The 56783-nt window shown below is 65.6% G+C and carries 51 protein-coding genes and 1 tRNA gene (2 of these 52 running past the window's edge); 21 read left to right on the forward strand and 31 right to left on the reverse strand.

The features are described 5' to 3' along the window. Both ACSYAO_RS17165 and otsA read left to right on the forward strand, forming a co-directional pair. Positions 1-1141: the 3' portion of a glycoside hydrolase family 15 protein gene (locus ACSYAO_RS17165; RefSeq protein WP_049398205.1), read on the forward strand. Its footprint begins 641 nt before the window's first position; 1141 of the gene's 1782 nt are visible here — the last part of the coding sequence; the start codon falls outside the window, past its left edge; it ends in the stop codon at positions 1139-1141. Continuing rightward, positions 1138-2502, forward strand: coding sequence for an alpha,alpha-trehalose-phosphate synthase (UDP-forming) (gene otsA / locus ACSYAO_RS17170; RefSeq protein ID WP_149908716.1), 1365 nt, complete (start codon positions 1138-1140; stop codon positions 2500-2502). Before ACSYAO_RS17165 ends, otsA begins: the two co-directional genes overlap by 4 nt. 73 nt (positions 2503-2575) lie before the next feature. Here the strand turns inward: otsA and ACSYAO_RS17175 are convergent, their stop codons facing one another. Genes ACSYAO_RS17175 through rluD form a run of 4 tightly spaced genes read right to left on the reverse strand, consistent with a single transcriptional unit; the run spans position 2576 to position 5274 of the window. After that, a complete protein-coding gene (locus ACSYAO_RS17175) occupies positions 2576-3013 on the reverse strand; it encodes a thiol-disulfide oxidoreductase DCC family protein (protein WP_149908717.1) in 438 nt (145 codons plus the stop codon). After that, positions 3003-3494 carry a DUF4166 domain-containing protein gene (locus tag ACSYAO_RS17180; protein WP_149908718.1) on the reverse strand — a complete coding sequence of 164 codons (492 nt, stop codon included), beginning with the start codon at positions 3492-3494 and terminating at the stop codon, positions 3003-3005. The genes ACSYAO_RS17175 and ACSYAO_RS17180 overlap by 11 nt, the downstream gene beginning before the upstream one ends. A gap of 20 nt (positions 3495-3514) precedes the next feature. Further along, on the reverse strand, positions 3515-4285 hold the full coding sequence (gene pgeF, locus ACSYAO_RS17185) for a peptidoglycan editing factor PgeF (protein ID WP_149908719.1): 771 nt from the start codon (positions 4283-4285) through the stop codon (positions 3515-3517). Then, on the reverse strand, positions 4285-5274 hold the full coding sequence (rluD, locus tag ACSYAO_RS17190) for a 23S rRNA pseudouridine(1911/1915/1917) synthase RluD (RefSeq protein WP_149908720.1): 990 nt from the start codon (positions 5272-5274) through the stop codon (positions 4285-4287). Before rluD ends, pgeF begins: the two co-directional genes overlap by 1 nt. Positions 5275-5387: 113 nt before the next feature. Here rluD and ACSYAO_RS17195 point away from each other — a divergent pair, with 113 nt between their 5' ends. Beyond that, a complete protein-coding gene (locus tag ACSYAO_RS17195) occupies positions 5388-6275 on the forward strand; it encodes an outer membrane protein assembly factor BamD (RefSeq protein ID WP_029379759.1) in 888 nt (295 codons plus the stop codon). A 190-nt stretch (positions 6276-6465) separates the two neighbouring features. After that, positions 6466-7668, forward strand: a complete 1203-nt coding sequence (locus ACSYAO_RS17200; RefSeq protein WP_149908721.1) for a lipase family protein — start codon at positions 6466-6468, stop codon at positions 7666-7668. A 1110-nt stretch (positions 7669-8778) separates the two neighbouring features. On the opposite strand, the gene ACSYAO_RS17205 is transcribed toward ACSYAO_RS17200, so the two are convergent. From ACSYAO_RS17205 to sucC, 3 genes are all read right to left on the reverse strand, one after another. Beyond that, positions 8779-10413, reverse strand: coding sequence for an NAD+ synthase (locus ACSYAO_RS17205; RefSeq protein WP_100437657.1), 1635 nt, complete (start codon positions 10411-10413; stop codon positions 8779-8781). A 233-nt stretch (positions 10414-10646) separates the two neighbouring features. Further along, a complete protein-coding gene (gene sucD / locus ACSYAO_RS17210; RefSeq protein ID WP_005410793.1) occupies positions 10647-11522 on the reverse strand; it encodes a succinate--CoA ligase subunit alpha in 876 nt (291 codons plus the stop codon). Positions 11523-11542: 20 nt separating this feature from the next. After that, positions 11543-12712, reverse strand: a complete 1170-nt coding sequence (gene sucC, locus ACSYAO_RS17215; protein ID WP_004154430.1) for an ADP-forming succinate--CoA ligase subunit beta — start codon at positions 12710-12712, stop codon at positions 11543-11545. A gap of 405 nt (positions 12713-13117) precedes the next feature. Here sucC and ACSYAO_RS17220 point away from each other — a divergent pair, with 405 nt between their 5' ends. After that, positions 13118-14731, forward strand: a complete 1614-nt coding sequence (locus tag ACSYAO_RS17220; RefSeq protein ID WP_049463506.1) for a sensor histidine kinase — start codon at positions 13118-13120, stop codon at positions 14729-14731. Between the two features lie 60 nt (positions 14732-14791). After that, the gene (locus tag ACSYAO_RS17225) at positions 14792-16165 is read left to right on the forward strand and encodes a sigma-54-dependent transcriptional regulator (protein ID WP_032128822.1); all 1374 of its coding nucleotides are present in this window, start codon (positions 14792-14794) and stop codon (positions 16163-16165) included. A 151-nt stretch (positions 16166-16316) separates the two neighbouring features. Here ACSYAO_RS17225 and pilB read toward each other — a convergent pair whose 3' ends face one another. From pilB to ACSYAO_RS17255, 6 genes are all read right to left on the reverse strand, one after another. After that, positions 16317-18044: a type IV-A pilus assembly ATPase PilB gene (pilB, locus tag ACSYAO_RS17230; protein ID WP_149908722.1), complete on the reverse strand. Its 1728-nt coding sequence runs from the start codon at positions 18042-18044 to the stop codon at positions 16317-16319. Positions 18045-18160: 116 nt separating this feature from the next. Continuing rightward, the gene (gene galE / locus ACSYAO_RS17235; protein ID WP_440565990.1) at positions 18161-19090 is read right to left on the reverse strand and encodes a UDP-glucose 4-epimerase GalE; all 930 of its coding nucleotides are present in this window, start codon (positions 19088-19090) and stop codon (positions 18161-18163) included. A gap of 144 nt (positions 19091-19234) precedes the next feature. Further along, a complete protein-coding gene (locus tag ACSYAO_RS17240; RefSeq protein WP_149908724.1) occupies positions 19235-20779 on the reverse strand; it encodes an NAD(P)/FAD-dependent oxidoreductase in 1545 nt (514 codons plus the stop codon). Next, positions 20776-21222 (reverse strand): GtrA family protein, encoded by a 447-nt coding sequence (locus tag ACSYAO_RS17245; RefSeq protein ID WP_180838167.1) that lies wholly within the window; start codon positions 21220-21222, stop codon positions 20776-20778. The genes ACSYAO_RS17240 and ACSYAO_RS17245 overlap by 4 nt, the downstream gene beginning before the upstream one ends. Further along, positions 21215-23176, reverse strand: coding sequence for a hypothetical protein (locus tag ACSYAO_RS17250; RefSeq protein WP_188348074.1), 1962 nt, complete (start codon positions 23174-23176; stop codon positions 21215-21217). Before ACSYAO_RS17250 ends, ACSYAO_RS17245 begins: the two co-directional genes overlap by 8 nt. Positions 23177-23258: 82 nt before the next feature. After that, on the reverse strand, positions 23259-23669 hold the full coding sequence (locus ACSYAO_RS17255) for a pilin (RefSeq protein WP_149908726.1): 411 nt from the start codon (positions 23667-23669) through the stop codon (positions 23259-23261). Between the two features lie 357 nt (positions 23670-24026). On the opposite strand from ACSYAO_RS17255, the gene ACSYAO_RS17260 reads away from it, so the two are divergent. Genes ACSYAO_RS17260 through coaE form a run of 3 tightly spaced genes read left to right on the forward strand, consistent with a single transcriptional unit; the run spans position 24027 to position 26781 of the window. Continuing rightward, positions 24027-25286, forward strand: a complete 1260-nt coding sequence (locus tag ACSYAO_RS17260; RefSeq protein ID WP_149908727.1) for a type II secretion system F family protein — start codon at positions 24027-24029, stop codon at positions 25284-25286. 8 nt (positions 25287-25294) lie between these two features. After that, a complete protein-coding gene (locus ACSYAO_RS17265) occupies positions 25295-26158 on the forward strand; it encodes a prepilin peptidase (protein WP_032128827.1) in 864 nt (287 codons plus the stop codon). 11 nt (positions 26159-26169) lie between these two features. Beyond that, complete coding sequence (gene coaE, locus ACSYAO_RS17270) at positions 26170-26781, forward strand: dephospho-CoA kinase (RefSeq protein WP_149908728.1); 612 nt, start codon at positions 26170-26172, stop codon at positions 26779-26781. Between the two features lie 173 nt (positions 26782-26954). On the opposite strand, the gene ACSYAO_RS17275 is transcribed toward coaE, so the two are convergent. From ACSYAO_RS17275 to rimK, 5 genes are all read right to left on the reverse strand, one after another. Continuing rightward, positions 26955-28322 (reverse strand): sensor histidine kinase, encoded by a 1368-nt coding sequence (locus ACSYAO_RS17275; RefSeq protein WP_032128829.1) that lies wholly within the window; start codon positions 28320-28322, stop codon positions 26955-26957. Then, positions 28285-28962, reverse strand: coding sequence for a response regulator transcription factor (locus ACSYAO_RS17280; protein WP_005410804.1), 678 nt, complete (start codon positions 28960-28962; stop codon positions 28285-28287). The genes ACSYAO_RS17275 and ACSYAO_RS17280 overlap by 38 nt, the downstream gene beginning before the upstream one ends. A gap of 8 nt (positions 28963-28970) precedes the next feature. Beyond that, the gene (locus ACSYAO_RS17285) at positions 28971-29444 is read right to left on the reverse strand and encodes a hypothetical protein (RefSeq protein ID WP_071229642.1); all 474 of its coding nucleotides are present in this window, start codon (positions 29442-29444) and stop codon (positions 28971-28973) included. Between the two features lie 89 nt (positions 29445-29533). Continuing rightward, positions 29534-30010, reverse strand: coding sequence for a hypothetical protein (locus ACSYAO_RS17290; RefSeq protein ID WP_149908729.1), 477 nt, complete (start codon positions 30008-30010; stop codon positions 29534-29536). Positions 30011-30255: 245 nt separating this feature from the next. Beyond that, complete coding sequence (rimK, locus tag ACSYAO_RS17295; protein WP_071229673.1) at positions 30256-31134, reverse strand: 30S ribosomal protein S6--L-glutamate ligase; 879 nt, start codon at positions 31132-31134, stop codon at positions 30256-30258. Positions 31135-31301: 167 nt separating this feature from the next. Between rimK and ACSYAO_RS17300 the strand changes: the two genes are divergently transcribed. Next, positions 31302-31667 carry a hypothetical protein gene (locus ACSYAO_RS17300; protein WP_223224661.1) on the forward strand — a complete coding sequence of 122 codons (366 nt, stop codon included), beginning with the start codon at positions 31302-31304 and terminating at the stop codon, positions 31665-31667. 79 nt (positions 31668-31746) lie between these two features. Continuing rightward, positions 31747-32169, forward strand: coding sequence for an acyl-CoA thioesterase (locus ACSYAO_RS17305; RefSeq protein WP_149908730.1), 423 nt, complete (start codon positions 31747-31749; stop codon positions 32167-32169). Positions 32170-32294: 125 nt separating this feature from the next. On the opposite strand, the gene ACSYAO_RS17310 is transcribed toward ACSYAO_RS17305, so the two are convergent. After that, positions 32295-33476, reverse strand: a complete 1182-nt coding sequence (locus ACSYAO_RS17310) for a hypothetical protein (protein ID WP_149908731.1) — start codon at positions 33474-33476, stop codon at positions 32295-32297. 115 nt (positions 33477-33591) lie between these two features. Between ACSYAO_RS17310 and ACSYAO_RS17315 the strand changes: the two genes are divergently transcribed. Further along, positions 33592-34449, forward strand: coding sequence for a DUF1911 domain-containing protein (locus ACSYAO_RS17315; RefSeq protein WP_262220640.1), 858 nt, complete (start codon positions 33592-33594; stop codon positions 34447-34449). A 1-nt stretch (position 34450) separates the two neighbouring features. Here the strand turns inward: ACSYAO_RS17315 and ACSYAO_RS17320 are convergent, their stop codons facing one another. After that, entirely contained in the window at positions 34451-34855 is a 405-nt protein-coding gene (locus ACSYAO_RS17320; RefSeq protein ID WP_049463498.1) for a DUF805 domain-containing protein, read from the reverse strand. 296 nt (positions 34856-35151) lie between these two features. Between ACSYAO_RS17320 and ACSYAO_RS17325 the strand changes: the two genes are divergently transcribed. After that, positions 35152-35889, forward strand: coding sequence for a hypothetical protein (locus ACSYAO_RS17325; RefSeq protein WP_049463496.1), 738 nt, complete (start codon positions 35152-35154; stop codon positions 35887-35889). Between the two features lie 137 nt (positions 35890-36026). On the opposite strand, the gene ACSYAO_RS17330 is transcribed toward ACSYAO_RS17325, so the two are convergent. Both ACSYAO_RS17330 and ACSYAO_RS17335 read right to left on the reverse strand, forming a co-directional pair. Next, positions 36027-36100: transfer RNA gene (locus ACSYAO_RS17330), tRNA-Gly, on the reverse strand. 128 nt (positions 36101-36228) lie between these two features. After that, positions 36229-38082, reverse strand: coding sequence for an autotransporter outer membrane beta-barrel domain-containing protein (locus ACSYAO_RS17335; protein WP_149908732.1), 1854 nt, complete (start codon positions 38080-38082; stop codon positions 36229-36231). 207 nt (positions 38083-38289) lie between these two features. Between ACSYAO_RS17335 and thiS the strand changes: the two genes are divergently transcribed. The 4 genes from thiS to ACSYAO_RS17355 all read left to right on the forward strand — a co-directional run bounded on the left by thiS (position 38290) and on the right by ACSYAO_RS17355 (position 42047). After that, positions 38290-38490, forward strand: a complete 201-nt coding sequence (thiS, locus tag ACSYAO_RS17340) for a sulfur carrier protein ThiS (protein ID WP_008265079.1) — start codon at positions 38290-38292, stop codon at positions 38488-38490. A gap of 153 nt (positions 38491-38643) precedes the next feature. Further along, positions 38644-39438: a thiazole synthase gene (locus ACSYAO_RS17345; protein WP_010481470.1), complete on the forward strand. Its 795-nt coding sequence runs from the start codon at positions 38644-38646 to the stop codon at positions 39436-39438. Next, entirely contained in the window at positions 39438-40172 is a 735-nt protein-coding gene (gene trmB / locus ACSYAO_RS17350; RefSeq protein WP_010481468.1) for a tRNA (guanosine(46)-N7)-methyltransferase TrmB, read from the forward strand. Before ACSYAO_RS17345 ends, trmB begins: the two co-directional genes overlap by 1 nt. Before the next feature lie 27 nt (positions 40173-40199). Then, positions 40200-42047: an SLC13 family permease gene (locus ACSYAO_RS17355; RefSeq protein ID WP_010481466.1), complete on the forward strand. Its 1848-nt coding sequence runs from the start codon at positions 40200-40202 to the stop codon at positions 42045-42047. 510 nt (positions 42048-42557) lie between these two features. Here ACSYAO_RS17355 and ACSYAO_RS17360 read toward each other — a convergent pair. After that, a complete protein-coding gene (locus ACSYAO_RS17360; protein WP_049401603.1) occupies positions 42558-42893 on the reverse strand; it encodes a Rieske (2Fe-2S) protein in 336 nt (111 codons plus the stop codon). Positions 42894-43071: 178 nt separating this feature from the next. Between ACSYAO_RS17360 and ACSYAO_RS17365 the strand changes: the two genes are divergently transcribed. The 4 genes from ACSYAO_RS17365 (at position 43072) to ACSYAO_RS17380 (ending at position 46251) form a co-directional block, all read left to right on the forward strand. Continuing rightward, a complete protein-coding gene (locus ACSYAO_RS17365) occupies positions 43072-43353 on the forward strand; it encodes a hypothetical protein (protein WP_005410817.1) in 282 nt (93 codons plus the stop codon). Between the two features lie 75 nt (positions 43354-43428). Beyond that, positions 43429-44145 carry a fumarylacetoacetate hydrolase family protein gene (locus ACSYAO_RS17370; RefSeq protein WP_032130205.1) on the forward strand — a complete coding sequence of 239 codons (717 nt, stop codon included), beginning with the start codon at positions 43429-43431 and terminating at the stop codon, positions 44143-44145. Between the two features lie 55 nt (positions 44146-44200). Then, positions 44201-44605, forward strand: coding sequence for a large-conductance mechanosensitive channel protein MscL (gene mscL, locus ACSYAO_RS17375; RefSeq protein WP_032130206.1), 405 nt, complete (start codon positions 44201-44203; stop codon positions 44603-44605). 224 nt (positions 44606-44829) lie between these two features. Next, on the forward strand, positions 44830-46251 hold the full coding sequence (locus ACSYAO_RS17380) for a M28 family peptidase (RefSeq protein WP_049461870.1): 1422 nt from the start codon (positions 44830-44832) through the stop codon (positions 46249-46251). Between the two features lie 264 nt (positions 46252-46515). Here the strand turns inward: ACSYAO_RS17380 and ACSYAO_RS17385 are convergent, their stop codons facing one another. The 8 genes from ACSYAO_RS17385 to ACSYAO_RS17420 all read right to left on the reverse strand — a co-directional run. Then, positions 46516-47967, reverse strand: a complete 1452-nt coding sequence (locus ACSYAO_RS17385; RefSeq protein ID WP_049399972.1) for an alanine/glycine:cation symporter family protein — start codon at positions 47965-47967, stop codon at positions 46516-46518. A gap of 10 nt (positions 47968-47977) precedes the next feature. After that, positions 47978-48970, reverse strand: coding sequence for a hypothetical protein (locus tag ACSYAO_RS17390; protein ID WP_032130209.1), 993 nt, complete (start codon positions 48968-48970; stop codon positions 47978-47980). A 237-nt stretch (positions 48971-49207) separates the two neighbouring features. Then, the gene (locus ACSYAO_RS17395) at positions 49208-50044 is read right to left on the reverse strand and encodes a TrmH family RNA methyltransferase (RefSeq protein ID WP_149908734.1); all 837 of its coding nucleotides are present in this window, start codon (positions 50042-50044) and stop codon (positions 49208-49210) included. Then, positions 50037-51557, reverse strand: coding sequence for an alanine/glycine:cation symporter family protein (locus ACSYAO_RS17400; RefSeq protein WP_032130211.1), 1521 nt, complete (start codon positions 51555-51557; stop codon positions 50037-50039). Before ACSYAO_RS17400 ends, ACSYAO_RS17395 begins: the two co-directional genes overlap by 8 nt. Positions 51558-51735: 178 nt before the next feature. After that, positions 51736-52275 carry a GNAT family N-acetyltransferase gene (locus ACSYAO_RS17405; RefSeq protein WP_049399968.1) on the reverse strand — a complete coding sequence of 180 codons (540 nt, stop codon included), beginning with the start codon at positions 52273-52275 and terminating at the stop codon, positions 51736-51738. Next, positions 52268-55393, reverse strand: a complete 3126-nt coding sequence (locus tag ACSYAO_RS17410) for an efflux RND transporter permease subunit (RefSeq protein ID WP_049425136.1) — start codon at positions 55391-55393, stop codon at positions 52268-52270. Before ACSYAO_RS17410 ends, ACSYAO_RS17405 begins: the two co-directional genes overlap by 8 nt. Then, entirely contained in the window at positions 55390-56496 is a 1107-nt protein-coding gene (locus tag ACSYAO_RS17415; RefSeq protein ID WP_440566006.1) for an efflux RND transporter periplasmic adaptor subunit, read from the reverse strand. Before ACSYAO_RS17415 ends, ACSYAO_RS17410 begins: the two co-directional genes overlap by 4 nt. 275 nt (positions 56497-56771) lie before the next feature. Further along, positions 56772-56783 carry the 3' end of a TonB-dependent copper receptor gene (locus ACSYAO_RS17420; RefSeq protein ID WP_049461868.1) on the reverse strand. The gene runs 2052 nt beyond the window's last position, so only the last 12 of its 2064 coding nucleotides appear in the window; the start codon falls outside the window, past its right edge; the stop codon is at positions 56772-56774.

Consider the following 56783-nt stretch of genomic DNA (forward strand, 5'->3'; position numbering starts at 1 on the left):
CATTCCACTGGAATGGCAGGACGCGGTGATCCGCAGTGCGATCACCCTGAAGCTGTGCCAGTACGAGGACAGCGGCGCGATCATCGCGGCGATGACCACCTCCATTCCGGAAGCGCCCGGCAGCGTGCGCAACTGGGACTACCGTTACTGCTGGCTGCGTGATGCCGCGTTCGTGGTGCGCGCACTGAACCGCCTCGGCGCAACGCGCACGATGGAACAGTTCCTCGGCTATATCTTCAACCTGGCCACCACCGACGGCACGTTGCAGCCGCTGTATGGCATCGGCTTCGAGGCCAAGCTGGACGAGGACGAAGTACCCAGCCTGTCCGGCTACCGTGGCATGGGCCCGGTGCGGCGCGGCAACCTGGCCTGGGTGCAGCGCCAGCACGATGTCTACGGCAGCGTGGTGCTGGCGTCCACCCAGTTGTTCTTCGACCGCCGCCTGCAGGACCCGGGCGATGCGCACACCTTCGCCCGCCTGGAACCCTTGGGTGAACAGGCGTTCGCCCTGCACGACGTACCCGATGCCGGCCTGTGGGAATTCCGCGGCCGCACCGAAGTGCACACCTACACCAGCGCGATGTGCTGGGCCGCCTGCGACCGCCTGTGCAAGATCGCCGTACGCCTGAAGCGCGATGATCGTGCCCACTACTGGCGCGAGCGTGCCGACACCATCCATGCGCGCATCATGGCCGAGTCCTGGAGCGAGGAGCTGGGCCACTTCACCGATACCTTTGGTGGCCATCGGCTGGATGCCTCGTTGCTGCTGCTGGCCGACATCGGCTTCATCGACGCGATGGATGCGCGCTTCATCGCCACCGTCGACGCCATCGGCCGCGACCTCAAGCATGGCAACTCGCTGTACCGCTATGTCGCGCCGGATGACTTCGGCGAACCGGAAACCAGCTTCACCATCTGCACCTTCTGGTACATCGATGCGCTGGCGGCGATCGGGCGCATGGATGAAGCACGCGGGATGTTCGAGCTGCTGCTGAAGCAGCGCAACCACCTGGGCCTGCTGTCGGAGGATCTGGCCTTCGACAGCGGCGAGGCCTGGGGCAATTTCCCGCAGACCTATTCGCACGTCGGCCTGATCACCGCCGCAATGCGCCTGTCGCGGTCCTGGCAGGAGGCATCGTGAGTCGTCTGGTCGTGGTCTCAAACCGTGTGGCCGTGCCCGGCGAGAACCGCGCCGGCGGCCTGGCTGTCGGCCTGCTGGCCGCGCTGAAGGAACGTGGCGGCATGTGGTTCGGCTGGAGCGGCAAGAGTGTGCGCGACGGCAGCGGCACGCTGCACACACAGAAGGACGGTGACATCGAATTCGTCACCCTCGACCTGAGCAAGCGCGAGGTGGATGGCTACTACAACGGTTTCGCCAATCGCACCCTCTGGCCGTTGCTGCACTTCCGCCTGGATCTGGTCGACTACGACCGGGGCACCCGCGAGACCTACCATAAGGTCAACGCGCTGTTCGCCGACAAGCTCGCGCCGCTGCTGCGCGAGGACGACATCGTCTGGATCCACGACTACCACCTGATCCCGCTTGGTGCCCTGCTGCGCGAGCGTGGCATCGGCTGCCGCATCGGCTTCTTCCTGCACATCCCGATGCCGTCGGCCGACCTGCTGCAGGCCATGCCCGACCACCTTCGGTTGTTCTCCGCGCTGTATGCCTACGACCTGGTCGGCTTCCAGACCCAGCGCGACGCCGATCGCTTCCAGACCTACCTGCGCCTGTTCGGCGGCGGCCGCGTGCTCGAAAACGGCGAGCTGGAAGCACCGGGCGGGCGCCGCTTCCGTGCGGCGGCGTTCCCGATCGGCATCGACACCGAGCTGATCGCACGCCAGGCCGGCACCGCTGCCACCAAGGCCGCCGTAAAGAATCTGCGCGCCAGCCTGCGCGACCGCCAGCTGGCCATCGGCGTGGATCGCCTGGACTATTCCAAGGGCCTGCCCGAGCGCTTCCTCGGCTTCGAGCGCTACCTGGAGCGGCATCCGGACCAGCACGGCTCGCTGACCTACCTGCAGATCGCCCCGGTCTCGCGCGGCGATGTCACCGAGTACCGGCAGCTGCGCGGCCAGCTGGAACAGATCGCCGGGCACATCAATGGCGGCCACGCCGCTCCCGACTGGACACCGCTGCGCTACGTCAACCAGAACTTCACCCATGCCACGCTGACCGGCTTCTACCGTGCGGCGGCAGTGGGCCTGGTCACGCCGCTGCGCGATGGCATGAACCTGGTGGCCAAGGAGTACGTGGCCTCGCAGGACCCGGAAGATCCCGGCGTGCTGGTGCTGTCGCTGCTGGCCGGCGCCGCCGACGAACTCAAGCAGGCGCTGCTGGTGAACCCGCATGATCTGGACGGCGTGGCCGACGCCATCGCCACCGCGGCAACGATGTCGCTGCGCAGGCGCAAGGAACGCTGGCACGCGATGATGGAGCACCTGCACACCTACGACATCAACCACTGGCGCCGCAGCTATCTGGACGCGCTGGAAGGCTGAGGGAAAAAAGGGGACGGAGGGGATTAAGTCGTTTGTGCACAAACGACTTAATCCCCTCCGTCCCCTTTTTTCTTCAATCCAGGAACCGCGCGGCCTGCTCCGGTGCGGGCAGGTAACAGGCGTCATGCCGCCCGAACCAGCGGTAGCGGTTGCGGGCCAGCGCGCGGTACGCCGCGTCGCGCCAACTGCGCGGCAGCACGCGCAATGCACCGGTCAGGCGCCAGGCGCCGCCCAGCCCCGCCAGCACGCGCAGGATCGCATCGGTATCGGTCCAGGCGCCCTGTTCGTCCAGCAGCAGGAACGACATCGGGTCCTGCGGGTCCAGCCCATGCGCGCGTAACATCGCACTGCCCTGCGCGCCCTGCATCGCCGCAAAGCGGTAGCGGCCCTTGCGGTCGAAACGCAGCAGGAAGCGCACCCAGCGGTTGCACAGCGCGCACACGCCATCGAACACGATCACCGCGCTGCCGGCCTCGGCGGCGGAATCACTGCGGTTCGAGTCAGCCTTCATAGCGGATCAGGGCTCCGGCCCAGGGCAAGGTCACATCGACCAGGAAAGTGTAACGCGCACCCTGCCAGGCTTCGCGGCAACGCACACCACCAAACCAGCGCCTCGGCAGCGGCAGCAGCCCGAACGCCCAGACCCGCCGCACCGACCAGTCGATGCCACCGTCGCGGGCCTGCAGATCAAATTCGAAGCGCACCGCGCCCAGCTGCTCGCGCAGGTATCCCTCGTGTACCCACAGCCGCGACACCATCGGCCAGCGACCGAATCGTCGTGCCCATTGCTCGCCCTGCCCGTGTGCACTGAACGCCACTTCGGTGGGCAGCGCGTCGCCGTCCTTCGGCAACTGCGCCAACGCGGCCAGCAGCGGCACCAGCCAGTGTCGCCCTCTCACGATGCGCGCCTGCCCCACGTAGCGGCAAGGCAACGGTGCGGCATGCAGCGCCTGCACCGGCGCGGCCAGGGTGGCGAAGGCCGGCCCCAGCACGTGCGCGAACAGCGGCGGGGTCAGGACGCGATCCAGGCCAGGGTCGCCATGCGCCCGGTGCGACGGTCGCGCCGGTGCGAATACAGGTCCGGATCGGCCATCGTCGACACCGTGCCGCCATAGACCTGCGCCGGATCCATCCCCGCCGCCTGCAACCGCTGCCGCGCCAGCGCGAACAGGTCCACCTTCCAGTGCCCCTGGCGTGTCGCCACAAACGCCGCCTCGGCCGCCGGGTCGTGCCCGACGAAGGCGTGGAAGACCTCTTCGCCGATCTCGTAGTCGGCCGGCCCGGCCGCCGGGCCCAGCCACGCGCGAAGCTGCGCGGGCGGGGTCTGCATGGCGGCCACGGTGGCCTCCAGCATGCCGTCGGCCAGCCCGCGCCATCCAGCGTGAGCGGCGCCCACCTCGCTACCGTCGGCAGCGGCGAACACCACCGGCAGGCAGTCGGCGGTCAGGATCGCCAGCACCACGCCGGGCACCGAGGTCACCGCAGCGTCGGCCACCGGTTCGCTTGCGCCAGGCACCGGCGGCGTTGTGAAGCGCAGCACCGTGCTGCTGTGCACCTGGCGCAGCCAGTGCGGTGCCGAGGGCAGCGCCAGCCCCTGCTGCAGCAGCTGCCGGTTGTGCTCCACGTTGGCAGGGGTATCACCATCGGCCGCGTGCCGGTTGCCCAGGTTGAACTGCGCGAACGGCGCCGGCGAAATGCCCGCACCGTGCCGACGCGTGGTCAGCGCATGGACGCCCGGAGGCGCTGGCCAGTCCGCCTGCAGCAAAGGCAACGCGGCGGCCATCACCAGCGGTCCCGCTCGCGTGCGGCGAAGGCTTCGCTGTCTTCGCGCAGCACCTTCATCAGGTGCAGCATGTCGTCCGGCACCGGCGCGGTGTTGCGCACCGGCTCACCGGTGATCGGGTGCGTGAACTCCAGGGTCTCGGCGTGCAGGGCCTGGCGCTTGAAGCCGCGCAGCGCGGCTACCAGCTCATCGCTGGCGCCCTTGGGCAGCTTCAGCGCACCGCCGTACAGCGGGTCACCGATGATCGGATGGCGCACATGCGCCATGTGCACGCGGATCTGATGGGTACGGCCGGTTTCCAGGCGGCACTCCAGCGCGGTGTGCGCACGGAAGCGCTCGCGCAGGCGGTAATGGGTGATCGCTTCCTTGCCGTCCTCGCGCACGGCCATCTTCAGGCGGTCGCGTGGGTGGCGGTCGATCGGGGCATCGGCGGTACCGCCGGCCACCAGCGCGCCCATCACGATGGCCAGGTACTGGCGGTGCACGTCGCGTGCGGCCAGCTGCTCGACCAGCGCGGTCTGCGCTTCCAGGGTCTTGGCCACCACCATCACGCCGCTGGTGTCCTTGTCCAGGCGGTGCACGATGCCGGCGCGCGGCAGCACCGCCACCGAGGGGTCGCGGAACAGCAAGGCGTTGACCAGGGTGCCGCTGTGGTTGCCCGCACCCGGGTGCACCACCAGGCCGACCGGCTTGTTGATCACCAGCAGGTGCTCGTCCTCGAACAGCACGTCCAGCGGGATGTTCTCCGGCTGGGCGTCGGTCTGGGTCTCGAGCACCACATTGAGGGTCACGAGCTCGCCGCCGCGCAGCGGATCGCGCGGGCGCACCTGGGCGCCGTCCAGCAGCACCTCACCGGCCTTGATCCACTCGGTCAGGCGCGAACGCGAGTATTCGGGGAACAGTTCGGCCACCACGGCGTCGAAACGACGGCCGGCAGCGGTGTCGGGGACGATGGCCTGGCGGGCCGATTCAGAGGGTTGTTCAGACATGGCAGGGGGCATTCTTTGAAATTTTGGGGTCCCGGCGGCCGGTTTCAGTCGCTGGACAGGACACTAGGCTATCATCGACCCTTCGTATTCCAGCCGCGTCCCGCCTCGACCCCATGATCCGACGCTCCGCCATGCTCTCCGCGCCCGTCCGCCTCACCGCCCTGCTGCTGGTGCTGGTCATCGCCGCCACCGGCTGCCACCGTGGTGCCAAGAAGGGCGATCGCCCCGATGAAGGGACGCCGGTCGAACAGTTGTACGAGAAGAGCCACAAGCTGATGCAGGGTGGCAACTGGAGCGGCGCCGAAGCCAGCTTCCGCCGCCTGGTGGCCCAGTATCCGTACGGTCCGTACACCGAGCAGGCGATGATCGAGACCGCCTACGCCCAGTACAAGGCCGGCAAGCACGATGACGCGGTGTCCAGCATCGACCGCTTCATCCGTACCTACCCGACCCATCGCAACATCGCGTACCTGTACTACCTGCGCGGCCTGGCCAACTCCAACCGCAGTACGGTTTTCCTGCGCCGCGTATGGTCTCTGGATGCCAGCCGCCGCGACCTGTCCACGCCGCACCAGGCGTATTCGGACTTCAACATCGTGGTGGACCGCTACCCGAACAGCCGCTACGCCGCCGATGCGCGCCAGCGCATGCTGGAGCTGCGTGACGTGTTCGCCCAGCATGAGCTGGACAACGCCCTGTACTACATGCGCCGCGGCGCCTGGGTCTCGGCCGCCGGCCGCGCCAACTACCTGCTGGAAACCTACCCGCAGAGCGCCTTCCAGTACGACGCCGTGGCTGTGCTGGCCGATTCCTACACCCACCTGGGCAACAAGACCCTGGCCGACGATGCCCGCCGCGTCCTGCAGCTGAACCAGCCGGACCACCCGTGGCTGGAAGGCAAGTGGCCGAAGTACCCGTGGATGATCCGCAAGCTGAACCCGTTCGCCGGCGAGAAATCCGCCAGCACCGGCCAGCGCAACGCGCGACTGGAAAAGAAGTAAGAGAGGGCCCCGAAAGGGGCCTTTTCTTTATCGGTAGATCCACGCCATGCGTGGATGGTTCGTACGCCCATGGACCACGACACTAGGAATTCTACGAATTCCCGGCGGATGCGACGCCGGTCGCATCCCGCTCCGGCGACGCCCTCCACACTGCGGCGCAACGGCCATCCCGGCCGTGAAGGAGCGCCCCATGACCCTACCGCCCCGCCGTTTCCGCCCCCTCGCCTGCCTCCTTGCCACCGCCCTGCTGGCGCTGTCCTCGGGCCCCCTCGCTGCCGCACCGGGTGCACCGGGCGATCTGATGTCTGCTGCCCCCTATCGCGCGTCATGGGTGCCGTCCAAGGCTGCGCAGGCCTACAAGCTCCACTACCGCACCCCGGATCTTCGCGGCCAGCTGGCCGAAGGCACCGGCCTGCTGTACCTGCCCGCCGGCGCGGCTCCACCGGGCGGCTGGCCGGTGGTGTCCTGGGCACATGGCACCCAGGGCATCGCAGATCGCTGCGCGCCCTCGGTGTCCGGCCCCTACCAACCCGAACGCGACGGGCGCTTCCTCGATCAGTTCCTGGCCCAGGGCTATGCGGTGATCGCCGCGGACTACCAGGGGCTCGGCAGCCCAGGCGAGCATGCCTATCTGCACGTCCGCACGGCCGCGCGCAATGCCATCGACCTGGTCAAGGCCAGCCGCCAGTATCTGGGCAACGCAACGCTGTCGCCGCGCTGGGTATCGGTTGGTCATTCACAGGGTGGCGCTGCAGCCCTCACAGCCGGGCATCTGGCGCCCACCTATGGAGGCCCTTCCCTGCACTACCGCGGCAGCTTCACCACCGGCACGCCCACCGCCGTCGAGCTGACCGCGCTGGTGATGAAGCCGGACAACCGCACCGCCAATCCTGGCGCGCTCAACGCGTATCACGCGTATCTGCTCGACGGTCTGTTGCAGGTCGCGCCACAGATCGACCGCGTCCTCAGCGACACCGGTCGCGCCCGCGTGGCAGTGGCACGCGAGCAGTGCCTGGGCGAACTGGCCACCACGCTGGACGGTGCGGATACCGGCAGCATGTTCACTGCACCGCTGACCAGCGTGCCGGGCATCTGGGCGGTGCTGTACGACTATCTCGGCGTACCGCGCCGCGGCTTCAGCCAACCGCTGATGCTGGGCCACGGCAGCGAGGACCGCGATGTGCCCTATCTGACCACCCTGCTGTATGCCGCAGGCCTGGCCCTGCGAGGCGAGCCGGTCGCGTTCCGGCGTTACCCGGTCGACCACCGCGGCACGCTGGATGCGGCAGCGGCGGATGGCCTGGCGTTTGTGCGGGGACGGCTGGGGGACGGACGCTTCAACGACGCTGCGGAAACTGCCAGCCTCGAACAGCTGCTTGAGGACGCCCAGTAGATCCACGTCATGCGTGGATACGCGGTATGCGGGTTGCCGGCCAGCGGCCGGCACTACCGAACGCAGTAGATCCACGCCATGCGTGGATACGCGGTATGCGGGTTGCCGGCCAGCGGCCGGCACTACCGAACGGAGTAGATCCACGCCATGCGTGGATACGCGGTGTACGGGTTGCCGACCAGCGGCCGGCACTACCGAACGGAGTAGAGCCACGCCATGCGTGGATACGCGGTATACGGGTTGCCGGCCAGCGGCCGGCACTACCGAACGCAGTAGATCCACGCCATGCGTGGATACGCGGTATGCGGGTTGCCGGCCAGCGGCCGGCACTACCGAACGGAGTAGATCCACGCCATGCGTGGATACGCGGTGTACGGATTGCCGACCAGCGGCCGGCACTACCGAACGCAGTAGAGCCACGCCATGCGTGGATGCGCGGTATGCGGGGTTGCCGGCCAGCGGCCGGCACTACCGAACGCAGTAGATCCACGCCATGCGTGGATACGCGGTATACGGGGTTGCCGGCCAGCGGCCGGCACTACCGGACGCAGTAGAGCCACGCCATGCGTGGATGCGCGGTATACGGGTTGCCGGCCAGCGGCCGGCACTACCGAACGCAGTAGAGCCACGCCATGCGTGGATGCGCGGTATGCGGGGTTGCCGGCCAGCGGCCGGCACTACCGGACGCAGTAGAGCCACGCCATGCGTGGATACGCGGTATGCGGGTTGCCGGCCAGCGGCCGGCACTACCGGACGCAGTAGATCCACGCCATGCGTGGATACGCGGTATGCGGGTTGCCGGCCAGCGGCCGGCACTACCGAACGGTAGATCCACGCCATGCGTGGATGCGCAGTATACGGGTTGCCGGCCAGCGGCCGGCACTACCGGACGCAGTAGAGCCATGCCATGCGTGGATACGCGGTATGCGGGGTTGCCGGCCAGCGGCCGGCACTACCGGACGCAGTAGAGCCACGCCATGCGTGGATGCGCGGTATACGGGTTGCCGGCCAGCGGCCGGCACTACCGAACGCAGTAGAGCCACGCCATGCGTGGATACGCGGTATGCGGGGTTGCCGGCCAGCGGCCGGCACTACCCGCCAACCGCAGCTTCAGCCCTTGTAGCCGTTGCTGATCGGGTAACGACGCTCGCGGCCAAATGCCCGGCGCGAGACCTTCGGCCCCGGCGCAGCCTGGTGCCGCTTCCACTCGCTGATGCGCACCAGGCGCAGCACCCGGTCGACCACGGCCGCGTCGTAACCGGCCGCAACGATCTCCGTGCGCGACTGCTCCTGGTCGATGTAGCGGTACAGGATGCCGTCCAGCACGTCATAGGCCGGCAGCGAATCCTGGTCCAGTTGGTTCTCGCGCAGCTCGGCCGACGGCGGGCGGCTGATCACGGCCGGCGGGATCACCGGCGCGCCGCCCACGGTGTTGCGCCACTTGGACAGCCCGAACACTTCGGTCTTGTACAGGTCCTTCAGCGGCGCATAGCCACCGCACATGTCGCCGTAGATGGTGGCGTAACCCACCGCGTATTCGCTTTTGTTGCCGGTGGTCAGCAACAGGCCACCGAACTTGTTGGCCAGCGCCATCAGGATCACGCCACGGCTGCGCGACTGCAGGTTCTCTTCGGTCACGTCCGGCGCAGTGCCTTCGAACATCGGCGCCAGCGATTCCATCAGGCCCTTGAACGCCGGCTCGATCGATACTGCCTCCAGCTTCACGCCCAATGCCTGGCACTGTTCGGCGGCCAGGTCGTTGGACAGGCCCGCGGTATAGCGCGACGGCAACCGCACCGCGGTGACGTTTTCCGCGCCCATCGCGTCCACGGCCATGGCCAGCACCAGCGCCGAATCGATGCCGCCGGACAAGCCCAGCCACACCTTCTTGAAGCCGTTCTTGCGGCAGTAGTCCTGGATGCCACGGGTCACTGCGCGCCAGGCCAGCGCGTCCATGCTCTCGTCGCCATCGTCCATCCACACGTGCGGCATGAAGCGGCGGGTTTCACCGTCGTACTCCACCACCAGCCACTGGTCGACGAAGGCGGCGGCGGCCGGGTGCACGGTACCGTCGCCATCGGCCACTACCGAGGCGCCGTCGAACACCAGCGCGTCCTGGCCACCGACCACGTTGAGGTAGGCGATCGCCGCCCCGCTCTCACGGGTGCGTGCGGCCAGCACTGCATCGCGCTGGGCATGCTTGCCACGCTCGTAGGGCGAGGCGTTCGGCACCACCACCAGCTGCGCACCGGCGCGCACGGTGTCGGCCAGCGGCTCGGCGAACCACAGGTCCTCGCAGATCAGCAGGCCGACCGGAATGCCGTTGACCTCGAACACGCAGCTGCCGCCGTCCGGGTCGACATCGAAGTAGCGACGCTCGTCGAACACCGCGTAGTTGGGCAGCTCACGCTTGCGGTAGGTCTGCTCGACCAGGCCGTCACGCAGCACGCTGGCGGCGTTGTAGACCACCGCACCGGCCGCCTGCGGCCAACCAACCACGGCGGTGATGCCACGGCAGGCAGCAGCGATGCGGGCCATCGCCTGCTCGCACTCGTACAGGAAGCCCGGGCGCAGCAGCAGGTCTTCCGGCGGATAACCACTCACCGCCAGCTCGGGGAACATCACCAGCTCGGCGCCGTACTCGTCGCGCGCCTGGCCGATCATCTCGATGATGCGCTCGGTGTTGCCGGCGACATCGCCGACCGGGAAGTCGAACTGCGCCATCGCGATGCGGATCGAAGCCATGGGAATCCAGCCTGTGGTTGCAATGTGCCCATTGTAGCGCTGCGCCATGCGCGCGCCGGGCGCGCTCACTGCGTGGACAGCCCCGGCTCAGTAGATCCACGCCATGCGTGGATGGGGTTACCGGGATGGTCAGGGCACCAGACGCAGAAAGGCCGCCCGGAGGCGGCCTTTCTGTTTTCAAGCAGCCGGCCAGCGGCCGGCTCTACAGCATCGTCTGCCGGAGGCAGTCGATCTTATTTCACCAGCTTGGCGATGGCAGCGCCCAGGTCGCCCGGCGAGCGGACGGTGACAACACCGGCAGCTTCCATGGCGGCGAACTTGCCTTCGGCAGTGCCCTTGCCGCCCGAGGCGATCGCACCGGCGTGGCCCATGCGCTTGCCGGCCGGAGCCGACGCACCGGCGATGAAACCGACGACCGGCTTCTTCACGTGGTTCTTGATGTACTCGGCGCCGGCTTCTTCAGCGTCACCGCCGATTTCGCCAACCATGATGATGCCTTCGGTCTGCGGGTCTTCGTTGAACAGCTTCAGGCAGTCGACGAAGTTCAGGCCGTTGATCGGGTCACCACCGATGCCGATGCAGGTGGACTGGCCCAGGCCGACTTCAGTGGTCTGCTTGACCGCTTCATAGGTCAGGGTGCCCGAACGCGACACGATGCCGATCTTGCCCGGCTGGTGGATGTGGCCCGGCATGATGCCGATCTTGCACTCACCCGGGGTGATGACGCCCGGGCAGTTCGGCCCGATCAGCACGGTGTCCGGATGCGAACGGGTCAGCACGTTCTTGACGCGCAGCATGTCCAGCACCGGGATGCCTTCGGTGATGCAGACGATGACCTTGATGCCGGCAGCAGCGGCTTCCAGGATCGCGTCGGCCGCGTACGGCGGCGGCACGTAGATGACCGAAGCGTTGGCGCCGGTGCTCTGCACGGCGTCGGCAACGGTGTTGAAGACCGGCAGGTCGATGTGGGTGGTGCCACCCTTGCCCGGGGTCACGCCGCCAACAACCTGGGTGCCGTACTCGATCATCTGAGTGGCGTGGAAGGTGCCCTGCTGGCCGGTGAAGCCCTGCACGATCACCTTGGTGTTCTTGTTAATCAAAACAGACATGGGAATTCCTTGGTGTCGAATCAGGCAGCGTTCTTGACAGCTTCAACGATCTTCTTGGCGCCATCGTTGATGTTGTCAGCCGGGATGATGGCCATGCCGCTGTCACGCAGCAGCTGCTTGCCTTCTTCCACGTTGGTGCCTTCCAGGCGCACCACGACCGGAACCTTGACGCCCACTTCCTTCACGGCGGCGATGATGCCTTCGGCAATCATGTCGCAGCGGACGATGCCGCCGAAGATGTTGACGAAGATGCCTTCAACCTTGTCCGAGGACAGGATCAGCTTGAACGCTTCGATGACGCGCTGCTTGTTGGCACCGCCGCCCACGTCCAGGAAGTTCGCCGGCTCGCCGCCGTTGAGCTTGATGACGTCCATGGTGGCCATGGCCAGGCCTGCGCCGTTCACCATGCAGCCGATGTTGCCGTCCATGGTGACGTAGTTGATGTCCAGCTCCGAAGCGATCACTTCGGTCGGATCTTCCTGGGTCTTGTCGCGCATGGCGACCAGGGCCTTCTGGCGGAACGCGGCGTTGTCGTCGCTGTCGAACTTGCCGTCCAGCGCGTACAGGTTGCCGTCGTCCAGGATGGCCAGCGGGTTGATTTCAACCAGGGCCAGGTCCTTTTCGTTGAACAGGCGGTACAGGTTCACCATGATGCTGGCGAACTGGCCGGCCTGCTTGGCGGTCAGGCCCAGCTTGAAGCCGAAATCACGGCCGTGGTAACCCTGCACGCCTTCGACGAAGTCGACGTTCAGCGAGTGGATCAGCTCCGGGGTTTCAGCGGCGACCTGCTCGATCTCCACGCCGCCTTCCGAAGAGGCGATGTAGGTGATGGTCTTGGTGCCACGGTCGACCAGCACCGACAGGTACAGTTCCTTGACGATCTCGCCGGCGGTGGTCACCAGCACCAGGTTGACCGGCAGTTCAACGCCAGCGGTCTGGTAGGTGGCCATCTTGGTGCCGAGCATCTTGGCCGCAGCGGCCTTCACGTCGTCGGTGGTCTTGCAGAACTTGACGCCGCCAGCCTTGCCGCGGCCGCCAGCGTGGATCTGCGCCTTGACCATCCAGGGGCCCTGGCCCAGGGAGTTGGCAGCGGCAACCGCTTCGTCCGGGGTCGCAGCGACCTTGCCGGCCGGGACCGGGATGCCGTACTCGGCAAGCAGTTGTTTTGACTGGTATTCGTGGAAATTCATGCGTCACCGTGGGAATAGGAACGACCGCACGCAATTCCTCAGGGCCCCGGCGGGGCGCCGGCATGGACCGCGGCGGGCCCACTATTGTGGCCGAGCCGGCGCCGGGGCGCAAAGAAGTCTGTACAAAACGCCAGACGCGGGCAGATTTCCACCGTCATTCAGGCAGTTGCACCCGGGCCGGGGCTGGCCACCGGTATCCACGGCAGGCCAAATGCGCGATCCGGGCGGCTCCGGCGGCGTCCTGCCGGGGGCCCTATACTGGTCAACCAAGGTGTGTAGTGTCGGGCTTGCCCGGCGGCTTCCACCGCAGGCCACATAGAAGCGACGAACCCGCCCGGCTTCAGGGGATGCCAGGCAGGGCCGCCGCAGATTCCAGACCCAGGCAGCCAGAAGGGGAGTTCCGGCGTGTCACCCAGTGCTTCATTGATCGACCGCATCGAATCGATTCCGCGGCGTGAGCTGTACTTCTTCGCGCTGTACCGGGTGCTGATCGCCGCGGTCATCACCGGCCTGCTCTACAGCCCCCTGTCCGGCATGGTCGGCGAGGCCCATCACCCGCGTCTGGCCGATACCGTCGCGGCGATCTATCTGCTGCTGTCGCTGCTGGCCCTGGCGATCGGCCGCAACGAACGCTGGCTGCGCCCGATCGTGGTCAGCAGCGTGCTGGTGGACATCATCGCCGCCACCCTTCTGGCGCATGCCCTGCCCGGTGCCAGCGCCGGCATTTCGATGTCGCTGCTGTTCAACATCGCCGCTGCCGCCACCCTGCTGCCGCTGAGCTGGGGCCTGGGCCTGGCGGTTGCGGCCAGCCTGGCCACCGGTACCGAATACCTCTGGAAGGTGCTCGAAGGCGGTGACCCCACCCGCACGCTGGCCGAGCTGGCCATGTTCGCCACCAGCTACCTGGCGCTGGCCTTCATCAGCTACCAGGTGGGCAACCGCGCGCGCCGCAACCAGCAGCTGGCCAACCAGCGCGGCGACGAAGTAGCCAACCTGTTCCAGATCAACGAACTGATCATCCGCCGCATGCGTACCGGCGTGCTGGTGGTGGATGCCGACAACCGCATCACCCTGGCCAATGAAGCGGCCTCGATGCTGCTCGGCGACAACGACGGCATCGGTGAGACGGGACGCCTGGATCTGGCCAGTGCCGCGCCGGAACTGGCGCGCCGCCTGCAGCGCTGGCGCAACGGCTGGGCCCAGGACGAACTGCCGCTGCAGCTCAACCCCGACCAGCCGGAAGTGCAACCGCGCTTCGCCCGCCTGCTGGCCGGCAGCGAACTGGCGCTGGTATTCCTGGACGACTCCAGCGTGGTCTCGCGGCGCGCCGAATCGCTCACCCTGTCGGCGATGGGCCGCTTCTCGGCCAGCCTCGCCCATGAAATCCGCAATCCGCTGGCGGCGATCAACTACGCCGTGCAGCTGCTGGAGGAAGGCACCGGTTTCAACGAAAGCGACCGCCGCCTGCTGCAGATCATCCGCCAGCAATGCCAGCGCACCAACGGCATCGTCGAGAGCGTGCTGGGGCTGGCACGGCGCGAGCGCGCCACACCCGAGAACGTCGACCTGGTCGCCTTCGTGCGCCGCTTCGTGCTGGAGTACAAGCAGGGCCAGACGCTGGAAACCGACAGCATCGAACCGATCATCAGCGACACGGCGGTGATGGCGCAGGTCGACAGCAAACACCTGTACCAGGTGCTCACCGTGCTGGTGCACAACGCACTGAAGTACGGCCGCATCGGCCAGCAGCCGGCACGGGTGCGCCTGCGCGTGGCGCAGCACGAGCGCAGCGCGGTGATCGACGTGATGGACCGTGGCCCCGGCATTCCCGAGAGCGTGGCCGCACAGCTGTTCCGTCCGTTCTTCACTACCTCCGAGCATGGCACCGGGCTGGGTCTGTATATCGCCCGCGAGTTGTGCCGCGCCAACCAGGCACGGCTCGACTACATCCCGGTGCCGGCAGGAGGCTCGTGCTTCCGCCTGGTGCTGCCCGGCCCGCACACGCTGTTGCCCACCTGATTCAAATTCTGTGCGTCAAACATTTGTCGCTTCCAGCCCCCTCGTTTATCTTTCACGCCCATGAACGAAACCCGCAGCGCCCTCGTCGTCGACGATGAACGCGACATCCGCGAACTGCTGGTACTGACCCTCGGCCGCATGGGGCTGCGCATCAGTACTGCCGCCAACCTGGCCGAAGCGCGCGAGCTGCTGGCCAGCAACCCGTACGATCTGTGCATCACCGACATGCGCCTTCCGGATGGCAACGGCATCGAGCTGGTCAGCGAGATCGCCCAGCACTACCCGCGCACACCGGTGGCGATGATCACCGCATTCGGCAGCATGGACCTGGCCGTGGAAGCGCTGAAGGCCGGCGCCTTCGACTTCGTCAGCAAGCCGGTGGACATCTCGGTGCTGCGCGGCCTGGTCAAGCACGCGCTGGAACTCAACAACACCGAACGCCCTGCGCCCGGCCCCGCCACCGAACAGGCTGCACGCCTGCTCGGCGCTTCGCCGGCGATGGACGTACTGCGCACCACCATCGGCAAGGTCGCGCGCAGCCAGGCGCCGGTCTACATCCTCGGTGAATCGGGCGTGGGCAAGGAACTGGTCGCGCGCACCATCCACGCCCAAGGCGCGCGTGCGGCTGGTCCGTTCGTGCCGGTCAACTGCGGTGCCATTCCCGGCGAACTGATGGAGAGCGAGTTCTTCGGCCACCGCAAAGGCAGCTTCAGCGGCGCCCATGCCGACAAGCCGGGCCTGTTCCAGGCTGCACATGGCGGCACCCTGTTCCTGGACGAAGTGGCCGAGCTGCCCCTGCAGATGCAGGTGAAGCTGCTGCGCGCCATCCAGGAAAAGTCGGTGCGTGCGGTGGGTGCGGCCAACGAAGAACCGGTGGACGTGCGCATTCTCTCGGCCACGCACCGTGACCTGGCCGAACTGGTCGAGGACGGGCGCTTCCGCCACGACCTGTACTACCGCATCAACGTGATTGAACTGAAGGTGCCGCCGCTGCGCGAGCGCCGCCAGGACCTGCCGGAACTGGCTGCCGCCGTGCTGGCGCGGCTGGCCCGAAGCCACGGCCGTGCCACACCGCTGCTGGCGCCGTCGGCGCTGGAAGCGCTGGCCCACTATGCGTTCCCGGGCAATGTGCGCGAGCTGGAGAACATTCTGGAGCGCGCGCTGGCACTGGCCGAAGAAGACCGCATCGGTGCCGACGACCTGCGCCTGCCGCAGCACGCCCCGCGTGCGCCCGGCGGCGCAGCACCCGCAGAAGCCGTGGCCGACCTGCAGCCGGGCGGTGCCGCCCTGCCCTCGTACATCGAGCAGCTGGAACGAAGCGCCATCCAGCGCGCGCTGGAAGAGAACCGCTGGAACAAGACCCGCACGGCTGCGCAGCTGGGGATTACCTTCCGCGCGCTGCGCTACAAGCTGAAGAAGCTGGGGATGGAGTAAGGGCCGAACGGCCCTGGTAGGCGCCAACCTTGGTTGGCGTGCGCCGCCGCGCCATCCACGCATGGCGTGGATCTACCCACCAACGCGGTAGCGCCGGCCGCTGGCCGGCAACCTCATGCATCGCGGCATCCACGCATGGCGTGGATTTACCTCAATCCTTGGTAACGCGATTGATCTCGGCCAGGCTGGTCACACCCGCTGCCGCCTTCTTCAACGCCGACTGCCGCAGGTCATTCACCCCGATCTGCTGCGCCGCCTCGGCAATCTGCAGTGCGTTGCCGCCGGCCAGCACGATGGTGGCGATCTCATCGGTCATCGGCATCACCTGGTAGATACCGGTTCGGCCCTTGTAGCCCTCGGTGCACTCATCGCAGCCCACCGCCTCGTACAACTGGATGCCCGCATCCAGCTGCGCCTGGGTGAAGCCCTCGGCCAGCAACGCGTGCTCCGGCAGGTTCGCCGGGCGCTTGCAGTTGCCGCACAACCGGCGTGCCAGGCGCTGGGCGATCACCAGCGTCACCGAGCTGGTGATGTTGTACGGGGCGATACCCATGTTCATCAGACGCGCGATGGTCTGCGGCGCATCGTTGGTATGCAGCGTAGACAGCACCATGTGGCCGGTCTGCGCCGCCTTGATCGCAATCTCGGCCGTCTCCAGGTCGCGGATTTCGCCGACCATGATGATGTCCGGATCCTGTCGCAGGAACGAGCGCAGCGCGGCAGCGAAGGTCATGCCGCGCTTGTTGTTCTGCTGCACCTGGTTGACGCCGGGCAAGCGGATTTCCACCGGGTCTTCGGCGGTGGAGATGTTGCGCGTCTCATCGTTGAGGATGCCCAGCGCGGTATACAGCGACACGGTTTTGCCCGAGCCGGTCGGGCCGGTCACCAGCACCATGCCGTACGGCTTGTGGATGGCGTCGTGGAACAGCTTCTGCTGGTCCGGCTCGTAGCCCAGCTTGTCGATGCCCAGCTTGGCCGCGCTGCCATCGAGAATACGCAGCACCACCTTTTCACCGAACAGGGTCGGCAGCGTACTGACGCGGAAGTCGATCTGCTTGGTCTTGGACAGGTTGAGCTTGATGCGCCCGTCCTGTGGCACCCGCTTCTCAGCGATGTCCAGCTGCGCCATCACCTTCAGGCGCGCGGCGATGCGCTGGTTCAACTTCACTGGCGCGCGCGCCACCATCTTCAGCAGGCCGTCGATGCGCAGGCGCACGCGGTAGTCGTCTTCGTAGGGCTCGAAGTGGATGTCCGATGCGCCCTTGCGGATGGCATCGACCAACACCTTGTTGACGAACTTCACCACCGGGGTGTCGTCGCCCTTGGCGTCGATGCCGGAGTCGCCCCCCGCGTTGTCTTCGTCGCCCAGTCCAACGTCGAGGTTGGCCATGCCCTCGTCGTCGCCGCCCAGCGCATCGCCGATGGTGTCGTGGCTGGCGTGCCACTGCTCAAGCGTGCGGCGGATCTGGTCCTCATCGACCAGGATCGGTTCCACCACCAGATTGGTATGGAACTTGATCTCGTCCAGCGCATGGGTCGGGTTGCTGGTACCCACGAACAGCTTGCCGCCGCGCTTGAACAACGGCAATACGTTGTGCTTGCGCAGCAGCTCCTCGCTGACCAGGCTCATCGCGTTCTGGCTGGCATCGAACGTGGAAACATCGAACAGCGGCATGCCGAACTCGACCGCGTTGGCGGCGGCGAGCTGCGAGGCACTGACCAGCTTGTTCTGCGCGAACCACGTAGGCAGCGGCTGGCGGGCAGCCGCCGCCTTGGCCATGGCGTCGCGGGCGGAGGCCTCGTCCAAGGCACCGTCCTGGACCAAGCGACGGGCCAGGCCGGTGATGCCGACCAGATTGGGGGTGGTGACTGCGCTCATACGCTTCCTTTACTGGCCCAAGACGGCCGCCGTGGCGGCCATAGTGTTGTCTACAGGGGTGACATACTAACCGCGCAGCCCGTGTGAACGCTTGTCCAGACACACAAAGTCCGCCTTCAGAACGGCTGCTCCCGATGCCAACCCCAAGCGCTCTCGACGATAGCTACCAGGTCCTGCCAGCTTCGCTCCCATCCCAGCTCCCGTTGCGCCTTGGCACTGGACGCCACCAGCCGGGCCGGATCCCCTTGCCGGCGGCCGACTACCTCGAAAGGTACTGCGCGCCCGACCACCTGCGCGGCAGCCTCAACGATATCCATGACTGAGTAGCCTTGTTCACTGCCAAGATTGAAGTCATGGGCTCCCGGGCTCCGCTCCATCAGGTTCATCGCCAATCCATGAGCCCGTGCGAGATCCTGCACATGCACATAGTCCCGCACACAGGTCCCGTCAGGTGTGGGGTAGTCCACTCCAAACACCTTCAGCGGTGGCGCCCGTCCGGCGGCGGCCCTGAGCACGTTCGGAATCAGATGAGTCTCGCACGCATGCGCCTCACCTATGCCGTGTTCAGGAAGAGCACCGGCAGCATTGAAGTAACGAAGTACCACTGATGACAAGCCATACGCTTCCCAAGCGTCAGCAAGCATCCGCTCAACCATCAACTTGCTGGCGCCATAGGGATTGATCGGCTGCTTCGGCTGCTGTTCGTCGACAAGGGAAGCCGACGACTGCCCGAAGACAGCAGCCGAGGATGAAAAGACCAACTTGCCAATATCACTGCGCCGCAGCTGCGTCAGTAGATTCAGCGTACCGGCCACATTGTTCCGATAGGTGGGAAATGGATCGACGACTGAAGATGCAACCAACGAACTCGCAGCGAAATGCATCACGACGTCAAAGCGCCGCCCGCTTAACGCACGCACGAGCGAAGACTCGTCCAGTAGATCTGCCTGGATAAACTCCCCCCATTTAACTGCCTGCCGGTGACCGGTAGACAGGTTGTCCAACACGGTTACCGCATGGCCCTGTTCGGCCAGCCACTGTGACATGTGGCTACCGATGTAACCCGCCCCTCCACAGACAAGGACGTTCCACATCTGCATGACTCCACGTCAGATCGAATACCGCGCTGGACTATCGTCTTCCTCAATCCCGGCACGCGCCGGGACGGAGACATGAGGAGGGCCTTGGTCTCAGGCCTTGGCCTCTTCGTGATACTCATCGTCCACGTTGATCGACCACAGCCGACTTTTGTCCACGTTACCGGACAGGATCTGATCAGCAGCCTCTTTGGCTGTCAGCATCGAGTGATCCTGATTGTTGTAGCGGTGCATGCCATTGCGACCCACCAGGAACAGGTTCTGTACCTGATCCAATGCAGACCGCAATCGGTCGAACTGAGCGTAGGCCTCACCAAAGTAGCCTGGATAGGCTTTGGGTACTCGGATCACGACCGCATCCTGTGCACGCTCGGTAGTAACCAAGCCGATCTGGAGCATCTCGCGCTGGGCCAGTGCCTGCAGGTCGGCATCATCCATGTTCCACAATGGATCAGTCTCTCGGCAGAAGAACTCGAGTCCCATCCAAACCTTCGATGCATCACGAACCATGTACGGGCTCCAGTTGTTGAAGACCTGTACACGCCCAACGTTCACACCCGGCTCCTGAATGTAGATCCAGTTGTCGCCCAGTGCCCGCGGAAGATCGGAAGCATCGTAAAGCAGGCCAACAGTGATGAAATCACGGTACTGCAGTCCATCGGCGATCGCAGCCACATCCTCGGGCCAGCTTGTCCGCGAGACGGACACCAGCTCACGCACGGGCATGGTCGAGACAACGTGCGAGCACTCCAACTTGAAGGCTTCGCCAGTCCCGGACTGTACGGTGACGCTGTGCACCAGACCTTCGCCCACTTCCAGGCCAACAGCGCGATGCTTCATCAACAACGTGCCACCACGCGCGACGAACTGCGCGGCAGCCGTTTCCCACATCTCACCGGGGCCATGCTTCGGATACAGGAAATTCTCGATCAACGAAGTCTGTTCAGCCTTTCCGTTCAAGCCCAGCGCGCTTCGCGCAGCATGCAACACCGCCTTGGTGATCGACAGGCTCTTGATGCGTTGCGCACCCCATTCGGCACTGATCTGGTTACAGGGCACACCCCATACCTTCTCGGTGTACTCCTTGAAGAACTGTCGATAAAGGCGCTGCCCGAAGCGGTTCACGAGGAAGTCCTCCAGGCTCACTTCCGGCTCAATCTTGCTAACCTGCGAGCGCAGATAGCTGAAACCGAACAATACGGACTTGCCCACCCCGAGGTTTCGGAAACTGTCCGCATTCAACTTCAACGGGTAAGAGAAAAAGCGCCGATTGAAATAGATGCGCGACAGGCGGTTGCGCACCAGCATCGCAGTCGCCTGTGAGCTCTCTGCCACAGGCGCACCCGTCGGCAAGCCCTCACGCGCCTGGCCCTGGTAGCGAAGATTCAACGGCACATCGCCTGTGTGTTCGATGGGCATCAGGTTCGCCCACCACTGCATCACCCAGTCCGACTTCGAAAAGAACCGGTGCCCACCAATATCGATGCGGTTTCCATTGTGGTTGACCGTGCGCGAGATGCCCCCCACGCAGTCGTCCGCCTCCAGCACGGTGACCTGCACACCCGGCTGACCGACTAGTTCCAACGCGGCAGTCAAACCCGCCGGACCCGCGCCGATGATTACTACATGCTTGCTCATGCCACCTCCCCGATGGCCCGTTCGCGTGCCCGCGACCGGAAAAGAATCAACTTACGCAATGCGAAGTTCGACGTAAACGAGAACCCGACCGCAACGAGCCTAGCAATGCTCCCCGGCATACCAAGCCACTCAATGCAGACCCACATCACGCCCTGGACAACCAGCAGACCGAAGCAACCAATCAGCACGAATATGGCCAGCTCCGCCGAGGCAGAGCTGACCGCGCGTCGAACGAACACCCAGCGAACGCTGATGACGTAGGCGACAACACTGCCAACCAGGAAGCCCCCGGCAGCAGCAAAGTACCAGCCGCCAATCCACCATGAGAGGAGATAGAACGCTCCCAGATCAGCCGCCAAGGCGATGGCAGATGCTGCTAGATAGCCAATACCTTCGCCAACTACTCCCTTCCCGTGAATTGCGCCGCGCGAGGATCTATTCATTGTCAGTTCCCTCCCCACCACGAACCGAAACGGAGTTCCAAGACTGCCGATCAATGTGTGCCTTACCGGAGGGATCTTTCCAGTCACTGCATTTGTACAGGTAGTAGCTGCCGAGAAGCTCATCGGTATCCGGGTGACGAGCCTCCCATGTTCCCCGCACATGGCGAGTCTGTCGGAAAGGCAGGACGAAATAGTCGGGCGCAGCGACGTCCTTGTAAGGCGTACACATGTAGCGCAGCCCAGCGTCGCCGATCCAACACGAATCAGGCTCTCCGTTTACCGCGTTCACAGTGTCGCAGATCTCACCTTGGACGTTCACCGGTCCAATCTGGAGCTGGCGCTGTATGCCTGCGAATGATGTGCCTCGATTGAAAACCTGCCCTGCCATTTGGAAGATATTGAAGTAGCTTGCACGTCCTAGCACGAGCCATGGCCCTAACGGCGAGGGTTCTGCCGAGTACCAGTAGACAGTCGAGTCAAGCGGCACATGCTCACCGAACACATCTTGGCCTGCAGATGCCTCAACCACTCTCGACCAAGGACTCCGCGAATCCCAAAGGTGTACCGCCCCTCCCAATGCAATCAAAGAAAGCACTCCCAGTGCAGCACCGAGATTCCTCCCTGAGCGGGTATAGATCCAGGCAAGAAGCGCTACAAATGAGCCAGCTATTAACGGGTAACCCAGTATCACTACATCCTGACGGACACGTTCCAGACTGCTACCGAGCGCCTTGAAAACTAGCCACGCACTGAACTGATAGCGAAACAAAGCGACCACAAGAATCGCAATGAGACCAACCAGCATGAAACCCTTGATGGTTCTTCCCACCTTGGCTGAAACGTAAGGCCAAGCAATGCTCAGAGGAATCAGGCCGAGCACGGCCCATGGCAGAGTCGTCCGGGAGACACTCGCGCCCGTCCCGACAATCGCCACCATCAGAATAATCGCGACCCAATCCTTCGGCTGGCGTTGCCACTGATCCCACAGCACCCATGGCAAACCTGCCATCGCAAACCAGTGAACTACCCAGAGCACACGCCAAAACTGGGCGCCTGCGGGCAACGCCAACTGCAGCATATCGGCGAAGAGAACGGACAACGTGAGTCCGACGGCGAATGCCGCCATGACCGCCTTACAGAGCGCGACAAGAGGACTATCGATGGGAACACAACGGGAAAGCCGATACAGAAGATAAAAATCCGTGACGACAATACACCAGTCCCGGACCTCCCAGTGGGAGAGGAAAATATTGTCACTCAACTGCAGCAGCAGCTCCATCCAATCCGGATCGATCCTAGTGAACAATCCGGAGAACGGCCCGACCTTGGCAATGCCCAAGATGCAGACAGGGATCGCCGCCAGTAGCGCCCACAGCCATCGTCGGTTCTGCATAACCAGCCAGCACCAGGCAACAATCGCCGCACCCAGCGCCTGCAATGGATGCAGGCCTCCTGCGATGCCCAAGGCAATAATTGCCCACATCGAGTGGCGACGAATCAAAAGGCCCAAAGCGATCAGAGACAGAGCTTCGGCAATGGGGCGAGCGGTCAGAAAAGGCTCTGCGTATGCAAATATGCTGTATGAGCCATATCCAGTAGGCATCACGATCAATGAGAAAATAGCAGGCCACTGCATTTTCCCAGGGAAGAGCACTCGGATCAGATACCAACTTGCAGCGTAGAAGCACAACCTGGTGAAGAAGGTAAGCGCAAGAAAAACATCGCCCACTGGAAAATAACGAAGCAAGGCGGCCAAGAGTTGCGGGAAGACCGTGAAGTCGGCCTGGCTTCCAGCAACAAAGAAGAGGTCACGATTAAATACGTCCGGCGAGATTACCCTCAGCGCTTGCGCAAGATACAGAGTGGCGTCGTGACGAATACCGGTGTATGGCCTCAAATAGACAATCAGCGCCAATGCAAAACACCATGGCGCCATCCTGCGCAGAGCATTCATTCCCTATCCTTCCCCCAAAAAAGCAAGCCCCGCGTAAAGCGGGGCTCCCTTGAAACACTGCCCGCTCGAAAGAGCGGTGGAATTACTGGCAGCTACCCGGACGGAACTTGGCCGGGATGTCGCCGCCGCAGGTCCACGCAACAGTACCATTGGTGGAATTCAGAGAGGCGCTGAGCTCAATGGTCTTATCATTGATAGCCGGGTCAATACCCTGTGCAGTTGCAACAATCTTGCCGGTCTGCCAAGCAACGCTCTTGACATACTTCGAAGACTGGGCCTCGTAGCCACTCCAGGCAGCAGCCGGCAGTGCATTGTTCGAAGCAGCATATTCAGCCACAGCGGTACGCAGCGACGAAGCAGCCAGAATCACTTCCGACACCTTCGACTTCTTGGTGTAGTCGGAGTAGGCCGGCAGCGCGATGGCGGCCAGGATGGCGATGATCGCGACGACGATCATCAGTTCGATCAGGGTGAAGCCCTTCTGGTTCTTCATGGTGGTACATCCCCAAGATAAGTAGTGGTTGATGTCGGGGGTGGCTGCCGGCCAGATGACCGGATGAGCAGGCTGCCCTTCCCCGCGGGTGGATCAACGCAGGTTACGTGCCAATCTCCCATGGCAGCGTCTCCCCGATTTCCCCGCGCCAATGATGGCAGCAATTTCGCGGATGGGAACCCCCCAGAAGCGAATCTGCGATGGACGCGGCAATGTGACGCGGTACGTCACCTTTCGTCTCGCCAGGTCGAAAACCCTGCGCGGCGTCACGCCAGCAGGCTCCCCGGACGGCCCTGAACCGGCTACCATCGCCGGTCAGGATGCCCGCCTGGGGATGGCGGGCCTTGGGGAGCCAACATGTCTGTCAGTCGCAGTGCGATCAAGAAAGAGCCCGTGGCGCGTAGCACCATGGAGCTGCAACCGTTTGTCTGGGAGGGGACCGACAAGCGGGGTATTAAGATGAAGGGCGAGCAGTTGGCGAAGAACGCCAATCTGCTGCGCGCCGAACTACGCAAGCAGGGGATCAACCCCGGCCAGGTCAAACCGAAGCCGAAGCCGCTGTTCGGCGCAGCCGGCAAGCCGGTGACTGCCAAGGACATCGCGTTCTTCAGCCGGCAGATGGCCACGATGATGAAATCCGGCGTACCGATCGTCTCGGCACTGGAAATCATCGGCAGCGGGCACAAGAACCCACGCATGAAGAAGATGGTGGATGGGATTCGGGCTGACATCGAGGGGGGTTCTTCACTGAACGAAGCGATCAGTCGTCACCCTGTCCAGTTCGACGAGCTCTACCGCAACCTTGTGCGCGCGGGTGAAAGCGCCGGTGTGCTGGAAACGGTACTGGACACGATCGCCTCCTATAAGGAGAACATCGAAGCACTGAAGGGCAAGATCAAGAAGGCCCTGTTCTACCCCGCCATGATTCTGGTGGTGGCCTTCCTGGTCAGTACGATCCTGCTCGTATGGGTCGTTCCCCAGTTCGAAGAAGTCTTCACCAGCTTCGGTGCAGACCTTCCGGCCTTTACCAAGATGGTCGTGGGACTATCTCGATTCATGGTTAGCTGGTGGCTGCCCATCGTGATCGTGATCGTTGCGGTGGTCGTTGGAACGATCATGGCCTACAAGCGATCGCCAAAGATGCAGCATGGCTTGGATCGGGCCATTCTGAAGGTACCAGTGATCGGGCAGATCATGCACAACAGTGCCATCGCCCGCTTTGCCCGTACGACGGCAGTGACCTTCAAGGCCGGTGTTCCCTTGGTGGAGGCGCTGGGCATTGTGGCCGGCGCGACCGGCAACAAGGTCTACGAGGAGTCCGTGTTGCGCATGCGCGATGACGTTTCGGTCGGCTATCCGGTCAACATGGCGATGAAGCAGACTGCCCTGTTCCCGCACATGGTCATCCAGATGACCGGCATCGGCGAAGAGGCGGGCGCCCTGGACGCCATGCTGTTCAAGGTGGCTGAATACTACGAGCAGGAAGTGAACAATGCCGTGGATGCCTTGAGCAGCCTGCTGGAACCGATGATCATGGTGTTCATTGGTACCATTGTCGGTGGCTTGGTCATCGCGATGTACCTGCCCATCTTCAAACTCGGCGCCGTCGTCGGCTAAAGGTATCAATGGCATTTCTCGACCAGCACCCCGGCCTCGGCTACCCCGCCGCGGCCGCCCTGGGACTGCTGCTGGGCAGTTTCCTGAACGTGGTCATCCTGCGGCTGCCCAAGCGGCTGGAGTGGCAGTGGAAGCGCGATGCGCGCGAAGTCCTGGAGGAACCGGACTTCTATGAACCACCCCCACCGGGGATCGTGGTGGAGCCGTCGCATTGCCCGCACTGCAAGCACAAGCTGAGCTGGTACGAGAACATCCCGCTGTTCAGCTGGATCATCCAGGGTGGCAAGTGCCGCCACTGCAAGGCGCCGATCTCGCTGCAGTACCCGCTGGTGGAGGCACTGACCTCGGTGCTGGTGCTGGCCTGCGTCTGGCAGTTCGGCTTCGGCTGGCAGGGCTTCGGTGCCATCGTGCTGACCTGCTTCCTGATCGCCCTGTCCGGCATCGACCTGCGAACGCAGCTGCTGCCCGACCAGTTGACCCTGCCGCTGATGTGGCTGGGGCTGATAGGCAGCATCGACAACCTCTACATGCCAGCCAAGCCCGCCCTGGTGGGCGCGGCGGTGGGCTACCTGTCATTGTGGACTGTCTGGTGGCTGTTCAAGCAGCTGACCGGCAAGGAAGGCATGGGCCACGGCGACTTCAAGCTGCTGGCGGCCCTGGGCGCCTGGTGTGGTCTGAAGGGCATCCTGCCGATCATCCTGCTGTCGTCGGTGCTGGGCGCCATCATCGGTTCGATCTGGCTGTACAGCCGCGGCCGTGACCGCGCCACGCCCATCCCGTTCGGGCCGTACCTGGCCATCGCCGGCTGGCTGTACTTCATGTGGGGTGCGCCACTGGTGGAGCAGTATCTGGTGATGAGCGGGCTGCGCTGAGGGGAGTCCCCATGAGCCGCTATGTGGTTGGCCTGACCGGAGGCATCGCCTCGGGCAAGAGCGAGGTGACCCGGCGCTTTGAGGCGCTGGGGATCGTGGTGGCCGACGCCGATCTGGCCGCACGGGCCGTGGTGGCTGCCGGCAGCCCGGCGCTGGCCCGTATCGCCGAGCGTTTCGGCGCCGACATGCTGCTGGCCGATGGCAGCCTGGACCGGGGGCGCCTGCGCGCCCACGTGTTTGCCGACCCGGCCGAGCGGACGGCGCTGGAAGCCATCACCCACCCGGCCATCCGCCTGCTGATGCAACAGCAGTGCGAGCAGGCTGAGAGCCCCTATGCGATTGCCGCGATTCCGCTGCTGACCGAGGTGGGCGGGCAGAAAGCCTACCCGTGGCTGGACCGGGTATTGCTGGTGGATGCACCCGAAGCCGTGCAGCATGCGCGGCTGATGCAGCGCGATGGCATTGATGCCGCGCTGGCCGACCGGATGATTGCTGCGCAGGCCAGCCGCGCACAGCGGTTGGCGCTGGCCGATGACGTGGTGGTCAATGATGGGCGGCCGGAGGACCTGCAGGTGCAGGTGGAACAGCTGCATGCGCGGTATCTGGGGTTGGCCGGGGGTTGAGGCCTGGTTGCCGGCCAGCGGCCGGCACTACCGAAGTGCATCCACGCATGGCGTGGATCTACACGCGCGGGGCGCGGCAGCGATCACGGTGGTGGCACAAGCGGCACAGGGCGCGATGCAGGGTCGGCGGGGTTCGTGCCGACCAAGGTCGGCACCCACCAAAGCAGGGGCCCTTACAACGGCTTCGGCGAGAACGTCAGGGTGGCAATCACGCCACGCTGGCCGCCGGGGCGCACGCTTACCTGCCAGCCGTACAGGTCGCACAGGCGACTGACGATCGACAGGCCGATGCCGCCGCCCTGCGAGTGGCCAGCATGCGTGCCGCGGTAGCCACGCTGGAACAGCTTGGCCGCGTCTTCCTCGCTCAGGCCCGGGCCACTGTCGGTTACCGACACCGAATTGGTGCCGACGAACACGCGTACCTCGCCGTCCTGCGAGTACTTCACGGCGTTGCCGATCAGGTTGCCCAGTGCCACCGACAGCGCCGCCTCGGGCGCGTCGATCACCAGATTGCGCTCACCTTCCAGCAGCAGCTCCAGCGGCTTGCCACCCAGCTGCGCACGGTGTGCGTCCAGCAGCTGCTCGGCCACGCGGGCGACGTTGCTGGTGCCCTGCCCGCGCTCGTTGCGCGACAGCAGCAGCAGCGCGCCGATCAGATCGCTGCACTGCTGTTCGGCGCGCTGGATGCGCTGCAGGCGCTGCAGCACCTTCTCGTCCAGGCCGGGCCGGGTCAGCAACAGTTCGGTAGCGCCACGGATCACCGCCAGCGGCGTGCGCAGCTCATGGCTGACGTCTGCATTGAATTCACGGTCGCGCTGCACCACTTCGGTCAGCCGCGAGGAATAGTCGTCCAGCGCCTGGGCCAGCTGCCCCACTTCGTCGTCGGGGAAGCGTGGCGCCAACGGCTCGGGATCACTGGTGCCGCCGCGATAGGCACGCAGCCGCGCGGCCAGATCCGACACCGGCTTCATCACCTTCGAGGCCGACCACCAGCCCAGCACCAGCGACAGCACGCTGAACACCAGCACCGACAGCACCAGCGCGCGGTTGAGCTGCTTGCCGCCGCGCACGCTGTCGGTCATGTCATAGGCGAGGAAGAACCAGGCGTCGGGCGTCTTGCGTACGGCCAGCTTGTAGGAGTACGGCTCGCCGTGCTCATCGCCGCTGACGCTGTGGATGCCATCGGAGAAGCCCGCCCACTGCGCGCGCTCTTCGCGCACCCGGTCGAACTTGTCCTTCGAATAGGCATAGGCCTTGATCTGCAGCACCGGTGCGTCCGGGTTATGCCCGGGGTGCTCGTAATAGCGGCGCGCATACTCGTCGATGTTGCGGTTCATCAGCTCTTCCACCAGCTGGTTTTCCACGCGCAGGCGGGCCCAGTTGGTGGCGAACGCGAACAGTGTCGTCAGGCAGAAGCCCAACAACACGAACGAAACGATGATGCGGCTGCGCAGGCGCCGCCGATAAGGCGTGCGCCGGCGCTCCCCCTTGGTTGCCACCGAATCAGGCTTCCGGGGTGGCGATGCGGTATCCGATGCCATGGCGGGTCTGGATCAGCGGCACTTCAAACGGCTTGTCGACCACCGCACGCAGGCCATGGATGTGCACGCGCAGGGAATCCGAATCGGGCAGTTCTTCACCCCACACACGGGTTTCCAGCTCCTGGCGGGTCACCACGGCCGGGGCCGCTTCCATCAGCGCCTGCAGGATCTTCAGTGCGGTCGGGTTGAGCTGCAGCAGCTTGCCCTGGCGGCGCACTTCCAGCGTATCCAGGTTGTATTCCAGATCGCCGGTTTCCAGCACGCGGGTCTGCACGCCCTTGCCGCGTCGCGACAGGGCGTTCAGACGCACTTCCACTTCCTGCAGCGCGAACGGCTTGATCAGGTAGTCGTCCGCGCCGGAATCGAAGCCGGCCAGCTTGTTGTCCAGCGAATCGCGGGCGGTGAGCATCAGTACCGGGGTCTGCTTGCGCGCTTCATTGCGCAACTTGCGGCAGACCTCGATGCCGTCCATGCCTGGCAGATTGAGATCCAGCACGATCGCGTCGAACTCGTGCACCACGGCCAGGTGCAGACCGGTAACCCCGTCAGCCGCGAAGTCCACGGTGTGGCCCCGGTCCTCCAGGTAGTCGCCCAGGTTGGCCGCAATGTCGCTGTTGTCTTCGATTACCAGGATTCTCACTGTCACCTCTAATTTACGAATTTGCCGATGCGCTGGGCCTGGCCCATATCACGCTGTGCCTTGTCCTTCCGCCGGGCGCGCTCGGCAACGGTAGTGCACTGCGTCGTGGACCGGTTCGAACCCGTGGCCTTTTCACGTTGGCATATTAGACGACTATCTTCACGTGCCTGTGTCAAAACCGTGTTCACGATCTGCTGGTCGTTGAAGACGTCGGTTCGTACCTGTTCAGGCATGGAATCGCGGTCAGGATGCTGCTCGACAGCCGTACGCATGCGCACCAGCGCCTCGCGTACGCGGCTGCGGTCGGTCTGCTTCAGTTCGCTGTAGGTCTCGCCATCGTTGAGTTCGATTTCGATGCGCTCGATCTGCTGCTGCAGCGGCTTGCCGGGGATAAAGACCTCACCGGACTGGTTCGATGCAGAGGCGGCGGTGGCCAGGGTCAGGCCCGAGATCAGGACCGCCGACATCAGGAGGGACTTCATGACAAACGAATCCTTGTTTGAGTTGAGTGTTGACTGTATTCGCACCACCTTCACGCCAGCAAGTGCCATGCGCAGGGGCACCGGACGGCCTAGTGGTTGGTGGCGGGGTTGAAGTTGTTGAAGGTGCGCTGGTCGTTGAGCAGTGCCTTGCCCTTTTCTTCGATCCGGCGGCGCTCGGCCACGGTCAGGCAGCGGCTTTTAGGCATGTTGCTGCCGGTGGTGCGGGTGTGCTGGCAGATCTGGCGGCTGTCCTCGTGGGCGCGGACAAGAACGGTATTGATACGCTCCTGGTCGTTGAACACCTCCGCCTGGACCTGCGGCGGGAGCTCCTGAAGCGTGCGGTGGTCGCCCATGCGCTGGGTGATGCGCGCCAGTGCCTGCTGCACCTGGGCGCGGTCATCGGCGGAAATCTCGCTGTACTCGCCGTCATCGAGGGCCTTCTCAACCCGCCGGACCTGGTCGGCCACCGGGGCCTGCCCATCCATCTGTATGGCGGTCTTCTCCGGCTTGGCGGAGACAGCACCAGACAGCCCCAGCAACAACGCGATCATCGTGATGCGGTACATCGCCAGCCTCCGGATCCATCCAGGAACGATGGGCGCCACTCTACGGCCGTCACGCTGCCTCCACAAGGGACTTCCGGCGGCATAAAAAAGACCCAGGCGGTGCCCCGCCTGGGTCTGAAGTCGTATCCCGATACCGATCCTGCTGAGAGGCAGAGCTGCGGTTCGCTGAAGGCTACGCCGACGCCGATTAAAGGCGTGTTAAAGCCGGCCTCATTTGACCATGAGAATTTCAAGCCATTGATTAATCATGATTTTTTTATCTTCTCGACGTGCTCGATGATACGCGTGGCCACATCCACCCCGCAGGCGGCTTCGATGCCCTCCAGCCCGGGCGTGGAGTTGACCTCCAGCACCAGCGGGCCACGCGCGGAGCGGATCAGGTCCACGCCACAGACCGACAAGCCCAGCGCCTTGGCCGAACGCACCGCCACCTGCTGTTCGGCGCGGCTGGCCTTGGCCGCCACCGCGGTGCCGCCGGCATGCAGATTGGAGCGGAAGTCACCCTCCGGCGCCTGGCGCTGCATCGAGGCAACCACCTGGTCACCGACCACGAAGCAGCGCAGGTCGGCGCCCTTGGCCTCGCCGATGAATTCCTGCATCAGGAAATTGGCGTACAACCCGCGCAGGGCCTCGACGATGCCACGCGAAGCGCTGGCCTTCTCGGTGAGGATCACGCCCCGTCCCTGGGTGCCCTCGTTGAGCTTCACCACGTGCGGCGGCGGGCCGAGCATGGACAGCAGGTCGACGGTGTCATCGGGGTTGTCGCCGAACACGGTGACCGGCATGTCGATGCCCTTGGCTGCCAGCAGCTGGTGCGCGCGCAGCTTGTCGCGCGAACGCAGGATCGCATCGGACGGGTTGGGAGTACGCGCGCCCATCAGCTCGAACTGGCGCAGCACGGCGGTGCCATAGCGGGTGATCGAGGCGCCGATGCGCGGGATGACCATGTCCACGCCGGTCATCGGCCGGCCCTTGTAGTGCATCGAAAAACCATCGGCGGCGATGCGCATGTAGCAGCGCAGCGGGTCGAGGATGCGAACGGTGTGGCCGCGCGCGCGCGCCGCCTCGACCAGCCGGCGGGTGGAGTACAGGGAGCTGTTGCGGGACAGGATGGCGAGCTTCATCGCGGCAGGATCGGACGGCAGGCGCGCAGCATAGCGCGGGCGTGTGGCGGGCGGATGATGCCCTGCAGGCCGCCGTATCTGCGTGCCTGCCGGGGCTGTGCGAAGATGGCTGTTGCCGGCTACAGGACAGGACACGGCCGGCTTACACAACCCAAGGAGAACCACAGATGCGAATGGGAATTCCGCTGTTGTTGCTGTTTGGCCTGATGGGGAGCGCCGCACACGTACAGGCTGCGCCAACCCACGCAGTCTCCCGGCTCTACTTCGATGCCAACAACACCCTGATCGGCCAGGGCCTGCGCTACTGCACGGGCAAGACACAGCACCAGGGCGTTGCCTCACACGCCAATACCCGCTGGATCGATGTTTCCTACGCCTGCCAGGGCGACTCGACCGACGTTTCCTATGGCAGCTGGGTGCCTGCACAACTGCGGCAGGACTTCTGCACGCTGTATGACGCCTGCACGTCACTGATGCCGTGGCCGGAACCCGGCCTGCCCGGCACCCTCGGCAACGGCTTCTACTCAGACTGACAGCCGGTAGTCGCCGCACTGTCTCCGGCGATGGCTGCACCGTCGCCGGAGACCCCACCCACTACACCCCGGAGACTTCATGCCGTTGACGATCCTTCCGCGTTTCTCCGAAGTGGATGTACTCGGCCACGTCACCAACACCGCCCTGCCCGTCTGGCTCGAGGAAGGTCGCCAGGAGATCTTCCGCCATTTCAGTCGCGAGGCCAGCATGCGCGACCTGACGCTGATCCTGCGCCGCTACGAAATCGACTTCCTGCAGCAGATACAGCCGGGACACGAAGTGCGCATCGAGACCCGCATCGAAAACATCGGCCGCTCCTCGCTGTCGATCGTGCAGCAGGCGTTCCAGTTCGAGGCCCTGGTGGCCAGCGGGCGCTGCGTGATGGTGCATTTCGACTACACAACCAACGCCTCGCGCGCCATCGATGCAGAGCAGCGCCGGGCATTGTCAGGGCTGTTTACCGAGGAGTATGCGCAACAGGTGCAGGCGGCAGGCGCATGAGCCATACGGAAGTCCGGTCATCCGCACCCGGTACTGCCCGCAGCCCATTTCTTCAGCTTTTCCAGCGCTTTCCCGGCCTGCATCGACGACGCATGCCGGAACCTCCCTGTTTGATTCGACGCAGTCTAACCTGTGACTGAGGGCCGCTGATCCGCGCGGGGCAGGCGCAGCGAGAAGCCCCCATCGCGGACACGCACGGCCAATGCGGTTTCCCGCCATTCCACAGGCAGCGCCAATGCCGTATGTGGCGTGGGGACGAGTGTGATCGCCTCGAACGTCCAGTGTTCCTCATAGGCTTCGCAGCGAAGCGTTCCGTCATCGCCGACCGCGATGACATCGATCCAGGCCCCACTCCGGGTCTTGCCAGTGCCGCCCATCGCACGGCGGCCAATGGCCTGCCAACGCCCCTGCCAGTGGACGAGCCATACGCCCTCGATGGGACGCAGATCCCCATCAAGCACGCTTCCCGCCACCACCACGCATCGACCGGACGGGCTGGCAATGACCGTCTCCAGATCGCAGGCGTGACGGTCACTGGGCTCGCCATCAAGACAGAGCGCGTACGGGCAGATGCGCGCGAACAAGGTCGGATGCGCAGTCAGGCGCAGGTCGTCGGGAAGCAGCGGGATGGCCTGCAGCACCCGGGCATCAGGCAGGACATGCCGCAACACCTGCGGCACCCCGGCGGCCAGCGCCGGATGCTCCTGTTCCAGCCATAAACCCCGGCAGGGGCGCAGCGTGGTCGATCGACTGGGAATATCCCGCAACCACATCGCGGCTTCGGCATCCCCGCCAAGCTGCCGGCGCTCGTGCAGTTCCTGCCAGAACAGGCTGGGAACAATCGCCAGCAGGTGCATCACCCTCTTGTCCGCTTCGTCGTAGACGATCACCGCTTCGCTGCGATCACTGTAGCCACTGGCCACACGCAGCGCGCTACCCGCCAGCGCCAGCCACTCGCCGCTGGCATCGTGGCTGCCTGCGGTGGATACGCCCTCGACAATGGCGCCATCGCGCAGCATCAGGGTGCCGTAGGCCGGCCCGCCCATGCCCAGCTCGCCCCAATCCAACAGGACATCATGCGTGGGCGGCCGGGTGGCGAAGGGCAGCTTCGCCCGCGAGCGCAGCAGTGCGCCCCCTACAGCATCGCCGACCAGATCGAAGTGCTGCAGCACGCCGCCCAGGGCAAGACATGCGGCCAGGCCAACGACCACGCCCCAAGGCGACCACCACACCACGCAGATCGCTACCCATATCAGGAACGGCAGCCACTGGGTGAAACGACGGAGGGCGATTCGATCAACGGTCATGCAGGCTTGGTGGCGGCGACTGTGCACAATTCAAACCTTCAACGCTGTGCCAGGCAATGGGGTTCGAGCCGGCAATGCCGCTAGACTCTCGCTGATGATGGAATCGATGACTGCCGTGAATCGCCGGAATCTGCTGCAGGACATGCTGCCGCGATGGAGAGCACTGGCCAAGGCCCCGGGCCAGCCGCGCCGCACGCTTCGCCTGCCGGATTGGCAGGCGGACTGGAACGCAGGCATGGCCTTCCTTGCACGCCATGCGCGCAATGGCGGTGAATCTGCGGAGGAACCGCTGCAGGGACATGCAGCCCTGGAGCATGCCTACGGCTGGGAGACGGTTGCACAGACCGGCAGCAACCTGCTGCTGAAAGGCATCGACCGCGGCTTCGCCCCCGCGGCATTGCAGCAGATGCATGCCGACGTAGCAGATCTCTGGCTCGAGCATGCGCGTTTGCTGGCCATTGCCCGGGAAAGCCTGCAGCAACAAGGTCACGACATCGCGCTGGCTGCGTCGTTGCAATCGCGTACAACGCAGCACTACGAGTACGCACTGCAGCTGTTGTCACTGGACGTGCTGCTGGATGCGCAGGAACGCCTGCCGGCGCTGGTGGAGAAGGTGCTCTGTTTCGACACCGACCGCGTGCTGGACTACCTCAGCGCGCCGGCGCTGGGCCTGGTGGAAGCCAGTGATGAGGTCTTTCATCCGCGACCGTTCGCCGAGCTGTTCGCGCCGCTGCGCGACGGTGAAGCGTTCGACCCTTCACTGCTGGCCGGCTACCTGCAGGTGCAGTACCGCGACTTCTTCCTGCTGCCGCCAAAGGCTCAGAAGCGGACCCGGCGCCTGATCGGGCCGAACGCGTGGGGCTACTGGGCATTTGAAGTGGCTGCGCTGGTGGTGCTGTATGGCGGTGACGACGCCACGCTACGCACCTGCCCCCACTACCCTTCCGACCTGGTGGACTTCGCCCGGCGTTGAGTCAGGCACCCGGCAGGCCGGAAACACCGCCGAATCGATTCTCTTCCTCGTTGCCCGGCAGAAGCATGACCGGGAAGAGGACGAACACACCCAACGGGATGAAGGCGATCACGACGTACCAGCCGGACTCGTCGATGTCGTGCAGTCGTCGAACGGCCAGGGCCAGCATGGGCGGAAGGAGGACGATGACCGCGCAGACCGTCATGACCCACCCCAGCGTCCGGAACGGCTCGAAGGCCTCCCCATCGAGCAGCACGGTGCCCGCCAGCCAGTATCCGCCGTCCATCAAGGTGTAGCCCACTGCCCCCACAAGTGCAGCAGACAGGGAGTACGACCAGAACTCCTTCCGGTTGGATCGCCCTGAAAAATCAAAGCAACGCCTGAGGGGCAAAAGTGCGGGGATCATTCGCGCTCCGGGCAGCGGACGATGGGAGGCAAGGGTTAACGATCTTTTAGCATCCCCAAGCCCAGCACCAACTGAACCCTGCGACCCGGCGGACCCGGCAGACAGCGGAGGTTGCAGGAGCCCGCCGCGGCAGCCGCGCAGCCAGAGACGCAGCGCGAACTACCGCACATTTCCATGGGCGTGGGCATTCTGAATCGGATCACTGGCTTGCAGCAGTGGCGGATTGGTCGAATTCCAGTTTTCCAGAATGGCGCCTCTGCTAGCGTCACGACTCACTCATGGATTCGAGGTTTTGAATGGCTGCGATTTCTTTTCCGCTGATGCTGGCACTGCTTTCCACCCAGGCCCCGATGGCCGCAAACGCCGAACGTGATTACACCGGACCGGCAGGGGCATCCTCGATCGGGCCTGGCATCTGCGACCCCGGCATGGACATGCTGCCGAACGGCGGAGGGGTGGTGATCCGGCGCTGCGGCAAGAATGGAACGGTCGCTGGCGTTGGCAGCAATATCGATGCTGCGACGGCCAACACCAATGGCTTCCTTGCCGTCGCCGAGGAAGGTCCCGTCTGCAGTGTCTTCGCGCGCGACCCCTATGTCAGCCTCCGGGCACCGGGTGTCGGTATCAAGGCGCAGTGCAGTTCCACGCCGCTTTCCGCCTATGGCATGACGACCACCACTGCGGGACAGAACGTACTTGAGCTGGCCATCAACCTGGCGGCGACGCAGGCCTGGTGCAATGTCGACTACTACTATGGGTCGGCGCATGGCTATAAGTACCCCTACACCTGCAACCGCCCCGGCCAGTCCTGGAGCGTTGCCGGTCTTGGCTCCAGCGTCGACGATTCAAACGCCATGGCAATGCGGCTTGTGAAGAAATCATCCAAGACCGGTACGCACTGCTATTTTGACAACGCCGAGTTGAATGGCGTCGTCTTCCGCGCATACCTGCACTGCAACGGATCGACCTATACCGGTTTCGGGAGTTCCGTCACTGCCGCGGCCAAGGACGCGGCTGCGCAAGCGGGCGCATAAGCCACCCGGGCTGTGGTTCGGAAGAGCCACAGCCCGACGCATTGAAGAATGAGGTTCCGGCGCCGTTGCCACACGCTGGACTGGGGTGTGGTTCAACGATTGCGCCGCGTCTGCCTGGGGTGAACACCTTGGAGACATGGAGCGGGCGATGGGAATCGAACCCACGTCAGTAGCTTGGGAAGCTACAGCTCTACCATTGAGCTACGCCCGCATTGCGGGTGAAAGTCTATGCGGAGCGGCCGGTGTTGCGCAATGGTGGCCGCCGCACCCGTCGGGCATGGCCCGGCGCTGCCGTGCAGGCATCCCAGGCACCTTGCGGTGCCCGGGATGTTGCATTCATCAGAAGCTGCCACCCACGGTGGCGAAAATCGTCGCGTCACGGGCACGCTTCTGCGCGGCCGTGGTGCTCAGGCCAACGTTGCCCTGCAGGCCGAACAGCTCCATGCGCGCACCCAGAACAGCGGTGGCGTAGTTCTTGTCGAAGTCCAGGCCCGGCACGCGGTAGCTGCCCAGTTCCGGCAGGGTCTGCAGCCACGCGCTGGCCTGCTTGGTGTCCTCGAACTCGTGGTCGTAGGTCACCTGCACGTACGGCTTGACGGTGCCGCCATCGAAGCGGGCCTGCCAGCCGATGCGGCCGACGGTCGAGTCGACGTTCTGGCGGTCGTAGCCCAGGGCGGTGGCCAGCGTGCCCGCAGCAGCGCTTTCGCTGTAACCATCGATCTTGACCTTCTGCCAGATCACCGCAGCGATCGGGCCGTGGCGGAAGCCACCTTCGGTGCCGAACTCGTAACCGGCATTCAGTGCAGCGGTCAGGTTGCTGCCGTCCGGCGAGCCACCGTGTTCGCGGGTAGCCGGGCCCAGCTGGACCTTGCGGTTCACGTCATACGACAACCAGGTGTAGCTGACCTGGCCGTTGACCCAGACGCGGTCGCCATACCAGGCAGCGAACAGGCCGGCGGTGGTGTCCTTCTGGGTGAAGTCGCCACGGCTGTTGCCGAAGTCGGCACTCATGCGACCGAAGCCGGCGAAGCCGCCGACCACCACGCCGTTGCGTGCCCAGTCGACACCGAACAGGCCGGCCGGCGCCACGCCGTCGTACAGGTCGGCGTGGTCATAGCGTTGCAGGTCACCGCGCACGCCACCCCACCACGACAGGCCATCGGCCGGACGGGCGCCCAGGTGGTTGCTGACCTGGTCGGCACGCGAACGGCCGACGGTCTGTGCCGAGTGGCTCAGCACCTGCTGCAGGCGCGGAGCCTCCAGCACCGAGACGGCGTACTGGCCCAGCAGCTGGTGACCGGTAACGGTCGGATGCACGCCATCGGCGAACAGATAGGTCTGGTACGCATCCGGGCTGACGTAGGTGGTCGGGTTGCAGCCGATGATGCTGCCCGTGGTGTTGGCCGGGTTGATCTTGCAGGCGGTGCCGGTGACGTTGGTGAAGCCGTACATGCCCGGGTTGGCGGTCACTTCACGCAGGATGCTGAAGGTATCGAGCGGAATGAACTCGATGCCCGCCTGCTTCAGGCCGCCATACAGCGCCTTGTTGTAGCCGACCGACATGGCGGTGGCAGCCGCCGCGTTCGGGCCGCGGAACTGCGGGGTGATGCCCACGTCCGGCAGGTTCGGCACCAGCACGTACTGGGCACCGGCCTGCTTCAGGGCACCGACCAGCGCGATCTGGTCGGTAACCGCCGCACCGATGATGCCCTGCACCTGGGCCGGCGGCGCACCCGCACCGGCAGCGCCGGCGGCGGCAAACAGGTCATTTGCGCCACCCCAGACGGTATACAGGGCGTTACGGTCAGCCTTGCCACCGTTTGCCGCCAGGTAGCGGGCCGCCTGCGACTTCAGAGACGGGATCGCGCCGAGGGCACCGCTGCCTTCGACCGACACGCGGGCGCCGCCGACAGCGTAGTTGTCGCCGTTCTGGCCGTTGCCGTTGGGGTCCTTGTTGAGGCCGTAGTAATTGGCGACCTGCTGCGACCACACCCAGCCCGGGTTGGTGGTGAACTGGCCGGAGAGCCCCTGCGTGGCCTCGGGCAGCAGCGGGCGGAAGTAGCCGGCGTCGGTGAGGCTGTCACCGAAGAACACCGCCTTGGAGTACGGATTTTCGCCTGCCATGGCCGGCAGCGCGGCCAGTGCGATCGCAGCCGCCATGAGGGAGCGGATCGGGTGTTTGCTGAGCTGCATCTAGGAACTCCTGTGGGGTAAACAAGTTGGAATCCGGCGCACGTACGCCGGCGCACGGTCAATGGTTTCACCGCGCCGCCGTTTGCTCACGCTGCGCCGCCGCATGGATTGTCGCCTGACCACGCCGAAACCTGCTGTGCCGGAGCTGGCGCCCGGTTCAAATTACAAACGTTCCGATCCCGACGGGCTATCAGCGACAATGCAGGGATGAACATCCAGCTCAACGGCGAACCCCGCACCCTGCCCGCCTCGGCGACCCTCCACGACCTGCTTGAGGCCGAGCAGCTGCTGCAGCGCCGGGTGGCGGTGGAGGTCAACGGCGAGATCGTCAGCCGCAGCCGCCATGGCGAGCATGTCCTGGCCGAAGGCGACGTGGTGGAGATCGTGCACGCGCTGGGCGGGGGCTGAGGCCATCCCGGGTAGTGCCGGCCGCCGGCCGGCAATCCGACGCCGTCAGGCACCCTGCATCTGCCGGCCAGCGGCCGGCACTACCTTTACCCTCCTGCTGGCTGCACGCCATTGCGTGATCCCATCTTCAGGCGGATAAGCGATAATCGCGCCATGAACGTTCATGTCTCCCCCGATTCGCTGGTGATCGCCGGCAAGACCTATGGCTCGCGGCTGCTCACCGGCACCGGCAAGTTCAAGGATCTGGAAGAAACCCGCCTGGCCACCGAGGCTGCAGGCGCCCAGATCGTCACCGTGGCCATCCGCCGCACCAACATCGGGCAGAACCCGGGCGAGCCGAACCTGCTCGACGTGCTGCCGCCGGAGCGCTACACCATCCTGCCCAACACCGCCGGCTGCTACACCGCCGAAGACGCGGTGCGCACCTGCCGGCTGGCGCGCGAACTGCTGGACGGCCACAACCTGACCAAGCTGGAAGTGCTGGGCGACCAGAAGTCGCTGTACCCGGACGTGGTGCAGACCCTCAAGGCCGCCGAACAGCTGGTCAAGGACGGCTTCGAGGTGATGGTCTACACCTCCGACGACCCGATCCTGGCCAAGCGCCTGGAAGAGATCGGCTGCGCTGCGGTGATGCCGCTGGCTGCGCCGATCGGTTCGGGCCTGGGCATCCAGAACAAGTACAACCTGCTGCAGATCATCGAAGACGCCAAGGTGCCGATCATCGTCGACGCCGGCGTGGGCACCGCGTCGGATGCGGCGATCGCGATGGAGCTGGGCTGCGACGGCGTGCTGATGAACACCGCCATTGCCGGTGCGCGCAGCCCGGTGCTGATGGCCAGTGCGATGCGCAAGGCGGTCGAGGCCGGCCGCGAGGCCTTCCTGGCCGGGCGCATCCCGCGCAAGCGCTACGCCAGCGCCTCCTCTCCGGTGGATGGGTTGATCGGCTGATGACCAATCCCTTCGACAGCGCCGGTTCCAAGGCCCCGCCCAAGCCCTTCACCGTGAGCGAGGGCCGCCGCGAGGTGCGCAGCTTCGTGTTGCGCCAGGGCCGCTTCACCCCCGCCCAGCAGCGCGCGTTCGACGAGCGCTGGCCGCGCTTCGGCATCGACTACAACGGCCAGCCGCGTGATCTGGACGCCACCTTCGGCCGCCCGGCGCACAAGGTGCTGGAAATCGGCTTCGGCAACGGTGCCGCGCTGCGCTTCGCCGCCCAGCATGATCCGTCGCGTGACTACATCGGCATCGAAGTGCACGCGCCCGGCGTGGGCCGGCTGCTGAACGCGCTGGCCGACGACAACGCCGACCACGTGCGCCTGTACCACCACGATGCGGTGGAAGTGCTGCAGAACGAGATTGCCGATGGCGCGCTGGATGAAGTGCGCATCTACTTCCCGGACCCGTGGCACAAGAAGCGCCACAACAAGCGCCGCCTGCTGCAGCCTGCATTTGCCGAGCTGCTGGTGCGCAAGCTGCGCCCGGGCGGCCGCCTGCACTGCGCCACCGACTGGGAAGACTACGCCGAGCAGATGTGGGACGTGCTCGACGCCACCGCTGGCCTGGTCAACCGCGCCGGCCCGCGTGGCAGCGTGCCGCGTCCGGACTGGCGGCCGCAGACCCACTTCGAGACCCGCGGCCAGAAGCTCGGCCACGGCGTCTGGGACCTGCTGTACGACCGCACCTGACGATCGCCTGAGGACACCGCGCCCCACATGGATACCGCGCTGACGCTGACCAACGACATGAAGCTCGTGCTCGGGCTGGTCGGCTTCACGATGGCGATGTTCCTGTTCGAGCGCATCCGCGCCGACGTGGTCGCGCTGGTGGTGCTGGTGGTGCTCGGTGTCACCGGGCTGATCGCGCCGGAGGAAATTTTCGGCGGCTTCTCCGGTAACGCGGTGATGAGCATCATCGCCACCACCATCCTCGGTGCGGGCCTGGACCGCACCGGGGCGCTGAACCGGCTGGCCGCGTGGCTGTTGCGGCGCGGCCATGGTGTCGAGCAGCGGCTGCTGATGATGACCACAGCCATTGCCGGCCTGAATTCCTCTTTCATGCAGAACCCCTCGGTGATGGCGCTGTACCTGCCGGTCGCCTCGCGACTGGCCGCGCGCACCGGGTTGACCCTGCAGCGCCTGCTGCTGCCCATTTCGGCGGCAATCGTGATGGGTGGTGCGCTGACCATGGTCGGCAATTCACCGCTGATCCTGCTGAACGATCTGCTGGCCTCGGCCAACAACAACCTGCCTTCCGGCCTGGCCACCATCGAGCCGCTGCGCATGTTCGCGCCGCTGCCGATCGGCGTGGCCCTGCTGATCGCCTCGCTGCTGTACTTCCGCTATTACGGCGACCGCAAGCTGATCGAGGAAGAGAACCTGGTCAACGACGGGGTCACGCCCGCGCGCACCGAGAGCTACTTCGCCAAGACCTATGGCATCGAAGGCGATGTGTTCGAGCTGGTGGTCAGTGCCGAAAGCCCGCTGGTGGGCATGACCCTGGGCGAGGCCGAGAACCTGCACGATGCCCCGCTGCTGCTGGCCCTGAAAACCGGCAATGACACCCGCCTGGCGCCACCGGCGGAGATGCGCATCTGGGTCGGCAGCGTGCTCGGCGCGATGGGCCCGCGTGAGCAGATCAACGATTTCGCGCAGAACCAGTTCCTGCGCATGTCTTCGCGGCTGAAGCACCTGGGCGACCTGTTCAACCCCAGCCGCGCCGGCATTTCCGAAGCGGTGGTGCCGCCGACCTCGAACGTGATCGGCAAGAGCGCAGCCGATCTGCGCCTGCGCAAGGAGCGCGGCATCAGCCTGCTGGCGATCAACCGCGACAAGCAAGTGATCCGCGAGGACGTGCGCGACGTGCAGCTGCGCGCCGGCGACATGCTGGTCTTCCACAGCATCTGGACCGACCTGGCGCAGGCCGCCCGCAGCCGTGACTTCGTGGTGGTGACCGACTACCCGACCGGCGAGCAGCGCCCGCACAAGTTCAAGATCGCGATGGCGATCTTCGCCTTGACCATCCTGATCGCGCTGACCAGCAAGCTGCCGGTGGCGCTGACGCTGATGACCGGCGTGGCCGGCATGCTGCTGACCGGCGTGCTGCGCATGGACGAGGCCTACGCCTCGATCAACTGGAAAACGGTGTTCATGATGGCCGGGCTGATCCCGCTCGGCTGGGCGATGGATTCCAGTGGCGCGGCGGCATGGGTGGCCGGCCATACCATCGACAAGCTGCCCACCGGCATCCCGGTGTGGGTGCTGGAGGTGGCGCTGGCGCTGCTGACCACGGCGTTCTCGCTGGTGATCAGCCATGTGGGCGCCACCATCGTGATGGTGCCCATTGCGGTGAACCTTGCGCTGGCGGCGGGCGGCAACCCGACGGCGTTCGCGCTGATCGTGGCGCTGTCGGCGTCCAACAACCTGATGACGGCCTCCAACCCGGTGATTTCGATGATCACCGGCCCGGCCAACTACACCCCGCGCGAGATGTGGCGGGTCGGCGGCCCGTTGTCACTGATCTACACCTGCGTAGTGGTGTTGATGATCAACCTGATGTTCTGAGGTTGAGGTTTGTTGGCAGGGCTGCGCCCTGCACCCCGGTAGTGCCGGCCGCTGGCCGGCAACATCAACGGCAGAAGCGTGCATTCCGTGGGATGGCGGGGTGGGTCCGGTTGCGGGGGACGCTGCAAGTCCCCCTCCGGGACCCGGCCCAGCCGCTGGCGGCTGTGCGTTCGGGCGCTTGCGAAGCAGTGCTTCGCAAGCAAAGCGCCCTCACCCATGTAAGCTCGGTCGCCGCTTGCTCGTGTGCGCTTTCCTGCGCACACGGCAAGACCGGGGTTGGGCGTCCTGCCCAACCCGCCCGAGGCATGCCTCGGGCCCATGCGGCTCACGCCCCCGCAACCGGACCCACCCCGCCTTCGACAGATTTCTGCGATCTGTCGGAACGGCGTCCTGCACTGCTTTGGTAGATGTCGACCGTGGTCGACACGGTAGATCCACGCCATGCGTGGATGGATCTCTGGATATCTGTTGATCCGGTGGGTGCGGACCGTTGGTCCGCACACCGATAGGTCAGGCCAGGTAGATTTGCCCGTCGCGCACGTCCACCGGCACCGCGCGCAGGCGGTCGCCCTTGCAGGGGCCGGCGATGCAGTCGCCGCTGTCCAGCGCGAACGAGGCGCCGTGGGCGGCGCACACCAGGTGGCCTTCGCGGCTCTTCAGGAACTGGCCCGGCGCCCAGTCCAGGCGACGGCCGGCGTGCGGGCAGATGTTCAGGAACGCACGCACCTGCGCGCCGTCGCGGTACAGCACCAGCGATTCGGCATCGCCATCAACCACCGCTTCGACCTCGGCAAACGCGCCATCGGCAATGGCATCAAGGGCGATCAGGGCAGCGGCGGCAGTCATGGCGAAGGCTCGGACAGTAAACGCGCATTGTCGCACGCCCGCTCAGGTGACTGGCTGCAACATGAACACAAGTCATTGATTCGTAATAAGCACAGGCTATATTTAACGAGTTTTTCACTCAATGACAGTGGCACGTCCCGATACTCTGGTTTCGCTGATCCCAGCCTATCGAGCCGCCATGTTCAATCGCGCATCCGCCTTCAACCAGTTCCGCACCCTGTTCGCGCCGCGCAAGCCGCGTCACCCGCTGGTGCGCGTTGCCGTGGGCCTGCTCGGCCTGGCGATCCTGGCGGCGATGGTGTTCATCGGCGTGTTCGTCGGTGCGGCGATGATCCTGGTCGGCCTGGCGTGGAAGCTGCTGGCCTCGCGCAAGCCGGGCGTTGCCCGTCCGGTCGATCCGACCGTGGTCGAAGGCGAGTACCGCGTGGTGCGCAAGCCGGTGCTGCCGGCCTCGCGTTGATCCACGCCCTACGCGCCCGCTGACGGCGGGCGCCATGCGTTCTAGACTGCGGGCACGCCCTTCCTGGATGCTCGCATGTCCGATGTCTCCGATGTGATCCCTGCCGTAGCCCTGCCGCGTGTGCCGGTAGCCGGTGGCGGCAGTTTCCCCGTGCACCGTATCTACTGCGTCGGCCGCAACTTCGCCGACCATGCCCGCGAAATGGGCGCAGCAGTGCCGGCGGCCGACGATCGCGGCCGTCCGATGTTCTTCAGCAAGCCGGCCGATGCGATCGTGGTCGGCCACGACGATGCCATTCCCTATCCCCCGGCAACCGCCAACCTGCACCACGAAGTGGAGCTGGTGGTGGCGATCGGCCGTGACGCGCCCGTGGGCGAGCTGGCCATGGCCGACGCCGAGGCGCTGGTCTACGGCTATGCCGTTGGACTGGACCTGACCCGCCGCGACCTGCAGGCCGCCGCCAAGGACAAGGGCCACCCGTGGGATGCGGCCAAGGGCTTCGATGCTTCCGCGCCGATCAGTGAAATCGTCCACGCCGAGGAAGTCGGCGACCTGGCCGCGCTGAACCTGTCGCTGGAGGTCAACGGCGAAGTGCGCCAACAGGCGCTGCTGGACCAGATGATCTGGAACGTGCCGGAGATCCTGCACGAGCTGTCCAAGCTGTGGCAGCTGCGCGCCGGCGACCTGGTGTTCATGGGCACCCCGTCCGGAGTGGCCGCGCTGAAGCCCGGCGACCGCTTCAGTGCCCGCCTGGAAAACGTGGCCGAGCGCCACGGCGTGATCGCCGGCTGACATCACCTGCGCTACCCTGCGCGCTGTCCACTTCCCCCACCGGAGAAAAACAACAATGGGAATGCTCACCGAGTTCAAGGAATTCGCGATGCGCGGCAACGTCATCGACCTCGCCGTCGGCGTGGTGATCGGCGCGGCCTTCGGCAAGATCGTGACCGCACTGGTCGAGAAGATCATCATGCCGCCGCTGGGCATGCTGATCGGCAAGGTGGATTTCTCGCAGTTGGCGTGGACGTTGTCACCGGCCAGCATCGGTGCCGACGGCAAGGAAATCCCGGCCGTGGTGATCGGCTACGGCGACTTCATCAATACGCTGATCCAGTTCGTGATCGTGGCCTTCGCCATCTTCCTGGTGGTCAAGACGATCAACCGCCTGTCGCGCAAGCAGGAAGCCGCCCCGGCCGCACCGGCCGAGGAAGTGGTGCTGCTGCGCGAGATCCGCGACAGCCTGAAGAAGTAAGGCCGCCTACCGGTAGTGCCGGCCGCTGGCCGGCAACATCGGAACATGCGGGAGCCGGCCAGCGGCCGGCACTACCGCGACTGCACGAAAGCCCCGCCCCGGCGGGGCTTTCGCTTTGCCGGTCATGGCGGAAAACAGCGTTCGCGCCAGCCATGACCTCCCGCCCATGCGCCGGGCTGAACGACTGTTAAGCTCCAAGGCTTGGTCCCTTCCCGGAGCTGTCCATGCGTCGCCGCGTCCTTGCCATCGCATCCTCCCTCGCCCTGCTGGCCGCCCCGGCCTTCGCGGCGCCGCACACCACCACCCTGCCCCCGGCGTCGCTGTCCACCGCTGCGCAGCTGCGCGACCAGGCGCTGGCCGATGACACCGGCTGGAAAGTGGTTGAATCGCTCACCACCGAAATCGGCCCGCGCATCGCCGGCAGCGAGGCCGACGCCCGCGCCGTGGCCTGGGCCGAAGCCAAGTTCAAGGCCCTCGGCTTCGACAAGGTGTGGAAGGAACCGGTGACGTTCCCGAAGTGGGAGCGCCGCAGTGAACACGCCGCGGTGACCGGCAGGAACCCGCAGCCGCTGCAGATCACGGCGCTGGGTGGCAGCCCGGGCGGAACCGTTGAAGCCGAAGTGGTCCGCTTCGCCGACCTGGCCGCACTGCAGGCCGCACCGGCCGGTTCGCTGAAGGGCAAGATCGCGTTCGTCGATTACCAGATGCTGCCGTTCCGCGATGGCCGCGACTACGGCCGTGGCGGCGCGATCCGCAGCAAGGGCCCGTCCGAAGCGATCCGCAAGGGCGCGGTCGGTTTCCTGATGCGCTCGGCCGGTACCGACTCGCATCGCGTGCCGCACACCGGCATCACCCGCTTCGACGACGGCCTGACCCCGGTGCCGTCTGCAGCACTGTCGGTGCCCGACGCCGACCAGCTGGCCCGCCTGCTGGCACGTGGCAGCACCACCGTGAAGGTGGCGCTGGACTGCGGTTGGGATGGCACCGCCACCTCGTACAACGTGATCGGTGAGATCACCGGCCGCAGCCTGCCGAAGGAAGTGGTGGTGATCGGCGGCCACCTGGATTCCTGGGATCTGGGCACCGGCGCGGTGGATGACGGCGCAGGCGTGGGCATCACCATGGCTGCGGGCCATCTGATCGGCCAGCTCAAGCAGGCGCCGAAGCGCACCATCCGCGTGATCGCCTTCGCCAACGAAGAACAGGGCCTGTATGGCGGCAAGGCCTACGCCGAGGCGCATGCCAAGGACGTGGCCCTGCACCAGCTGGCGGCCGAGAGTGACTTCGGTGCCGGCCGCATCTATGCCTTCAATACCGGTTCGCCGAACCCGGAAGGCTCGCGCGAAGCGACGAAGCAGATTGCCGAAGTGATGAAGCCGCTGGGCATCGAGTACCAGGCCGACAAGGGTGGCCCGGGCCCGGACGTCGGCCCGTTGGCCGCCAAGGGTGGCGCGTGGGCATGGCTGGCGCAGGACGGCTCGGATTACTTCCACCTGCACCACACCGCCGACGACACGCTGGACAAGATCGACCCGAAGGCGCTGGCGCAGAACGTGGCCGCGTACACCGTGTTCGCGTACCTGGCGGCAGAGGCCGATGGCAACTTCGGCAGCGAAGCCAAGGCGACCACGCCGCCGAACGAGTGATGCGGTAGCGCCGGGCCGCGCCCCATGACCTGTGGGCGCCATTGCAATGAGCGCATCGCAATGCGCGCGGAACCTCCCGCTCGGCATTGAAAAGGGTTCATGCCCGGCGAACGCAGCGGGAAGGGCGGTGCGAACCAAGGTTCGCACCCACCGGGTAATGGCGCACCCACCGGGTAAGGGCGCATCCACCGAGTAATGGCGCACCCACCGGGCGATGGCGTGGGTCAGAGCCCTCGCCGTGGCGAGGGATCTGACCCGATCCTGTCAGCCCTCCCACACGCTGGTGTTGCGCACACCCAGCAGCTTCGGGTTGAACAGCGGATCCTTGCCCGCCTGGCGATGCTGTTCGTAGTCGCGCAGCGCCGCCAGCGCTGGCTTCTGCAGCAGCAGGATGGCGATGATGTTCAACCAGCTCATCAGGCCGACGCCGATGTCGCCCAGCGACCACGCGATCGTCGCACTGTTCACCGCCGAGTAGCCGGTCGCGGCCAGGAACAGCAGCTGGAACCCGCCCATCACCCACGGCGCGGGACGATCACGGCACAGGTAGCTGATATTGGTCTCGGCCATGTAGTACAGCGCCAGGATGGTGGTGAACGCGAACGGCAGGATCGCCAGCGCCACGAACGAGCGGCCGAAGCCCGGCAGCGCGGACTCCACCGCGTGCTGCACGAAGCGCGGCCCGGCCTCGACGCCAGGCAGATTGCCCAGCAGCAGGCGCGCCTCATCCGGAATGCCGTTCACAGCCGGGTCGTAGACGTTGTACAGGCCCGTGGACAGGATCAGGAAGGCGGTAGCACTGCACACCACCATCGTGTCGATGTAGACCGAAAATGACTGCACCAGGCCCTGCTTGACCGGATGGGTGACTTCGGCGGCGGCGGCTGGATGCGCACCGCTGCCCATGCCGGCCTCGTTGGACAACACGCCACGGCGCACGCCCCACTGGATGGCGGTGCCGATCATTGCACCGAACGCTGCATCCACACCGAATGCACTGCGCAGCACCAGCATGATCACCTCCGGCACTTTCTCTGCATTGAGCACCATTACCAGTGCCGCCACCAGCAGATACGCCACCGCCATCAACGGCACCACCCACTCGGCAACCCGCGCGATGCGGCGCACACCGCCGATCAGGATTGCGCCCAGCACCACCAGCAGAACCGCCGTGGTGGTCATCACCGGCACGTCCCAGGCTTCGTTCACCGCACTGGTGATCGCATTGGACTGGGTGCCGGCCAGCATCGCACCGGCCAGTACGGTCACCAGCGCAAACAGCACTGCATACCAGCGCTGGCCCAGGCCCTTTTCGATGTAGTACGCGGGGCCACCGCGGTACTGGCCCTTGGCATCGCGGTCCTTGTAGATCTGTGCCAGCGTGGATTCGATGAAGGCGCTGGAGGCGCCGAGGAAGGCGACGATCCACATCCAGAAGATCGCGCCCGGGCCACCAAAGGCGATGGCCATGGCAACGCCGGCGATGTTGCCGACGCCGACGCGGCTGGACAACGACAGCGACAGGGCCTGGAACGGTGACACACCGGCTTCGGAGCGCTCGTGCCGGAACATCAGGCGCAGCATCTCCGGCAGCGCGCGCAACTGGATGAAGCGGGTACGCACGCTGAAGTACAGGCCGGCGAGCAGGCAGAGCACCACCAGGTAAGGGCTCCAGACGATGCCGAGGATGGTGTTGACGATGGATTCGATGTTCATCGGCAGCCCCTCAGAAGAACATGCCCAGGGCGACCTGGGGGCTGATGATGCGGCCGGTGTTGCGCCCGGCCACGGTGAATTCGACGCCGGCGATCAGGCCCAGCGACGGGCTGAAGTGGTATTCCACCGCCGGCGCCAGGCTGACGTTGCGGCTGGCCGGACGGTGCTCTTCAATCCGCTCGATCGCACCACTGCCGTTGCGTGCGAAGCCGCTCAGACGCTGGCCGGTCTCGCGACTGGCGGCCATTTCCATCACCCCCACCCAGCGCGAATTGAAGCTGTACTCGGCGCCTACCGACAGGCCCAGTACCGAGCCGCGCGAAATGTGCCCCTGGAAGCTGTCATCGGTGCCGTACACGCTGGTGCCGGAAATGGCAGTGCGCGACGGTGCCGGCCCGGCGCTGAGCTGGGCGCGCCAGCGCACGGGGCGATCATTGCCCAGCCACACCACCTGCTGCACGCCCAGCGCCGCGGTGGTGCGCTGAACGCCGTCGCCCTGTGCATCCAGCGGATTGCCGGTGATACGGTCATGGCTGCCGGTGCTGAAACGCTGCACCAGCGCGACCGAGATGGCCGGACGGGTGCCATCGGCATTCGGCGCCTGCAGCAGGTACTGCAGGCGTGCGGTGGTGTCACCGGCGCGGAAGCCGCTGCTGCGCGCACTGCCGGATTCGGAGCGCGAGGCACTGAGATTGACCTGGCCCATCACCCGGTCACTGAAGCCATAGATGATCGGCACCACCGTGGCCCAGGCGCCACTGTGCCCGGCACTGCGGCGACGATCACCGTTGTTGTCGTAGTGGTCGCGGCTGTCGACCCGCACCAGATAGGGCTCGATGTACCAGTTGCCCTGCGGCAGGCCGGCCGGATTCGGCGTGATCAACGGGCCGGTGAAATTGACACCATCGAGACTGCGTTCCGCGGCCTGTAGCGATGGTGCGGCAAGCGCAGCGAGTGCCAGCACCAGGCAAGTGCGACGTGTGCGGCGTTGGATTCGATGCATGGAACCACTCCTGTACGACGTTGGAAGGAACTCCACCGTGCGATGCAGGAAACGGCCCAGCAATGAGACAAATACTAAAATTGCTTGCCTGTCCATCAAGCGTGTTTGAAGCAACGCAAGCTGACGCGGATGACCCAGTTTGCTGCGCGTGCATCGTTTGCGCTCTTGCGCCGCGCAAAAGAAAACCCGGCCGCAAGGGCCGGGTCAGGAGATCAACACAGCATCAGCACGACGGGATCATCCGTGGCGGCGGCTCGCCCACTGTGCCAGCAGCACGGCCGTGGCCGAGGCCACGTTCAGGCTCTCCACCGCGCCGCTGCCGGGAATCGAGACCTGCAGGTCACATTCGCTGGCAAGCCCGCGGTCCATGCCCTCGCCTTCGGCGCCCATCACGTACACCAACCGTTCCGGCAGCGACGCACGGAACACGTCGTCGCCACCATCAACGAGGGTCGCGGCCAGCCCGAAGCCGGCCGCACGCAGCTGCGCCATCGCCTGGGCGGTCTCCGGCAACTGCACCAGCGGCACCGACTCCGCACCACCTTCGGCCACGCGCGCAGCGGCACCGGACAGCGCAAGCGTGCTGCCCGCCGGCAGCAGCAGCGCCTTGACGCCAAAGTGCGCGGCCGAGCGCAGGATCGCACCGAAGTTGTGCGGATTGCCGACACCGTCCAGCCACAGCGCCAACGCCGGGCCTTCGCCCAGATCCTCCAGCCACTGCGCCAGCGGTACGACAGGCGCGCGCAGCACGTCGGCCACCAGGCCTTCGTGGTGCGTGGTAGCGGCCAGTTTGTTGAGGTCGCCCTCCTCCACCACGCGGTAGCCCACACGGTTGGCCACGCACCACTTCAACACCGGCTGCATGCGCGGAATCAGCGCGTCCACCAGGTACAGCTTGCGCAGCGCCTGCGGGCGCTTGGCGAACAGGGCCTGCACGGCGTTCCAGCCATACAGGCGCAGTTCGTCATTGCCACGCCCCGGCGGTGGCGGGGTGCCGCCCTCACGCGGTGGCAGCGGGGTGGCCCGCGGCGGTCGCGACGACGGGCGGCGGGCGTTCTTCCAGGGATCATTCACTACGGGACAACTCCAGCTTGCGTTGACGCCAGAAATCGGCGTTCTTGATGCCCAGGGCATCGGGGTCGAAGATCGGATCGAGGCCGAGCTTCTTCTGTCGTTCGTAATCACGCAGGGCCAGCATGGCCGGCTTCTGGATGATGAGGATGGCAATGATGTTCAGCCAGGCCATCAGGCCCACGCCGATGTCACCCAGCGCCCAGGCCAGGGTTGCATTATGGAACGCGCCGAACACCACCATGCCGATGATGCCCAGGCGCAGCACCAGCACGGTCAGCGGTCGCTTCTTGTTGTGGTTCACATAGCTGAGATTGGTCTCGGCCATGTAGTAGTACGCCATGATGGTGGTGAAGGCGAAGAAGAAGATGGCGATGGACACGAACGCCGAGCCCCAGCCCGGCAGCACGGCTTCCACACCCGCCTGGGCATAGCCCGCGCCTTCCGGAATGCCGGCCAAGCCCTGGAAGATCGGCGGGGCGCCGGCACCTGCCGGCGAGTACACGTTGTAGGTGCCGCTGGCCAGGATCAGGAACGCGGTGGCGGTGCACACCATCATGGTGTCGAAGTAGATGGCGAAGGCCTGCACGTAGCCCTGCTTGGCCGGGTGCGAGACTTCCGAGGCGGCTGCCGCGTGCGGGCCCGAGCCCTGGCCGGCTTCGTTGGCGTAGATGCCGCGCTTGATGCCCCACTCCACCGCCAGGCCCATCATCGCGCCGAACGCGGCGTGGGTGCCGAAGGCGCTGCTGAAGATGATGTTGAACATCTCCGGCACACGGTCGTAGTTGATGATCATGATGACAATGGCCATCAGGATGAAGCCGGCTGCCATGAACGGCACCACCACTTCGGCGAAGTTGGCGATGCGCTTGACGCCACCGAAGATCACCACGCCCAGCAGCAGCGCCACCACGATGCCGATGCCCAGCTTCAGCGCCTGCACCGACTCCATGCCGAAGGCCTGGCCATCGAGCGGGCCGCACAGTGCGGTGCCACGGCAGGCGTTGATGATGCTGTCGGCGATGGCGTTGGCCTGCACGCCGGGCATCAGGAAGCCGGCGGCAATGATCGTGGCGATGGCGAAGGCCAGCGCGTACCACTTCAGGCCCATGGCCTTTTCGATGTAGTACGCCGGGCCACCACGGTAACGGCCTTCGGCGTCCTTGGTCTTGTAGATCTGTGCCAGCGTACATTCCACGTACGAGGTGGATGCGCCGAGGAAGCCCATCACCCACATCCAGAAGATCGCACCGGGGCCGCCGAAGGCGATGGCGGTGGCCACGCCGGCGATGTTGCCGATACCCATGCGCCCGGCCATCGACATGGCCAGGGCCTGGAAGGACGACACACCGGCGTCGGATTTCTCACCCTTGACGGTGAGGCGGCACATCTCGAGAAAGCCGCGGATCTGCATGAAGCGCGTGCGCAGGCTGAAGAACAGGCCGGCGCCCAGGCACACGAAGATCAGTGCCTTGCTCCAGATGATGCTATTGATGAAATGTACGGTAGCTTCCACGCGCGCTCTCTCCAGTCGGCGGGTTGTGAGGACGTCCCGTCGGCTGGAGGGGACCGGTCGATTCTCCCTGATCGAAGGCCGCTGCGGTAGCGCTGTGTTGTAGAGCCGAGCCCATGCTCGGCGTGGTGATGACGGCGGCTGAGCACGGCCTCGGCTCTACCGCGGCCGGCCCGCGTGTTCAGGGCAGCTGCGTGCGCACCCGGGCGAAGCGGCGCAGGTCGTGCAGCACCCCGCGCTTGTAGACCGCGCAGCGGTCCACGCCTTCTTCCTGGAAGCCGTTCTTTTCCAGCACCCGGGCCGAGCCGAGGTTGAAGTCGACCACCCCGGCCTGCAGCCTGAACAGGCGCAGCTCGTCCATCACCCAGGGTGCGAACAGGCCGACCACCCGGGTCATCAGCCCCTGGCCCCAGTAGGCCCGGCCCAGCCAGTAGCCCAGTTCCGCCATGTGCCCGCGCTCAGCACTGCCCTGCTGGGCCCCGACGCTGCCGCAGGCCTGGCCGTCGATCTCGATGGCCAGGTTCAGGGTGCCAGGGGCCAGCACGCGACCGGCGAGAAAGGCCTCGCCATCCTCGCGCGTGTACGGGTACGGGAAACGATCACGCAGGCCCCGCGATACCTCGGCGTCGTTGGCATGGCGCAGCAGCGATTCCAGATCATCCGGGCGCCAGGGGCGCAGTTGGAAGCCGTCGCCTCGCAGCACGGTGGTCGGATCAGGCATGCCCACCCACCGACGGCGACTCCGCCTCCTGCTTCTCCAGCTCGCGCTTCACCGCTTCCGGCGAGCGCGTGTACGGCGCCAGCCGCGCGTAGAACGCCGGCACCACGAACAGCGACAGGAACGTCGAGAGGGTCACACCGAAGATGATCACGATGCCGATGGTGCCACGGCTGGCCGAACCGGGGCCACCGGCCACCACCAGCGGAATCGCGCCGACCACGGTGGCGATCGAGGTCATCAGGATCGGGCGCAGGCGCACCATCGCCGATTCGATGATCGCCTCGCGCACGGTTCTTCCGTCGTCACGCAGCTGGTTGGCGAATTCAACAATGAGGATGCCGTTCTTCGCGGCCAGGCCGACCAGCATGACGATGCCGATCTGGCTGAACAGGTTCACGGTACCGCCACTCACCCACAACCCGACCAGCGCGCCGAGCACGCCCAGCGGCACGGTCAGCATGATGGTGAGCGGGTGGATGAAGCTCTCGAACTGCGCGGCCAGCACCAGGTAGACCACCAGCAGCGCCATGGCGAAGGTCAGCAGCACCGCGCCACCGGCACTCTGGTATTCGCGCGATTCGCCCTTCCAGTTCACCTGTGCGTACTGCGGCAGCTCCTCGCGCGTGACCTGCTGCGCCCAGGCAATGGCCTCACCCAGCGGATAGCCCGGCGCCAGGCCCGCGTTGATGGTGATCGAGCGCAGGCGGTTGAAGCGGTTCAGGGTGCCGGCCTCGGCCACCTCACTCAGCGTGACCAGGTTGGACAGCGGCACCAGTTCGCCGGACGTCGCGCGCACGCGGATGGCGGCCAGGTCGGCCGGGCTGGCACGGCCATCGCGACCGGCCTGCACCAGCACGTCGTACTCTTCGCCGTTGTCGACGAAGGTGGTGACGCGGCGCGAGCCCATCATGGTTTCCAGTGCCGAACCGATCGCGGTGACCGGCACGCCGAGGTCGGCCGCACGCTGGCGGTCGATGTTGACCCGCATCTGCGGCCGCGTTTCCTTGTAATCCGAGTCCGGGCCGACCAGGCCGGGGTTGTCGGCCATGCGCAGCAGGATACGGTCGCGCCACTGCGCGATCTCGGCATATTCCGGGCCGCCCAGCACGATCTGGAACGGCTGCCCGCCGCTGCGCACCAGGCCACCGCCCACCTGCGTACGCACGCGCACGCCGCGGATGGTGTCCAGTTCCTTCTGCAGTTCGTTGGCCACTTCCGGCGTGCCTTCGCTGCGCTGGCGCCACGGCTGCAGGAAGATGCTGACGCGGCCGGTGTGCATTTCCTCGCTGGCACCCCAACCACCGGGCACGCGTGGATTGGCGCGCACGATCGGTTTGTCCGGGCCAACATGCGGTGCCAGCATTGATTCCACCTGCTGCACCTGCTGCACGGTGTAGTCGTAGCCGGCGCCTTCCGGGCCGTCGATCATGATCTGGAACGAACCGCGGTCTTCGGCCGGCGCCAGTTCCGACGGCAGCAGCTTGAGCAGGCCCCAGCTGGCGGCCAGTGCGGCCACCATCACCAGCAGGTAGATCCAGGTGCGGTCCACGTGGTGGTCGAGCACCCGCCCATAGGCCCCGGCCAGGCGTTCCAGGTTGCGGTTGATGAAGCCATGCAGGCCACGCGGTGCCTGCCCGGTATGCGGCTTGAGCAATTTGGAGGCCATCATCGGCGTCAGCGTCAGCGCCACAAAGGCGGACAACGCCACCGCCGCCGCCAGCGCCACTGCCAGTTCGCGGAACAGGCGCCCGGTATTGCCTTCCAGGAACCCGACCGGCAGGAACACCGCTACCAGCACCGCGGTGGTGGCGATCACCGCGAAGGCGACCTGCGCAGTACCGCGCTTGGACGCCACCAGCGGGGGTTCGCCCAGGTCGATGCGGCGCTGCACGTTCTCCACCACCACGATCGCATCGTCCACCACCAGGCCGATGCACAGCACCAGCGCAAGCAGGGTCAGCAGGTTGATCGAGAAGTCGAACGCATACAGCGCGATGAATGCCGCGACCAGGCAGACCGGCACCGTCACCGCCGGAATCAGCGCAGCGCGGAAGCTGCCGAGGAACAGCCAGATCACTGCCAGCACCAGGATCATCGCCTCCACCAGCGTGGCGTAGACGCGGTCCACCGCGGCTTCGATGAAGGTGGTGTTGTCGAAGGCAACGAAGATCTGCGTGCCCTTGGGCAGGGTCAGCGCGACCCGTTCGGCTTCAGCGCGCGCAGTACGCGCCACGTCCAGCGAGTTGGCGGTGGAGGTCTTGACGATGCCCAGGCCGATGCCCGGCTCGCCGTTGCTGCGGTAGTACGCGCGGCGCTCGGCCGAGGCCAGCTCGATCTTCGCCACATCGCCCATGCGCACCACGTAACCGTCACGACCCTTGCCCAGCGGGATGGTCGCGAAGTCTTCGGGCTTGATGTAGTTGCGCTCCACGCGCAGGGTGAAATCGCGGTCGGTCGACTCGATGCGGCCGGCCGGCAGTTCCACGTTCTCGTTGCGCAGCGCGGTTTCCACGTCGCCGGTGGTCAGCCCGCGCGCCGCCAGCTGGTCGCGGTCCAGCCAGATCCGCATCGCATAGCGCTGGCGGCCGCCGATGCGGACCTGGGCCACGCCATCGAGGCTGGAGAAACGATCAACCACGTAGCGGTCGGCGTAGTCGCTCAGCTCCAGCGTGTCCATGGTCGAGGAGACCATGTTGAACCAGATGATCGGGTCGGCATCGCTCTCGACCTTGGCGATCTCCGGCGGACGCGCTTCCTCCGGCATGCGGTCGGCGACGCGGCTGACCGCATCGCGCACATCGTTGGCCGCCGCTTCGATATCGCGGTTGGAGGTGAATTCGATGCTGACCTGCGAGCGGCCGTTGGTGCTGCGCGCGTTGATCGTATCGATGCCTTCGATGCCGGCCAGCGCATCTTCCAGCACCTGGGTAATGCGGCTTTCGATGACCGCGGCCGAAGCGCCGGTGTAATCCACCGATACCGAAACGATCGGCGGATCGATGGCGGGCAGTTCGCGCAGGGTCAGGCGGGTGAAGGACATCACGCCCAGCACCAGCAGCAACAGGCTCATCACCACGGCGAACACCGGCCGCTGGATGGAGATGTCGGACAGCTTCATCCGCCGTGGCCCTCGGCCGCGACCGGCGCCGGTGCATCAGCCGGCTTGGCACCCGTGGCCGGTGCCGCGTCCTTGGCTGCGACCTTCAGGCCCGGGCGCAGCTTGCCGGTGCCATCGACCACGATGCGCTGGCCCGCTTCCAGGCCCTGCCTGATCTCGACCACGCCGGCACGGCGCGCGCCGGTGACCACATCCACGCGCTCGACGCTGTCGTCGGCGGTGATGCAGTACACGAAGGTATCGCGACCGACCTGCACCACGGCGATTTCCGGAATCACCAGCGCCGGGCGCTCGGGGTGGAACAGGCGCACGTCCAGCAGCATGCCCGGGCGCAGGGCATGGTCGCCGTTGGCGAAGTCGGCCCGTACGGTCACCGCACGGGTGGCCGGATCGATGCGTGCGTCGATGGTGCTGACCACCCCCTCGAAGGTACGGCCTGGCCACGCCACGCTGGTGGCACTGACCTTGTCACCGACGCCGAGCGCGGCCAGTTCCACTTCCGGCACCTGGAAATCGATGTGCATGTGTTCGATGTCGTCGAGCGTGGCGATCACCGTGGTCGGCGTCAGCAACGTGCCCGGGCTGACCTGGCGGATGCCGAGCACACCGGCGAACGGTGCACGCACGCGGCGGTCACCGATGTCCGACTGCATCTGCGCCACACGCGCCTCGGCGGCATCGCGGATCGATTTCTGCGTATCCAGCGTGGCGCTGGACACCAGCCGCTGCGTGGCCAGCTCGCGCTGGCGCCTGTACAGCTGGTCGGCCTCATGGAAGGTGGCCTGCGCCTGCACCAGCGCGGCCTCCTGGGCCTGCCCGCGCAGGGTCACGATCGGCGCACCAGCGGCAACATGCTGGCCGCTTTCGAAGTGCACCTTCTCGACGATCTCGCTGACCTTGGCGGTGACGCTGATCGATTCGCGCGCCTTGGCCGTACCCAGTGCCTGCAGCGTGTCATTCCACTGCGTGGACTGCACGACCTGCGCGGTGACCGGCACCGCTTCTCCCTGCCGACGGGCGGCGGCCTCCTGTTTGCCCGCGCACCCGGCCAGCACGGCCAGGCTGAGGCCAAGGGCCAGGGTCGAAGCGATGCGAGCCAACATGAACGGTCCTGAGTGATCCACGGCCGCCGAGTGTAGGCAAGCGCCCACAGAAGCGATATGTGCCAAGCGTTTACTGGCGTGGAACCGGCGTCGCGATAGCGCCGTGAACCCGTTCCGTGCAAGGCTGACCGCAGCGGTGTCGGCATGTGTCGAGGTGTATCCAGCCGTGCACCGCAGGCGTTGCCATCGTAGAGTCGAAGCTGCCCGGCAGAGGGCGTCGGGCGGGGGCGGATCCTGGCGGGGATCCGGCCCCGGTTTTTTTTACACCCGGCGGATCAGTACCGGTA

Source organism: Stenotrophomonas sp. STK16_22, assembly GCF_051984505.1.
In the GTDB taxonomy this organism is placed as follows: Bacteria; Pseudomonadota; Gammaproteobacteria; order Xanthomonadales; family Xanthomonadaceae; genus Stenotrophomonas; species Stenotrophomonas maltophilia_A.

What these genes read in the sequence shown, in the direction of transcription:
- pilB (WP_149908722.1), bottom strand. Translation starts at nt 18,044, where the DNA reads ATGAGCGCAGTCACCACCCCCAATCTGGTCGGCATCACCGGCCTGGCC.
- ACSYAO_RS17335 (WP_149908732.1), bottom strand. Translation starts at nt 38,082, where the DNA reads ATGCAGCTCAGCAAACACCCGATCCGCTCCCTCATGGCGGCTGCGATC.
- ACSYAO_RS17415 (WP_440566006.1), bottom strand. Translation starts at nt 56,496, where the DNA reads ATGTTGGCTCGCATCGCTTCGACCCTGGCCCTTGGCCTCAGCCTGGCC.
- ACSYAO_RS17240 (WP_149908724.1), bottom strand. Translation starts at nt 20,779, where the DNA reads ATGAGCAAGCATGTAGTAATCATCGGCGCGGGTCCGGCGGGTTTGACT.
- coaE (WP_149908728.1), top strand. Translation starts at nt 26,170, where the DNA reads ATGAGCCGCTATGTGGTTGGCCTGACCGGAGGCATCGCCTCGGGCAAG.
- ACSYAO_RS17355 (WP_010481466.1), top strand. Translation starts at nt 40,200, where the DNA reads ATGGATACCGCGCTGACGCTGACCAACGACATGAAGCTCGTGCTCGGG.
- ACSYAO_RS17225 (WP_032128822.1), top strand. Translation starts at nt 14,792, where the DNA reads ATGAACGAAACCCGCAGCGCCCTCGTCGTCGACGATGAACGCGACATC.
- ACSYAO_RS17245 (WP_180838167.1), bottom strand. Translation starts at nt 21,222, where the DNA reads ATGAATAGATCCTCGCGCGGCGCAATTCACGGGAAGGGAGTAGTTGGC.
- rimK (WP_071229673.1), bottom strand. Translation starts at nt 31,134, where the DNA reads ATGAAGCTCGCCATCCTGTCCCGCAACAGCTCCCTGTACTCCACCCGC.
- ACSYAO_RS17290 (WP_149908729.1), bottom strand. Translation starts at nt 30,010, where the DNA reads ATGTACCGCATCACGATGATCGCGTTGTTGCTGGGGCTGTCTGGTGCT.
- rluD (WP_149908720.1), bottom strand. Translation starts at nt 5,274, where the DNA reads ATGTCTGAACAACCCTCTGAATCGGCCCGCCAGGCCATCGTCCCCGAC.
- ACSYAO_RS17285 (WP_071229642.1), bottom strand. Translation starts at nt 29,444, where the DNA reads ATGAAGTCCCTCCTGATGTCGGCGGTCCTGATCTCGGGCCTGACCCTG.
- ACSYAO_RS17385 (WP_049399972.1), bottom strand. Translation starts at nt 47,967, where the DNA reads ATGAACATCGAATCCATCGTCAACACCATCCTCGGCATCGTCTGGAGC.
- ACSYAO_RS17405 (WP_049399968.1), bottom strand. Translation starts at nt 52,275, where the DNA reads ATGCCTGATCCGACCACCGTGCTGCGAGGCGACGGCTTCCAACTGCGC.
- ACSYAO_RS17390 (WP_032130209.1), bottom strand. Translation starts at nt 48,970, where the DNA reads ATGCATCGAATCCAACGCCGCACACGTCGCACTTGCCTGGTGCTGGCA.
- ACSYAO_RS17175 (WP_149908717.1), bottom strand. Translation starts at nt 3,013, where the DNA reads ATGAAGGCTGACTCGAACCGCAGTGATTCCGCCGCCGAGGCCGGCAGC.
- thiS (WP_008265079.1), top strand. Translation starts at nt 38,290, where the DNA reads ATGAACATCCAGCTCAACGGCGAACCCCGCACCCTGCCCGCCTCGGCG.
- trmB (WP_010481468.1), top strand. Translation starts at nt 39,438, where the DNA reads ATGACCAATCCCTTCGACAGCGCCGGTTCCAAGGCCCCGCCCAAGCCC.
- ACSYAO_RS17360 (WP_049401603.1), bottom strand. Translation starts at nt 42,893, where the DNA reads ATGACTGCCGCCGCTGCCCTGATCGCCCTTGATGCCATTGCCGATGGC.
- ACSYAO_RS17300 (WP_223224661.1), top strand. Translation starts at nt 31,302, where the DNA reads ATGCGAATGGGAATTCCGCTGTTGTTGCTGTTTGGCCTGATGGGGAGC.
- mscL (WP_032130206.1), top strand. Translation starts at nt 44,201, where the DNA reads ATGGGAATGCTCACCGAGTTCAAGGAATTCGCGATGCGCGGCAACGTC.
- ACSYAO_RS17200 (WP_149908721.1), top strand. Translation starts at nt 6,466, where the DNA reads ATGACCCTACCGCCCCGCCGTTTCCGCCCCCTCGCCTGCCTCCTTGCC.
- sucD (WP_005410793.1), bottom strand. Translation starts at nt 11,522, where the DNA reads ATGTCTGTTTTGATTAACAAGAACACCAAGGTGATCGTGCAGGGCTTC.
- ACSYAO_RS17260 (WP_149908727.1), top strand. Translation starts at nt 24,027, where the DNA reads ATGTCTGTCAGTCGCAGTGCGATCAAGAAAGAGCCCGTGGCGCGTAGC.
- ACSYAO_RS17255 (WP_149908726.1), bottom strand. Translation starts at nt 23,669, where the DNA reads ATGAAGAACCAGAAGGGCTTCACCCTGATCGAACTGATGATCGTCGTC.
- ACSYAO_RS17310 (WP_149908731.1), bottom strand. Translation starts at nt 33,476, where the DNA reads ATGACCGTTGATCGAATCGCCCTCCGTCGTTTCACCCAGTGGCTGCCG.
- ACSYAO_RS17205 (WP_100437657.1), bottom strand. Translation starts at nt 10,413, where the DNA reads ATGGCTTCGATCCGCATCGCGATGGCGCAGTTCGACTTCCCGGTCGGC.
- ACSYAO_RS17195 (WP_029379759.1), top strand. Translation starts at nt 5,388, where the DNA reads ATGATCCGACGCTCCGCCATGCTCTCCGCGCCCGTCCGCCTCACCGCC.
- pgeF (WP_149908719.1), bottom strand. Translation starts at nt 4,285, where the DNA reads ATGGCCGCCGCGTTGCCTTTGCTGCAGGCGGACTGGCCAGCGCCTCCG.
- ACSYAO_RS17320 (WP_049463498.1), bottom strand. Translation starts at nt 34,855, where the DNA reads ATGATCCCCGCACTTTTGCCCCTCAGGCGTTGCTTTGATTTTTCAGGG.
- ACSYAO_RS17410 (WP_049425136.1), bottom strand. Translation starts at nt 55,393, where the DNA reads ATGAAGCTGTCCGACATCTCCATCCAGCGGCCGGTGTTCGCCGTGGTG.
- sucC (WP_004154430.1), bottom strand. Translation starts at nt 12,712, where the DNA reads ATGAATTTCCACGAATACCAGTCAAAACAACTGCTTGCCGAGTACGGC.
- ACSYAO_RS17305 (WP_149908730.1), top strand. Translation starts at nt 31,747, where the DNA reads ATGCCGTTGACGATCCTTCCGCGTTTCTCCGAAGTGGATGTACTCGGC.
- ACSYAO_RS17325 (WP_049463496.1), top strand. Translation starts at nt 35,152, where the DNA reads ATGGCTGCGATTTCTTTTCCGCTGATGCTGGCACTGCTTTCCACCCAG.
- ACSYAO_RS17275 (WP_032128829.1), bottom strand. Translation starts at nt 28,322, where the DNA reads ATGGCATCGGATACCGCATCGCCACCCCGGAAGCCTGATTCGGTGGCA.
- ACSYAO_RS17265 (WP_032128827.1), top strand. Translation starts at nt 25,295, where the DNA reads ATGGCATTTCTCGACCAGCACCCCGGCCTCGGCTACCCCGCCGCGGCC.
- ACSYAO_RS17250 (WP_188348074.1), bottom strand. Translation starts at nt 23,176, where the DNA reads ATGAATGCTCTGCGCAGGATGGCGCCATGGTGTTTTGCATTGGCGCTG.
- ACSYAO_RS17345 (WP_010481470.1), top strand. Translation starts at nt 38,644, where the DNA reads ATGAACGTTCATGTCTCCCCCGATTCGCTGGTGATCGCCGGCAAGACC.
- ACSYAO_RS17370 (WP_032130205.1), top strand. Translation starts at nt 43,429, where the DNA reads ATGTCCGATGTCTCCGATGTGATCCCTGCCGTAGCCCTGCCGCGTGTG.
- galE (WP_440565990.1), bottom strand. Translation starts at nt 19,090, where the DNA reads ATGTCACAGTGGCTGGCCGAACAGGGCCATGCGGTAACCGTGTTGGAC.
- ACSYAO_RS17380 (WP_049461870.1), top strand. Translation starts at nt 44,830, where the DNA reads ATGCGTCGCCGCGTCCTTGCCATCGCATCCTCCCTCGCCCTGCTGGCC.
- ACSYAO_RS17365 (WP_005410817.1), top strand. Translation starts at nt 43,072, where the DNA reads ATGTTCAATCGCGCATCCGCCTTCAACCAGTTCCGCACCCTGTTCGCG.